Genomic DNA, 43,777 nt, shown 5'->3' with positions numbered 1-43,777 from the left:
CGCAGCGAGGACCTGACTGGTCATCGAGGACCAGGTCGTGACCGGTCGTGACCGTCTCGACGGTCTTGCGGCGCCCGGCACCAGCGACCCGGACACAGACCTTGGCGTCCTTCTTCGACACATCCAGCCCGGCACAGCGGGCATGAACCACTTCCATGAGGTTGTTCTCCTCTCCACGCGGATCCACGCGGATCCAGGCGGATCCACGCGGATCGACGAGTTGTCCGTCGCGGGAGGGCCGGGAGATTCGAAGACGTCTGACGCTCGGGCTCGAGGCACCAATCCACGGTTCCCGTGGAAGCCCTCCACCACCATGCTGACCTACAGGCTCAACGGCACCACAGAGCATTCGCGGTCGACCACGACGGACCCAACGAGCATCCGCCGTGGCACACCCCCGCAACAGCCACCCGCGACCCAATCTTTAAGAACCACGATGCGACACCGAAGGCGGCGCCGCGCTGCTGACCCGCATAAACGTTGGTCGGGGTGACAGGATTTGAACCTGCGGCCTCTTCGTCCCGAACGAAGCGCGCTACCAAGCTGCGCCACACCCCGTGGCTTACCGCCCCTGTTCCGACCTGGCGAACCGGCTTGAGGCAGCGAAGAGTGAGGATAGCCGAGCGGAGCCGACCGGCTGAAATCGGTTCGCCGCCGCGACCGGCCCGCGGCCGACCTCAGGACGCCGGAACCAACGTCAGCAGGGTCGCCTCCGGCCGGCAGGCGAACCGCACCGGCGCATACGGAGAGGTTCCGAGGCCCGCCGACACCTCGAGCCAGGCGGCCTCCGGTGGCGGTGGGGAGCCCAGCGAGCGTCCGGCACCGGGCCACCACCGGGACAGCCCCTTGGCGCGGCTGCGGTCGAGGTCGCAGTTGGTGACCAGCGCGCCATACCCGGGAAGGCACAGCTGACCGCCGTGGGTGTGGCCGGCGATGACCAGCTCGGCGCCGTCGCGGGTCATGGCGTCGAGGATGCGCTGGTAGGGCGCGTGGGTGACGCCCACGCGCAGTTCGGCCTCCGGTGAGAACGGCCCCTCGACCAGGCCGTAGCGGTCGTACTTGAGATGTGGGTCGTCGACCCCGACGAACTCGACCGGCGACCCAGCGACCGCAAGCGTCGCGCGAGTGTTGGTGAGGTCGGTCCAGCCGAGGTCGAGCATCCCCTTGACGAGGTCCTCGGTCGGCAGCCGAGGCGACCGGGACGGCCCCGGCGCTCGCGGCGGCAGCAGATAGAGGAACGGGTTCTTCGGCTGGGGGACGAAGTAGTCGTTCGACCCCATGACGAACACGCCGGGTACGCCCTCGAAGGCCGAGAACGCCTCCAGCGCGACCGGGATGGCATCCGCGTGCGAGATGTTGTCGCCGGTGTTGACGACGAGGTCGGGCCGCAGCTCGGCCAACGCGGCCACCCAGGCAGCCTTTCGGCGCTGTCCGGGCATGAGGTGCAGGTCGCTGACGTGGACCACCCTCAGCGGCCGGTGGCGGGCCGGGAGCACCGGCACCGTGACGCGGCGCAAGGCATACGCGTTGCGCTCCACGAGGGACGCATAGCCGAGTCCGAGGGCGCCTACCGCACCCACGACGGACGCAGCGCGAGCGACGGGATGCATACCTCGATCCTCGCATGAGCCCGCGGACCGCCCGTGCCCCGCGACGCCTGAGAGACTCACGGCATGAGCCGCCTCAAGGACACCCTGCGCTCCGACCTCACCGACGCGATCCGCGGCCGCGACGCGGTGCGAGCGGGCACCTTGCGGATGGTCCTGACGTCGGTGACGACCGAGGAGGTCGCGGGCACCGAGGCGCGCGAGCTCAGCGACGACGACGTCCTCACGGTGATCGCCAAGGAGGCCAAGAAACGGCGCGAGGCGTCGACCGCCTACACCGGCGCCGGGCGGCCGGAGCTGGCCGCCAAGGAGGACGCGGAGCTCGCGATCATCGAGACCTACCTGCCGGCTCAGCTGGCCGACGAGGAGATCGAGGCACTCGTCGCGGAGGCGGTCACCGAGACCGGAGCGACGGGTATGCCGCAGATGGGCATGGTCATGAAGGCCGTCCAGCCGCGCGTGGCCGGACGCGCCGACGGCGGCCGGGTGGCCGCCGTCGTCCGGAAGGTGCTGGCCGGCTGACGAGCCGCCGACCCGAGAGCTAGCCGGGTCCGCCCCCGCCGTTCCCGTTGCCATTTCCGTTCCCGTTCCCGTTGCCGTTGTTGCCGACACCGGCCGGCGGCGGAGTGGCCGGCGGTTGGGGCTGCTGGGGTTGTGGCTGTGGCTGGGGCTGGGGTTGCGGTGCTGGACCCGCCGAGATGTACAGCGTGATCTGACTACCGCGGTTGGCCGTGCCCTGTGGGTTGGTGTAGGCGACGAGGCCCGGTCGGTAGTTGGAGTTGACGCGGCGACCCACCGTGACGGTGAAGCCCTGGGCCTGCAGCGCGTTCGTCGCGTTGGCGACCGTCTGACCAGCAACCGAGCCGAAGTCGACCTTGTCGCCGTTGGAAACCGTGTCGGACGGGGCGGCAAAACCATTGGCGGGCTGCCCGGCCAGGGCCCGGTCCATGATCGCCTTCCACGTGGGTGCGGCGATGCTGGCCCCGAAGACCGTCCGGTAGGTCGTACCCGCGAGGCGGATGTTGTCGAGGACGAGTTTCTGGGTGACCGGCTGCCCCACCCAGACCGCCGTGGTCAGCTGCGGCGTGTAGCCGACGAACCAGGTCTGCTTGTTGCCGTCGGTGGTGCCCGTCTTGCCCGCTGCGGGGCGCCCGCCGTCCAGCGCGCTGGCCTTGGCGGTACCGTCACCCGTGAGCACCGACGACATGATGCTGGCCACGCCGTTCGCAACGTCAGGAACCACCACCGGCGTGCAGTTCGAGGTTCCCGGCTTGACGATCGGCAGCTCCTTGCCGTCCGGCCCGGTGATGGCCTGCAGGGGGATGGGCGTGCAGTGGACGCCGTTGTTGGCGAGCGACCCGTAGGCACTCGCGACGGTCATCGGCGAGACCTCCTGGGTCCCGAGGATGATTCCCGACGGACCGACCTTGGAGATCGGGTTGCCGTCGGCGCGGTGCAGGCCCATCCGGGTCTCCGTCTCCTGGACCTTGCAGACTCCGACTTGGCCCGCCAACGCGATGAACGCCGTGTTGATCGACCGGGCGGTAGCCTGGGTGATCGTCATCTGACCGCCGGCGGTCTCGTCGTTGCGGACGTTCCACGCGGGTGCACCCTTGGGTACGCCGCAGGCGTCGGGCAGGTCGGCGTTGGTGTAGCTCGCCGCCTGGGTGGGACCGGCCTGCTTCGCGTTGACGCTGGTGTTGATCGGCAGGCCGGCCTCCAGGGCCGTGACCAGGGTGAACGCCTTCTCGGTCGACCCGAACCCGAACCCCTTCGAGCCGCCGTACTTCTGGTCCACCGCCCAGTTGACCGCGGTCTGGTCCCAGGCGGCGTTGTTGATCGCGTACGAGGTGTTCTGGGCGAACGCCTTGACCGCGCCGGTCTTGGGGTCGATCGTCGCTGAGGCGGCACCGATCTGGTATGAGTTCCCCTGAGGAACTCGGGCCAGCAGTTGTTGCTTGCTGAACGCGGCCAGGTCGGGGTCGAACGTCGTCTGGATGGTCAGCCCACCGCCGAAGATCTTGGCCTTGCGCTCTTCGAGCGACTTGCCGAGCGCCTGGTCGAGGGAGGGGTCGAGCTCCAGCCACTTGATGACGTAGTCGCAGAAGTACCCGTTCTCCCCGGCCGCCTGGCAGGCCGTCGGCGCCTGGGTGATCTTGCTGCGGTCGAAGGTGACCGCCTTAGCGTCGGTCGACTCCTTGTCGGTGATGAGCCCGAGCTCGTGCATCCGGTCGAGCACCACGTTGCGCCGGGCGATGGCTCGCTCGGGGTTGTTCACCGGGTCCGTCGTGCCGGGGTTCTGTGCCAAGCCCGCGATGAGAGCCGCCTCCGGGAGGCTGAGATCCTTGGCGCTCTTGTTGAAGTAGTGGCGAGCCGCCGCCTCCACGCCGTAGGCCTGGTCGCCGTAGTAGACGATGTTGAGGTAGCCCTGAAGGATCTGGTCCTTCGTCTGCTCCTTCTCGAGCTGGATCGAGTACTTCAGCTCCTGGAGCTTGCGGGTGACACCGGCGAGGCCCCGCTGGGTGACCGCGGCCTGCGCGGCCTGCGTGTCGCCGGCTTTGAGGGCCGTGTCCAGCAGGGTCAGCTTGACGTACTGCTGCGTCAGGGTGGACCCACCCGAGGTGTTGACCGCCCCGGACGCGTTCGAGACCAGTGCGCGGACGACACCACGCACGTCGACGCCGCCGTGCTCGTAGAACCGGCTGTCCTCGATGGCGATCTGCGCCTTCTGCATGACCGGCGCGACCTGGTCCAGCGGGACGATGATCCGGTTCTCGTCGTGCGGGGTGGCGATGACGTTGCCCTTGGCGTCGAGGATCTTCGACTGCTGGGACAACGTGGCCGCGGAGAACTCGCTGGGCAGCGCGTCGAACATGTCGACGCCCGTCCGCGTGACCGCTCCTGCCGCCCCGACGGTCGGCATGATCAGCCCGGCACCGAGCAGGCCCATGACGACAGCGGCACCCACGAACGCTCCCAACAGGGGGATGATGCTCGCGATGTTGGTCGTCCGGCCTGCCTTCACGCGACCAAGGCTAACCCGACCAAGCACCCAGAACGGTCATCGGCGGAGTGGTGGGACAGCCTAGGCTGCGGCCTGAGCGCCTCGTGTGCGAGGTCTGTGCGTCCTCAGTGGCCCGACATAGCCGAATCGCCGCCGCCCGTTCACCCCAACGGGCCATGTCTAGCCCGACCGAACTAGTCCAATCGGCGCCGACAAACCATCCGCGTGGGCGATGGTTGCACAACGCTGCCGTTCCTAGTGTCGGTTTCGGCACTTTCGGACGTGTATCACCGGCTTCCGACTCGTGTCTTCGATCAATACACGGGTAAGCGGGAGCGGGAACACAGTGACCATCATCGACAGCAGGCCGACCGGGGACACCGGTAGTGCCAAGACGCGTACAGCCGGGGGGCTGCAGGCGGACTGGGCGGGCCAGGGACGATGCGTGAGCAACGACCCTGACGCCCTCTTCGTGCGCGGGGCGGCGCAGCAGAACGCCAAGATCGTCTGTCAGAAGTGCCCGGTCATCGCCGAGTGCCTGGCCGACGCCCTCGACAACCGGACCGAGTTCGGTGTCTGGGGAGGCATGACCGAACGCGAGCGCCGCGCCATGCTGCGCCGCCACCCCAACGTGACCTCGTGGTGGGGCCTGTTCCAGACGGCTCGCACCGACCAGGTCCAGGTCTCCACCGCGTCCTAGCGGTTCGACAGCGGCTCGGTAGCGACCCAGCGACCCAGCTATCCGGCGGCGAGCGCCTCGCCGACCCGTCGGAGACCCTCGACGTCGTGAACGTCCTCGGCGAGGGCCGGTACCTCCGCCACCGGCGTACCCGGATGCCCGACCGAGAACCGTCGGGCCAGCTTGCGTTGCCGGTCGGCCGCGCCCGCGACGTCCGCGTGCAGGGCCAACAGCGCGGCGGTGAGGTGGTCGCCCTCGTCGGCCCGGTCCTCCGCGGCCGCCCGCGCCCGCGCCGCGCTCAGCCCGGGAGCCTGCACCTGCTGTACGCGGTTGAGGACGAGGCCGGTGATCGGCATCCGCTCCGTCTCGAGCCGGGCGATGAAGTAGGAGGCCTCCCGGAGGGCGTCCCGCTCGGGCGCGGCGACGACGAGGAAGGCTGTCGAATGCTGGGCCAGCAGCGCGTACGTCTCGTCGGCCCGCTGCCGGAAGCCCCCGAACATCGTGTCGAGGGCCCCGATGAAGGTCTGGACGTCGCGAAGCATCTCGCCGCCGAGGACCCGGGACAGGGTCGAGGTGACGAGTCCGATCCCGACGTTGAAGACCCGCAGCCCGGCCCGGCCGCCCGCCTTGGCGGGCGCGGTCATGAGGCGGATGAACCGGCCGTCGAGGAACGAGCCCAGTCGTTTCGGGGCGTCGAGGAAGTCCAGCGCGGACCGTGACGGCGGCGTGTCGACCACGATGAGGTCCCACCGCGGGGCTCCCTCGTCGCCGTTCGCCCGGACCTCCTGGTGGAGCTGCCCGAGCTTCTCCATGGCCATGTACTCCTGCGTGCCCGCGAACGAGCTGGACACGGCCTGGTAGAAGGGGTTCGCGAGGATCTGCTCGGCCTTCTCAGGGGTCGAGTGCGCCACGACGACCTCGTCGAAGGTCCGCTTCATGTCGAGCATCATCGCGTCGAGCGAGCCGCCGGCCGTCGTGTCGATGTCGTGCACCGGCCGCGGGGTGTTGTCGAGCTCGGTCAGGCCCATCGACTGGGCGAGTCGCCGGGCCGGGTCGATGGTGAGGACGACGACCTTGCGCCCCTGCTCCGCCGCGCGCAGTCCGAGAGCCGCCGCCGTGGTGGTCTTGCCGACCCCGCCCGAGCCGCAGCACACGACGATGTCGGTATGCCGGTCGGCCAGCAGCCTGTCGACGTCGAGTCGCGGGGCTCGTGGGGTAGCGCGCGTGCTCATCCGGTCACCTCGCCGGTCCACCCGCGCTCGGTGAGCAGGTCGGCGAACTCACGGACGGTCGACGAGTCGACGCCGTCCGGGTTGGTCGGCAGCCGGAACAGCGGCCGCTCGAGCTGGTGCAGCAGCGCGAGCTGCTCGGTCTCCTGGGCCACTCGGAGCGCGTGGTCGTGCGCCTCGGCGAGCAACCCCTCGACGAGGGCGTCGGTCACCTGCAGCCCGGCCGCTTCCAGGCCGGCGCGGACCTTGGGCCGGCTGATCGTGCCCTTCGCCGCCGAGGCCAGCTCCCGGGGCCGCAGCAGCGGATCCCGGACCTGGTTGATGACGACGTCCCCGATCGGCAGCCGGGCGGCGCGCAGGTCGGCCACGGCGTCGACCGTCTCCTGGACCGGCATCTCCTCCAGCAGGGTGACGACGTGGACGGCGGTCTGCGGCGAGGTCAGCATCTGGGTGATCGCGTCGGCCTGCGACCGGATCGGGCCGACCTTGGCCAGGCCGGAGACCTCCTCGTTCACCGAGAGGAAGCGGACCACTCGGCCGGTCGGCGGGGCGTCGAGGACGATCGCGTCATAGGCCGGGGACGTGTCGTGGCGGGAGTGGTGGCCGGCCGCTCGGCGCCGGTTCGCCTCGTAGATCTTGCCGGTGAGGAGCACGTCGCGTACGCCGGGCGCGATCGTCGTCGCGAAGTCGACCGCGCCGAACCGCTCCAGCACCCCGCCGGCCCGGCCGAGCTTGTAGAAGATCTGGAGGTACTCGATGAGGGCGGCCTTGGCGTCGACCGACAGGCCCCAGACCTCGCCGCCACCCGAGGCCCCCGCGACGCGGATCTCCTCCGTGGCCAGGGGCGGGACATCGAAGGTCTGGCTGATGCCCTGGCGGCCCTCGACCTCGACGAGCAGGACCCGGTGGCCGCCGGACGCGAGTGCCATGGCCATCGCCGCGGCGACGGTGGTCTTTCCGGTGCCACCCTTGCCGGTCACGATGTGCAGCCGCACGCCGGACGAGGTGCGCGCGGACATGCGGGTGACCCTACGACGCGGCCAACCGGGCTACCGCATCGAGGACCACCCGGAAGGCGGGCTCGGCCGGGTCGATGACCTCCATGTGGCCGACGTCGGGCAGCCGGAGCAGCTCCGGCCGGTGGTCCGGTCCCTGCCGCTGGTAGTAGCTCACCGATACCGACGGTGGCACGGCGTCGTCGGCGTCGCCGTGGACCAGAACCACCGGAGCGAGAGGGGCGTGCGCGGCGGGATCGGCGGCGGTCCAGGCCGCCGCGTCGGCGTCGGCCATGAACCGCGCCGCCGCTCCGTCGCCCAGCCCGAGGTCCCGCGTCAACGCGAGGTCGACGCAGCCGCCCAGGGCCACGACGCCGGCCAGCGACCGCGCCTCGGGACGGGTCGCGGCGAGCGTGACGAGGTGACCTCCGGCCGAGTGGCCCACGAGGACGAGGCGGTCCGGCAGGGCTGGGTCGGCCAGGACCGCGTCGACCGCGGCCGAGACGTCGGCGAACGTGCCGGGCCAGCCGCCCCCACGCATACCGGTCCGTCGGTACTCGACCACGGCGACGTGGTGCCCCGCGTCGGCTAAGGCCTGGGCCTGCGGCGCCGCGTGGGCGCGGTCCCACTCGGGCTTCCAGAAGCCGCCGTGGACGACCACCACGGTCGTCCCGGTGGGGTCGCCGGTCGGTTCCCGCACGTCGTAGACCTGGTCGGGGTCGATCCCGTATGCGGTGGTGCGGCTCGGAGGCGCGACGTCGGGCATGAGGGGACCCTGCCATGAGTACGGTGCGTCCGTGGCGGTCGCCTGGCTCACGGCGTTCCTCGACACCGCGGCTCCGGAGGCGGCCGCGACCGAGGCGTACTGGGTCGCCGTCACGGGCTGGCCGCTGTCACCTCGGCGAGGGGAGGACGGCGAGTTCGCGAGACTGGAGCCGGCGGACCGGGACGGCCCGGTGCGGGTCCAGGTGGTCGACACGCCGCCTGCGGGCGGGATGCACCTCGACGTCCACACCGACGACATGGACGCATTGGTCGAGCAGGCGCAGGCACTCGGGGTCGAGATGGACCACACCGGGCAGGGCTACGTCGTGGGGCGGTCGCCCGGCCGTCTGGTCTTCTGCGTCGTCCCGCACCGCAGCGGGCAGCGCCCTGGACCGGTCGCCTGGCCGGGTGGCGCGAGTCTCGTGGACCAGGTCTGTCTGGACATCCCGCGGGAGTCGTTCGACGAGGAGGCACAGTTCTGGTCCCGGCTCACGTCGTGGCCTCGGGTGCGGGGTCTCACCCCGCAGTTCGACCGGATCCTGCCGCCACCGGGCCAGCCCCTGCGGGTGCTGTTGCAACGCATCGACGACGAGGACGGCCCGGTGCGGAAGAACTCGACCTCGCCAGCGACGACCGCGAGGCCGAGGTCGCGTGGCACGTCGAGCTGGGCGGACGGGTCGTTCGGAGCACCGTGAACTGGACCACCCTGCTCGACCCGAGCGGCCGCGCCTACTGCGTCACGCAGCGCAGCCCCGTGTCGGGCACGCTGCCCTGATCCGAGCCGAGCGGACTGGGGGCACCGGTCAGGCCGGTTGGGGCGATGCGGCGTCGAGCTCCTTGCCCATGCTGCGGGCCATGAACGCGGCGATGACGAGCACGATGCCCCAGAGGATCGCGAGGATGGCGATCCAGATGACGATGGACAGCACGCCGACGCCCGGACGGGCCACGAACAGGATCCCGATCAGCAAGGACAGGGCCGCAGCGACGAGCAGCATCCACCGCGGGCGGGTGCGCGTGCTCGAGAAGGCCCCGAACGCCTGGAAGATCGCTCCGATGATGAACCAGACGCCGAGGATCCAGGTGAGGACGACTGCCACGTCGAACGGGTGGACCACCGCGAGCAGGCCGGCGAGGATCGAGACGGCGCCGAAGACGATGAGCCAGCCCCTGCCGCGGGCGTCCTGGGTGAACGCCCCGGCGATGTAGACGAGTCCGGCGAGGAGCGCCCAGCATCCCCACAGCACCGTGAACGCGACGGCGGTGACATCCGGCCAGACGATCGCCATGATGCCGAAGACGATGGCGACGATCCCCAGGACGAGGAGCATCACCCAGTTGCGGTCCAGCCAGTTCTTCTCCACGGGATGATCGTGGCAGCACGAGGGCCGTAAGGGCTCGTACTCCGGGGGAAACGGCCGCGTGTCGTGGCGCCGATGCGCCCCCTACAGTGACGACATGACGAAGTGGGAGTACGCCACGGTTCCGCTGATGATCCACGCGACCAAGCAGATCCTCGACAACTGGGGCGAGGACGGGTGGGAGCTCGTGCAGGTGGTCACCGGCCCGGACGGCAACGGTCTCGTGGCCTACCTCAAGCGACCGAAGGCCTGAGGTCGCCGCGATGAGTGCTGTCGAGGACCGGCTGGCCGAGATGGGGCTCAGCGTCCCGGACGTCGCAACCCCCGCCGGGGCCTACGTCCCCGCCCTCCGCGAGGGCAACCTCGTCTTCACCTCCGGTCAGCTGCCGATGGTGTCCGGCGACCTCCCGCAGACCGGCAAGGTCGGCGACGGCCACGGACTGGTCCCCGCAGGCGACGCCAAGGCGCTCGCGCAGGTCTGCGCGCTCAACGCCATCGCCGCCGTCAAGTCGGTGATCGGCGACCTCGACCAGGTCACTCGGGTCGTCAAGGTGGTCGGCTTCGTCGCGTCGGACCCGTCGTTCACGGGTCAGCCCGGCGTCATCAACGGCGCCAGCGAGCTGCTGGGGAAGGCGTTCGGCGACGCCGGCGTCCACGCGCGGTCGGCGGTCGGCGTGGCGGCGCTGCCGCTCGACGCGCCGGTCGAGGTGGAGATCGTCGTCGCCGTCGCCGACTGACCAGGACGGGTCGGCATGGCGGTTCGCGACTTCGCACCCGGGGTCCTCGGGCCGCAGGCGGCCGAGTGGCTGGCCGGACGACGGAGCGAGCCCGTCGAGCCTCGGTATGCGGCGACGGTGATGCTCGTGCGTGACGGGTCGGGCCGTGACGGGTCGGGCCGTGACGGGTCGGGCGGTGACGGCCAGGACGACGTTGCGGGCGTCGAGGTGTTCATGCTGCGCCGGGTGGCCACCATGGCGTTCGCGCCGCGGACATGGGTGTTCCCCGGCGGCGGCGTGGACCCACGCGACGACGCGCACGACCTGCCGTGGGCCGGCCCACAGCCGCGGGAGTGGGCCGCGCTGATGGGGTGCGAGGAAGGGCTGGCCCGGGCGCTGGTCTGCGCGGCCGTGCGCGAGGTGTTCGAGGAGTGCGGGGTGCTGCTCGCCGGGCCGTCGTCGGAGACGGTGGTCGCCGACCTGCGCGACCCGGAGTGGGACGTCGAACGCGCCGCGCTGCTCTCCAAGGAGCAGTCGTTCGCCGAGCTGCTCCTGCGCCGCGGACTCGTGCTGCGCTCGGACCTGCTCTCGCCGCAGGGCCGTTGGGTGACCCCGGACTTCGAGCCGAGGCGCTACGACACGTTCTTCTTCGCCGCGCTCCTGCCCGACGGCCAGATCCCGGACGACGACACCTCCGAGGCCGACCACGCCGACTGGACCGACCCGGCCGAGCTGCTCGCCGCATACGCGATGGGCGAGGCGATCCTGCTGCCGCCCACCGTGGTGTCGGTCGAGCGCGTCCTGGAGGCGACGAGCGCGGCCGAGCTCGTCGCCACCGCGAAGCCGTCCCGGGCGGTCGTCCCCCAGATCGTCGAGGTGGCCGGCCAGCCGATGATCCGGGCCGACCTGCCGTAGACCGATCCCCTGGAGCGCATGGGGTGGCTACGGTGGCCGGATGGCTGACGGCTGGCAGTCCGGGGCGGTGAGCGAACGCGCGTACTGCGTCCTCGCCCCGAACCCCGGCCCCATGACGCTCGACGGCACGAACACGTGGGTCCTGCTCGAACCCGGCTCCACCGAGGCCGTCGTCGTCGACCCTGGTCCTCTGGACCTCGGGCACCTCGAGACGGTGCTGAGGTTCGTCGAGGAGCGGGGCGCGCGGGTGGCCCTGACCCTGCTCACCCACCACCACCAGGACCACGCGGAGGCGGCCGAGCACTTCGCGGCACAGACGGCGGCGCTGGTCCGCGCGATCGGGACCGGTCACGACGACCTGACCGACGGGGAGACGGTGCGGGTGGGCGGCCTGGAGGTCACCGTCGTCATGACCCCGGGGCATACCGGCGACTCGGTCTCGTTCCTGCTGCCGGCCGAGTCCGCACTGCTGACCGGCGACACCGTCCTCGGCCGGGGGACCACGGTGGTGGCGTGGCCGGACGGCGAGCTGGCCGCGTACCTCACGTCGTTGGAGCGGATCGAGCGGCTGGCGGCGTCCGGAGCGGCGACGCGGATCCTCCCTGGACACGGCCCGCTCGTGCCGGACGCCAAGGAAACCGTCCGGTTCTACCTCGACCACCGGGCGGAGCGGCTCGACGAGGTCCGGGCCGCCCTGGCGGCCGGGGACACCGAGCCGCGGCAGGTCGTCGAGCGGGTCTACGCGGACGTGCCGAGGGAGGTCTGGCCGTACGCCGAGCTGAGCGTCCGGGCCCAGCTGGACTACCTGCGGTACCGGTCCCCGGACGGCGGACGTAACGTGAATGAGTGACCCACCACCCTGAGCCCGCCACCATCGGGCAGCTGCGCGCCTCCGGACACGAGCCGCGCACCGTCAAGGCCGAGATCCGCGCGAACCTCGTCCGCCTCCTCCGAGCGGGGGAGAACCCCTTCCCCGGCATCGTCGGGTTCGACGACAGCGTCCTGCCCGACGTCCAGCGGGCGCTGCTGGCCGGACACGACATGGTCCTGCTCGGGGAGCGCGGCCAGGGCAAGACGCGGCTGATGCGGACCATCGGCGGGCTGCTCGACGAGTGGTCGCCGTACATCGCCGGCTGTGAGATCCACGACGAGCCGCTGGCACCGATCTGCCAGCGCTGCCGCACGCTGGTCGCCGCTTCCGAGAACGACGGTGACGACGTGCCGATCGAGTGGCGGCACCGCGACGACCGCTACACCGAGAAGCTCGCGACTCCTGACACCAGCGTCGGCGACCTTGTCGGCGACGTCGACCCGACCAAGGTCGCCGAGGGCCGCACGCTCGGCGACCCCGAGACGATCCACTACGGGCTGCTGCCCCGAGCGCACCGCGGCGTGTTCGCGATCAACGAGCTGCCCGACCTCGCCGAGCGGATCCAGGTCGCGCTGTTCAACGTGCTGGAGGAGCGCGACATCCAGGTCCGTGGGTATGCGGTGCGGCTCCCGTTGGACGTCCTGGTGGTCGCCTCCGCGAACCCCGAGGACTACACCAACCGCGGCCGCATCATCACGCCGCTGAAGGACCGGTTCGGGGCCGAGGTCCGGACCCACTACCTCGACGACGTGGACGAGGAGGTCTCGCTCATCTCGCAGGAGGCCGGCCTCGTCGCGGCCGTGCCGGCGCACCTGCTCGAGGTGATCGCCCGGCTGGTCATGGAGCTGCGGACCTCGTCCTCGGTCGACCAGCGCTCGGGCGTCTCGGCCCGGTTCGCCATCGCGGCGGCCGAGGCCACGTCGGCGTCCGCGCTGCGACGTGCGGCGCTGACCGGTGAGGACGACGCGGTCGCCCGGATCGGCGACCTCGCCGACGTGCTGCCGACGCTGCGCGGCAAGGTCGAGTTCGAGATGGGCGAGGAGGGCCGCGAGCTCGAGGTCATCGGCCACCTGCTGCGGCTGGCCACGGCGGCCACGTTCCGCGAGCGGGTGGCGGGGACGGACCTGTCCGGCGTGACGGCGCACTTCGAGGACGGGTCGGTCGTGGAGACCGGCGACCTCGTGCCGGCCACGACGCTGCTCTCGCAGCTCGGCGCCACCCCAGGTCTCGCCGCGATCCTGGCCCGGCTCGGCGTCGGCGAGGACTCGGTCTCGCCCGGTCAGGTGGCCGCCGCGGTCGAGTTCGTCCTCGAGGGCCTACACCTGACGAGACGACTCTCCAAGGTCCAGGCCGGCGGCCAGACGATCTACGGGAGCTGACGGGTATGCCTGGTGCTGGGTCGGGTTCGAGCGGTCGGCACCGCTCGGGCCGTTACCGCTACGGCTCGTGGGCCGGCGGGGCCGACCCGCTGGCTCCGCCGTTCGACGTACGCGCGGCGGTCGACGAGATCGGCCGCGACGTCATGGAGGGCTCGTCGCTGCGCGAGGCGATGGAGCGGCTGATGCGCCGCGGTGTCGGCGACCGCTCAGGCCTCGACGAGCTGCGTCGGGAGCTGGCCCGCCGGCGGCGTGAGGTCGAGCGGCGCGGCAACCTGGCCGGAACCCTCGACCAGGTCCGGGAGGAGCTCGACCAGGCACTCTCCGCGGAGCGGGAGTTCCTCGCCGGCCGCGACGGCGACGACGCCCGGCTCGCCGAGATGTCGCTCGACACGCTGCCCGACGACACCGCCGGCCAGGTCCGGGAGCTCAACGACTACCAGTGGCGCAGCGCCGAGGGCCAGCAGCACTGGCAGAACGTGCTCGACCTGCTGCGCAAGGAGGTCCTCGACGCGCAGTTCGCCGGGATGAAGGAGGCCCTCTCGGGTCAGAACCCGGCCGCCATGGAGGCGGTCCGGGAGATGATGGCCGACCTCAACGCGTTGCTAGCCAAGCACGCTCGCGGCGAGGACACGTCCGAGGACTTCAAGCAGTTCATGGAGAAGCACGGCGAGTTCTTCCCGGAGAACCCCCAGGACGTCGACGAGCTCATCGACGCGCTCGCCCGGCGTCAGGCCGCCGCTGAGCGGATGATGCGCTCGCTGTCCCGTGAGCAACGCGAGGAGCTGGCCGGCCTCATGCAGCAGGCTATGCAGGACATGGGCCTCGAGATGGAGATGAGCCAGCTGGCCGACTCGCTCCGGTCGCTGCGCCCGGGGATGTTCCGCGGCCGCCAGCCGGCCGACATCGACGGCAACGAGTCGCTCGGCATGGGCGACGCGGTCGGCGCCGTGGCCGACCTCGCCGACCTAGAGGCGCTGGAGAACCAGCTGTCCCGGGCGTCCGCGCTCGGCAGCGGGTTGGACGACGTCGACGTGGACACCCTGGAGCGGCAGCTGCCCGGGTCGTCGGTGCGCGACTTCGAGGCGCTGCGAGAGCTCGAGCGTGAGCTGGAGCGACAGGGCTACCTCCGCTCCGACAACGACGGGATGTCGTTGACCCCCAAGGCGCTTCGGCGGTTGGGGGAGACGGCGTTGCGGCGGATCTTCCAGCACCTCGACGCCGACGCGTCCGGCTCCCACGTCGACCCGCGGTCCGGCGGCGCCGACGAGCGGACCGGCTCGTTCCTGCCCTGGGAGTTCGGCGACGAGCGCCCACTGGACGCGGTCCGGACGGTCCAGAACGCGGTGCTGCGCCGGGCGGGTACGGGTATGCCTCGCAGTGCTGAGGAGCGCGGCATCCGGCTCGAGGTCGAGGACTTCGAGGTGGCCGAGACGACGCGTCGCACCGGTGCCGCGGTCGCCCTGCTCGTGGACCTCTCGTTCTCGATGATCCAGGAGGGCCGCTGGGGCCCGATGAAGCAGACGGCGCTCGCGCTGTCGCACCTCATCCAGAGCCGGTTCCGCCAGGACGCCCTCCAGATCATCGGGTTCGACCGGACCGCCCGACCGCTGACCCCGATGCAGCTGGCCGAGGTCGAGCCGGAGTGGATCCAGGGGACCAACCTCCACCACGCCCTGCTCCTGGCCGGCCGCCACGTGCGTCGGCACCCCGACGCCGAGCCGGTGGTCCTCGTCGTCACCGACGGTGAGCCGACGGCTCACTTGGAGGCGGACGGCCTGCCGGTGTTCCAGTGGCCGACGACCCCCGCCACCGTGCGGGCGACGGTCGGCGAGGTCGACGCGCTGACCCGCTACGGGGTCGCGCTGAACTTCTTCCTCCTCGGCGACGACCCGGGTCTGGCCCGGTTCGTCGACTCGGTCGCGCGGCGCAACGGCGGACGCGTCTTCACCCCCGACGTCGGCCGGCTCGGGGAGTACGTCGTCGCCGACTACCTCCGCGCCCGTGCGGGAGGGCGCCGCTCCGCCTGACGGGCGCAGGACACGGTCTCGTACGGGCGTACGAGGCCGTGACCTGAATGTGACTTTTCGGCCGCTCTGTGGTTCGGTGGTCAGCAATGTCTGCGACTCCACCTGACCGCTCGACGGGCCGCGTGGCCTCCGGACGCCACCGCGGGACGTCGTTGCCGCCCGCGCTTTCCGGGCGTTCGCTACCGTGGCGGACGGTCGGCCTCCGGTCGGTCGCCGGCCTGGCTCTCGTGGTCGGCGCCGGCGTCGTCACGCTCGGCCCGGCCCGGCTTCCGGACGGCGTGGCCACCCCGGCGGCCGCTCGGATCGGTGTCGCCGACGCTGCCGAGATGGACGCCGCCGCTCTCTCGATGCGCCTGTCCGATCGGGCCAGCCGGTCTGGCCGCGCCGAGCTGCTGCCGACCGGGGCTCTCGGACCGGAAGCGCCGGCGCACCCGCAGACCCGGATCAACCCGACAGCCGCCGTGCCCGTCCCGGCCCCGCCGCCCGCTCCGGCACCGGCTCCGGCACCGACCGCCACGGCTACCCCAAAACCGACCGCGTCGCCGTCGCCCCAGGGGGCCGCGGCCCCCGCTGGGGTCTCACAGGCGGCCTGTGCCTCCGGTTCCGCCGTCGAGGCCGGCATCACCAAGGACGCCATCCGCGTACACCGCGCCGTCTGCGCGCTGTTCGCCGGCGTGTCCGGCTGGGGCGGGCGTGCCGGCAGCGGCGGCGAGCACAGCAGCGGGCAGGCCCTCGACATCATGATCCCGAACAGCTCGGTGGGACAGGCCATCGCCAACTACGTCCGGGCCAACGCCAAGGCGCTCGGCGTCAGCGAGGTCATCTGGTCCCAGCACATCTGGACGGTCCAGCGGTCCGGTGAGGGTTGGCGGTCCATGTCCAACCGCGGCTCGGCGACCGCGAACCACTACGACCACGTCCACGTGACCGTCTACGGCAGCTCCGGCACCGCCTGAGCGGACAGCACGGGTTTCGCGAGCCGCCAGAGGCCCTAGCGAGCGCGGCGGCGCAACCGGTCGACGTCGAGCAGCAGCACCGCTCGCGCCTCGAGCTTGAGCCAGCCGCGGCCGGCGAAGTCGGCGAGCGCCTTGTTCACCGTCTCGCGGGACGCGCCGACCAGCTGCGCCAGCTCCTCCTGGGTGAGGTCGTGGCTCACCATGACGCCCTCCTCGACCGGGCGGCCGAACCGCTCGGCGAGATCGAGCAGGGCCTTGGCCACGCGGCCCGGCACGTCGGTGAAGACGAGGTCCGCGAGGTGCTCGTTGGTGCGGCGGAGCCGCTGCGCGAGGGCCGCGAGCAGCGCCTTGGCCACCTCGGGGCGCCCCGTCAGCAGACCGGTGAGGGAGTCGTTGCCGAGTCCCAGCAGCTGGGTCTCGGCGACCGCCGTGGCCGTCATGGTCCGGGGCCCCGGGTCGAACAGGCTCAGCTCGCCGAACATCTCGCCGGGCCCGAGGATCGCGACGAGGTTCTCGCGGCCGTCGGAGCTGGACCGGCCGAGCTTGATCTTGCCCTCGCCGATGACGTACAAAGAGTCGCCCACCTCGCCCTCGCGGAAGAGGATGTCGCCGCGCTCCATGCGGGCGGGGGTCATCTGGGCCAGCAGTGCCTCGGCATCCTCGCTGTCCAGGGCCGCGAAGAGCGGCGCCTGGCGCACAACCTCGTGGTCCACGGGCACAGTGTGCCAGAACGGTCGGTTTGCGCCCCGTCGTCGTCTCGCCCCGGGGACGGCCCTGACAGTCGCGGGATGTGTTCGGGGTCCCCGCGAAGAACCGGAGCGAAGCGGAGGACTTCGTGGGGTGACTTAGTCTGCTCTGGTGTCTGCCGCCCATGAGACGCTCCTCGCGTCCGTCGTCCCGGACGAGAGCCCGGTCGCACGGACCCGTCGGGCCCGGCGGATGTACCGCGCCCTTCACGAGCGGTACCCCTACGCCCACTGCGAGCTCGACTTCACGAACCCCCTCGAGCTGCTCGTCGCGACGATCCTCTCGGCCCAGACGACCGACCAGCGGGTGAACATGGTGACGCCGCACGTCTTCGCGCGGTACCCCGACGCCGCTGCCTACGCCGGGGCCGACCGGACCGAGCTGGAGACGATGATCCAGTCGACCGGCTTCTTCCGGAACAAGTCCGACGCGCTGATCAAGCTCGGCGGCGCGCTGGTGGAGCGGTTCGACGGGGAGGTGCCGGGCCGCCTGGCGGACCTCGTGACGCTGCCCGGTGTCGGCCGCAAGACCGCGAACGTCGTGCTGGGCAACGCGTTCGGCGTGCCGGGCATCACGGTCGACACGCACGTCGGGCGCCTGGTCCGCCGGTTCGGCTGGACGGACGAGACCGACCCGGTCAAGGTCGAGCACCTGGTCGGGGGGACCTTCCCGCGACGTGACTGGACGATGCTCAGCCACGTCCTCATCTTCCATGGCCGCCGTACCTGCCACGCCAAGAAGCCCGCGTGTGGCGCCTGCCCGGTCGCCGCATGGTGCCCCAGCTACGGCACCGGCCCGACCGACCGCGACCAGGCGGTGACGCTGCTGGCCTACGAGCTCAAGCCCGGGGCGCTGCTGCCCGTGCCGCCTCCCGGACCGCTCCCCGCGCCCCTCCGGAAGCCTCGCCGCCAGCCGGTGGCCGCCTCCGCCGTGAAGGACGACTGACCTGCATGTCCCGTATGCCGTCCCTCGCCGGCCCGGGGGAGACGCTTCACCCGCTCGCGTCGCCGCCCGGGAGTCCCGCGTCCGCTCCGCCGGCCTGGCTCACCCGGCTGCTGCGCAACGCGGAGACCACGGACCCGAGCTGGTTCAGCCGGTTCCTCCCACCGGACGGCGGAGGCCGGGAGTCGGCGGTGTTGTTGCTGTTCGGTCCCGATCTCGACGGCGCGGAGTCGTTACTGCTCATCGAACGTTCTCACGGCATGCGTTCCCATCCCGGCCAGGTCGCGTTGCCTGGCGGTGCCACCGAACCCGGCGACGCCGACGCTGTCCAGACCGCCCTGCGTGAGGCCTCGGAGGAGGTCAACCTCGACGCGTCCGGTGTCGAGGTGGTCGGCGTCCTGCCGCCGCTCTACCTCCCGCCGAGCGGGTTCGTGGTGACGACCGTCGTCGGCTGGTGGGGCATGCCGGGACCGGTCTCCGTTGGCGACCCCGACGAGGTCGCCCAGGTGCTCCAGGCACCGCTGGCCTTCCTCACCGACCCCGCGGTGAGGCATACCGTCACGCACCCCTCGGGGTACCGGGGACCGGCGTTCCAGCTCGGCGACGACCTGCTGCTGTGGGGGTTCACGGCCGGCGTCGTCACCAAGGCGCTCGAGCTCGCCGAGCTGGACCGGTCCTGGGACGAGGCCCGTGAGGTCCCGCTGCCCGAACGCTTCACGCGGGGGCGTTCGTGAGCGGGACCGTCCTGGACGTCCTGCTGGTCCTCATGCTCGTGCTCTACGCCGTGACGGGGTACCGGCAGGGGATCCTCGTGAGCACGCTGTCCCTCGTCGGGTTCCTCGGCGGCGGCGCGCTCGGGATGTGGCTGCTCCCGTCCCTGCTGGCCAACGTCGAGTGGGTCACCTCCAACGAGGTCGTCCGGGTGCTCGTGCTCGTGTTCCTCGTCTTCCTCTGCGCGACCGTCGGGCAGGCGATCGCGGTGCCGGTCGGGAACCGGCTGCGCGCGCAGGTTCGCGGGCGTTCCGGCCAGGCCGTGGACGCGTTCCTCGGCGGACTGGCCACGGTCCTCGCGGTCTCACTGCTGGTCTGGTTCGTGGCGGGCGCGGTGCGCGGGGCCGCGCCGACGCCGGTGGCCAAGGCGATCGGGGAGTCCCGGGTGCTCGCGACCATCGACCGCGTGATGCCCCCCGCAGCGGGGCAGCTGTTCGCCGGGTTCCGGTCGCTGTTGGACCAGAACGGGATCCCGAAGGTTTTCGGTGGCCTGACGCCGGAGCCGATCCAGCCGGTGGCACCGCCGGAGTCGGGTGTGGCGGCGACGGCCGGCGTCCAGCAGGCGTCCCAGTCGGTGGTGCGCGTGACCGGGGTCGCCGTGGCCTGCCAGCGCGGGCAGGAAGGCAGCGGGTGGGTCGTCGCGCCCGGCAAGGTCGTTACCAACGCGCACGTCGTGGCCGGCATGCGGGACGCGTCGGTCCAGGTCGGCGGGGTCGGACCGGAGTATCCCGCGCAGATCGTCCTGTTCGACCCGGAGCGCGACCTCGCGGTGCTCGAGGTCGACGGCCTGAGGGCGCCGCCGCTGCGGCTCGGTGGTCAGCTGTCGCCCAACGACGAGTCGGTGGTGGCCGGGTTCCCCCTGGACGGCCCCTACCGCCTCGACCCGGCCCGGGTCCGTCGGACCCTGACCGCGACCGGTTCGGATATCTACGGCCAGCCGGGCGTGACGCGCGAGATCTACTCCCTGTATGCCCGCGTCGAGCCCGGCAACAGCGGCGGCCCGCTGCTCGCGCCCACCGGTGAGGTGGTCGGGGTGGTCTTCGCCAAGTCGCTGGACGACCCGACGACCGGGTACGCGTTGACCCTCGACGAGGCCCGCCCCGTCCTCGACGCGGCGGCCGGGGCGAGCAAGCCGGTCTCCACGGGCGGCTGCTCGACCGGCTGACGCCAGACCTCACAGACCTCACAGACCTCACCGACAACAGCTCGGACATGTCTGCGGCGTTGCGGCCGATTCAGCGACCCGGCGACGACTACTCGGACATGTCCGGGTTGTGGGCACCGACCTCCCGTCAGTCGACGGTGTCGAGCCAGTCGACGATCGCCGAGCTGACGCGGTCGGGCGCCTCCTCGGTGAGGAAGTGACCCGCCCCGTCGACCAGCTGGAACGCATACCGGCCGCTGACGTAGTCCGCCGAACCCCCCGTGCAGTCGGCCAGGACGCACCTATCCTCGGTGCCCTGCAGCTGGAGCACCGGCTGGGCGACCGGCCCGCGGACGCGCCGGTTGAACAGGGGACCGTCCTGGCGCAGCTGGGACCGGCCGAACCAGCGGTAGTGCTCCGCGGCGGAGTGGGCCACGAAGGGCATCGCCATCGCGTTGCCGTAGCGCTCCACGTCCTCCGGGGTGGGGTAGTCGCCGAAGGGCGAGGCCCACGCCCGCAGGACCTCCTCGACGTAGGCGTGGTCCTTGGTCATCTCGCGCTCGGGGACGAACGGCCGCTGCAGCTCGACGAGGTACCGGCTGGCCTGTCGCTGCCGGCGGTCGCGCATCGACGCACGCCGCATCACCCGCGGGTGCGGCATCGAGAGCGACCCGACCGCGCGGACCACATCGGGCTGGAGGTAGGGCATGGACCACGCGATGAACCCGCCGAGACCCTGGCCGACGACGATGGCGTCGTCCTCGCCGAGCGACCGGATGAGGGACGCCGCGTCCTCGGCGCCGGTGTAGGTGCTGTAGCCGCGCGGCGGCTTGTCGCTCGCGCCGTAGCCGCGCAGGTCCATCGCGACCGCCCGCCAGCCGGCGTCGGCGATCGCCGCCATCTGGTGGCGCCACGTGTACCAGAACTGCGGGAACCCGTGCATGAGCAGGACCATCGGCCCGTCGCCGAGCTCCGCGACGTGGAACCGGGCACCGTTCGCGGAGACGAGCCGGTGGTTCCAGGGGCCCTCGAGGAGGACGGAGGCGGCGTCGAGCGTCACGCTCGTCACGCGAGCGCCGGCGGCGCGACGGTCGCGACCGTCGCGACCCGGCTCAACGCGGCGTCGGTCGCTGGTCGAGCGCGACCTGGGCGTTGGGAGCCGGGACCGCCTTGGCGTGCTCCGCGCCGGCGGACGCCGAACCCAGCACCGCGTCCATGGTCTCCTGCGCCTGAGCGATCGCTCGGTCCGGCCGCGGGTTCACCTGGTTGAGTGCGTTGCGTCCGAGCAGGCCCAGGACAGCGGTGACGATGAACAGCACCACGGCCATGATGAGGAACCCGGCCCACACCGGCAGCCAGATGGCGATGACCATCGACAGCGCGATGAACAACAGCCCGAGTCCATAGAGCGCGAGGACCCCGGCGGTCGCGAGCATCCCGGCGCCTTTTCCGGCGATCCCGAGCTGGGAGGTGATCTCGGTCTTGGCCAGCTGGATCTCGGTGCGGACGATGGCGCGCAGGTCGTCGACCACCTGGGCGACGAGCTGCCCGATCGTGCGTTCCTGCGAGTGCCGAAGGTCGTCCGGCACCGGTCGGGTCGCGTCATGGTCGGTGGTCATCGAGCCTCCGGGGGCGTGGGCAGGTCGTCCGTATGCGAGTCGTCCTGAGACCCGCTCTGGGCTGAGCGCAGGTTCTCCCTCAAGAGCCTATCGTCGGGTTGGCCCTCAGGTAGACGTCGGGAACGCCGTCGGCGTCGTCGTCGCGCGTCTCGGCGGCCTCGACCTGCCGGTAGTGCCGGTTCCGGAGCCGCAGCACGACCGCCGCGAGGACGGCTGCGAGGACCGACCCGACGAGGACGCCGAGCCGCACATGGTCGTCCCGCTCCGATCCCAGGCCGAAGGCCAGCTCGCCGATGAGCAGTGACACGGTGAAGCCCACCCCGGCCAGCAGGGACAGCCCGAAGACGTCGCTCCACGCGAGGTCCTCGTCGAGCGTCGCCTTGGTGAACCGGGCGAACAGGTAGGTGCCGCCGAACACGCCGATGCACTTCCCGACGACCAGCCCGACGACGACGCCGAGGGCAGCCGGGTCGGCGAACGTCGCGCTCAGGCCACCGGGCCCGATCGTCACGCCCGCGGCGAAGAACGCGAACACCGGCACGGCCAGGCCGGCCGACCACGGTCGCAGGCCGTGCTCGATGCGCTCGGCCAGGCTCTGCTGGTCGGCGGCGTGCTCCTGGCGCTTCGACACCGGGACCAACAGACCCAGCAGCACTCCGGCGACGGTCGCGTGGACGCCGCTCGCGTGCACCAGACCCCACGCGACCAGGGCCGGCACGGCCAGCAGGGCCGGGTTGGTCCATCCGCGGCGCAGCAACCACCACCAGAGCGCGAGCGGCAGGATCGCGAGCAGCAGGAACAGGATGTGCATGGCGCTGGTGTAGAAGATCGCGATGATGGTGATCGCAATGAGGTCGTCGACCACCGCCAGGGTCAGCAGGAACGACCGTAGCGCCGACGGCAGGTGAGTGGCGATCACCGCGAGGACGGCCAGGGCGAAGGCGATGTCGGTCGCCGTCGGAATTGCCCAGCCCCGGAACACGTCACCTTCGCCGCCGGCCAGCAACGCCGTGCCCAGGAAGAGCAGGGCGGGCACCGCGACACCGCACGCCGCGGCCGCGATCGGCAGGGCCGCCTTGCTCCGGTCGGACAGGTCTCCGGCCACGAACTCGCGTTTGAGCTCGATCCCCGCGACGAGGAAGAAGAGCGCCAGCAGGCCGTCGGCGGCCCACGTCCCGAGGCTGAGGTCGAGGTGGAGGGCCTGCGGGCCGACGACGTAGTCACGCAGGGCGACGTAGGCGTCCTGCCAGGGCGTGTTCGCCCAGATGAGAGCGACCACGGCGGCGCCGAGGAGCAGCGCGCCGCCGACAGTCTCGGCCCGGAGCGCCGACGCGACGTAGCGCGCCTCAGGCCACGTCCCGCGTTCCAGCAGGTGGTGGACCGGTCGGTCCTTCTGCCCCTCGGGTGACGTCACCTCACGAAGGCTATCGACGGGGATGCCGCCAACCCGGTCCGGGGCGGTTGAATACCTGCATGAGCAATTCCGTCGCGGACCTGTATGCCCGCTGCACGGACGACCCGGAGGGTCACGGCCGCGAGACGACGGTCTACGACGCGATCCACGCGAAGATCAGCCCCCGCAGCGAGGTGCTGCGGCTGCTCCCGCACCGCGAGCGCCGGATGGTCGGCGCATGGTGCTTCGTCGACCTCTACGGCCCGCGAGCGGTCAGGTCCGGTGACGGGGACGCGATGCACGTGGCACCGCACCCGCATACCGGCCTGCAGACCGTGTCGTGGCTCGTCGCCGGCGAGGTGACCCACCGCGACTCGCTGGGCACGACCGCTCAGGTCGTCCCCGGGCGGGCGGCGGTCATGACCGCCGGTGACGGCATCGCCCACGGCGAGGACGTCGTGCCGCCCGCGACCGGCTCGGCCGACGGTGCGCTCCACGGCGCGCAGCTGTGGGTCGCGCTGCCCGACGGCGAACGGCATCGGGCCCGGGGCTTCGTCCTGCACGAACCGGCACCGTTCCTCGAGGCCGACGGGGTGCGGGCGCGGGTCTTCCTGGGCGCCCTCGGTGGCGTGGCCGCGGGAGCGGAGGGCTTCACCCCGATGGTGGGCGCAGAGCTCACCCCGCACGGCGGCGACGGCCCGGGCCGGCTGCCGCTAGACCCCGCATACGAGCACCTCCTCGTCCCGCTGTCGGGGTCGGCGACCGTCGAGGGAACCTCGGTGGCGCACGGGCAGGCGATGTACCTCGGCGTGGACCGCTCGACGCTCGAGCTCGGGCTCACGCCCGACGCGCGGGTCCTGCTGCTCGGCGGCGAACCGTTCGCCGAGGAGATCGTCATGTGGTGGAATTTCGTGGCCCGCAGCCACGACGAGATCGACCGAGCGCGAACGCAGTGGAACGCCGGGGGGGACGACCGGTTCGGTGAGGTGGCGCACTACCCGACCGACGAACGCCTGGCCGCGCCGCCGCTGCCCAACGTCCGGCTGCAGCCCCGCGGTCGGGTCTCGGCGAGGAGCTCCCCCTGAAACGAGTCCCCGCGGCCGCCTGGCGGCGCGCGGTACGGGTCACCATCACGGCGATCCTGGCGTTCTACGGGTGCCGGTACGGCCTCGACGACCCGACCATGGCCCTGTACGCGGTGTTCGCTGTTCTGGCCTTCTCGCTCCTCTCCCAGACCTCTGGCCCGCCGCCCGTCCGGACGCGAACTCTGTTGGCCTGCTTGGCATTCGGACTCGTCGACGTGACGATCGCGACCTACGCCGCGGTCAACACGGGAGTCGCTGTCGCCGCGATGTTCGTCTTCGGGTTCCTCGTCTCGTTCGCCGGGGTCTGCGGCGTCCGCGTCAGCGAGGTCTCGACCGGGCTGCAGCTGCTGTTCATCCTGCCGTCGCTGCCGCCGTTCGACCCCGCGTCGCTCGGCTCGCGGCTGGTGGGGCTGACCCTCGGGATGGCCCTACTCATCGTCACCGACCGGTTCCTGATGCCGGACCCGGGACCGCGCGGCTTCGCCCAGCGGTTGGCCGACGCCACGGAGAAGACACGGGCCCTCGCGGCCGGCATCGTCGGCGCCTGCGAGCTCGGTGGGCGGGTGACGGGCTCCGAGCTGGACCGCCTCGTCGCGAAGGCCAAGGCGGCGTCATCCGGGTTGCGGCTGGTCGAGGTCCCCCTGGTCGAGCGGCCGTCGGCGCCGAGCCGGATGGACCGCGGCCTGACCGACGCCGCGGGGGCGCTGCGGGCGACGACCTACCGCCTGATGGTCCTGCGCTCGGAGGTCGAGGACGACCCGCAAGGCCTGCCGGTCCCGGTCGTCGCCGCGATCGCCTCGACGCTCGCCGACGTGCGTGCGGCCCTGGTGGGGCACGGGCCGGAACCGTCGACCGACGAGCTCACCGCCGCGCTGGAGACGGAACGTGACCTGTGGCGCAGGGTGCTCGCCGACGAGCCCGACTCGGCCGAGGCGCGAGAGGTGCGCTCCCTCGGCGGGGCGACCACCCTGGTGGCGGCGGTTCAGGCGGCCAACGGCGCCCGGGCGCTGGTGCTGGCCGTCCGGTCGGGGTTCGGCGCGACGGTGCCCGCCGAGGACTCCGGACCCGACGACCCGTTCTGGTACGCGCACGGGTCGGCGTGGTCCCTCGTCTGGCATCGCGCTCGGCGGAACCTCACGGTGCGCTCGGTGGAGCTCCAGAACGCGCTGCGGCTCGCCGCCGGTCTCGCGCTCGCCCGGTTCATCGCCGGCGAGTTCGCGTTGTCCCACGGCCTGTGGGTCCTGCTGGCCACCCTGACTCTCACCCGGACGTCGGTGCGCGCGACCCGAGGCGCCCTCAAGCCGGCCCTGATCGGCACGCTGGTCGGTGTGGGGCTGGCCGGGTTGCTGCTCCTCCTGGCCGGGACGAACGCCGCTCCCTACGTGGTCGTGATGCCGTTGGCTCTGTTCGCCGCCGTCCTGGCCGGGGCGACGGTAGGCCCGATCGGGACGCAGGCGGCGTTCACCCTGGTGGTGGCGTGTCTGTTCAGCCAGGTGGCCCCACCCACCCTGGAGCTGGCCAAGGACCGGCTCATCGACGTGCTCATCGGCGCCGGTGTCGGCGTGGCGGTCGGCGTTCTCGCGTGGCCCCGTGGGGGCCAGGCCGAGCTGCGCCGGGCCGGCTCGCGCTGCCTCTCGGCGGCCGCGGACTGCGTGGACACCACCGCCGACTGGATCGTTGCGACCTGCCCGCCGGATGCCCTAGGGGCCCGGCTGGACACCGTGCGGCGGGCGCTCGCCCTCTACGAGTCGACCTACGCCCAGTACCGCAGCGAGCCGGCCGACAACCGCGACACCACCGACTGGCTCGTCGTCGAGGTCGTCACCGCCCGGGCCGCCAACGGCGCGGAGGCGGCCGCCCGCTGGGCCGACCAACGTGGGGCGTTGCCGTGGGAGGACGTCCGCGCCGATCTCGAGACCGCCGCGCGCCGGATCGCCGACGAGCTCCGCTCCTGCGCCTACCGGCTCACCAACCCGACCGACGCGGTCTCCACCGGCGGCCGCGCCACCCTGCGCGAGGCGGACCGGGCGGCCGTCCGCGCCGGACTCGCCGAGACGGCGCGCGAACCAGGTCGCGACCAGCATCCCAACGCCACCCTGCGGGCCATCGAGGCCTGGGGCTGGCTCTGGTGGCTGGCCGACGACCTGTCCCGCCTCGAGGGCGACACCGCGCCGACGGTGGCCCCGGCGGCCGCAGCCTGACCGGACGTCTCGGTGCGTTCGGCTCGGCGTGAGGACGTCGCACCGTGGTCCGCTCGATCTGCTCAGCCGACGGTCGAGAGTGGCCAGGGGAACGCCCATGTTCTCGGCGATGGCTACGTACCAGGCGTCGTGAGGCGTGAGGTTGTTGCGCAGTGCCCAGACCCGGACGGCCAAGGCCTCATACGGCACCAGCTGGACGGGCAGGGCCGACAGTCGTCGATGGGCGCGGGCCGCCGTCTCCTCGGAGACGCTTCGCGAGAGGACGCTGTGGCGCAGGACGTTGGCCACCTCGGCTGGCATGAGATCCAGAGCGACGAGCGGCGTGGTTCTCATCACCAGCCGGGCCCACGTGCCGTCGTCATCCTGCTGCAGCAGCGACCCGCTCACGACGGACGCGTCGACGACCATCACCGGCGATCGGCGTCCCGCCAAGCCAGGATGTCATCGGTACTGACCCTCACCGGGTTGGCCGTCTGGTCGCCCTCGACCTGGGCGATCCAGGTGGCCAGGTCGGGTTTCGACGTGATCTCGACGAAGTACGCCTTGAGATACTCCTGCAGCGACCGACCCTCCCGAGCCGCTCGGGCAGCGAGCTCGTCGACGACCTCGTTGGGAACGTCGCGAATGGTGATGGACCGCGGCATGCATGCGTATTAGCAGCACGCAGGCATTTCAGCAGCAGGCTGCTAGTCCTCGGACTTGCCGGTGCTGAGGCCCTCCCTGATGAGGTCCATGACCGAAGAGTCGGCGAGGGTGGTCACGTCGCCCACCTCGCGGTTCTCAGCGACGTCGCGCAGCAGCCGGCGCATGATCTTGCCGGAGCGGGTCTTCGGCAGCTCCTTGACGATCATGATCTGGCGGGGCTTCGCGATCGGACCGATCTCGGACGCGACGTGGTTGCGCAGCTCTTTGACCAGCTCCTCACCCTCGCCCGGCTCGTCGGCCTCCTGCACCGCCTCACTGCGGAGGATGACGAACGCGCAGACCGCCTGTCCCGTCGTCGCGTCGTTCGCCCCGACGACCGCGGCCTCGGCCACCTTCGGGTGCGAGACCAGCGCCGACTCGATCTCCGTCGTGGACAGCCGGTGACCCGACACGTTCATGACGTCGTCGACCCGGCCGAGGAGCCAGATGTTGCCCTCGTCGTCCTTCTTCGCCCCGTCGCCGGCGAAGTAGAGCCCGTCGAACCGCGACCAGTACGTCTCCTGGTAGCGCTCCGGGTCGCCCCAGATGCCGCGCAGCATCGACGGCCACGGCTTGTCGACGACGAGGTACCCCCCGCCGCCGTCCGGCACCGACTTGGCCTCGTCGTCGACGACGTCGACCGAGATCCCGGGGATCGCCCGCTGGGCCGAACCCGGCTTGAGCGCGGTGACGCCGGGCAGCGGGCTGATCATGATCGCCCCGGTCTCGGTCTGCCACCACGTGTCGACGATCGGCGCCTGGTCGCCACCGATGACGCGCCGGTACCACATCCAGGCCTCGGGGTTGATCGGCTCGCCGACGCTGCCCAGCACCCGCAGTGACGAGAGGTCGAACTTCTGCGGGATCGCCTCGCCCCACTTCATGAATGTGCGGATCGCCGTCGGCGCGGTGTAGAGGATGGAGACCTTGTACTTTTCGACGATCTCCCACCAGCGGCCCTGATGCGGGGTGTCCGGGGTTCCCTCGTACATCACCTGCGTCGCGCCGTTGGCCATCGGTCCGTAGACGATGTACGAGTGGCCGGTCACCCAGCCGATGTCGGCGGTGCACCAGTAGACGTCGGTCTCGGGGTGGACGTCGTGCACGACCGAGTTCGTGTAGGCGACCTGCGTGAGGTATCCGCCGGTGGTGTGGAAGATGCCTTTCGGCTTCCCGGTCGTCCCCGACGTGTAGAGGATGAACAGCGGGTGCTCCGCCTCCATGCCCTGCGCCTCGTGGGTGTCGGCGGCCTGGTCGAGCGCCTCGTGCCACCAGACGTCGCGGTCGTTCCACTCGGTGTCCTGCCCCGTCCGCTTGACGACGAGCACGTGCTCGACCGTCGTCTCGCCCTTGGCCAAGGCCCCGTCGACGGCCGGCTTCAGCGCCGCCGGGGACCCGCGCCGGTAGCCCCCGTCGGAGGTGATGACGAGCTTGCACTTCGCGTCCTTGATCCGCGTGTAGAGCGCCTCGGCCGAGAACCCGCCGAAGACCACGGAGTGCGGCGCCCCGATCCGGGCGCAGGCCAGCATCGCCACCGCGGCCTCGGGGATCATCGGGAGGTAGATCGCGACGGTGTCGCCCTTGCCGACACCGAGGTCCTGCAGCGCGTTCGCCGCCTTCTGCACCTGCTGGTGGAGCTCCGCATACGTGATGTCGCGGGTGTCTCCGTCGGGCTCGCCGACGAAGTGGATCGCCACCTTGTCGCCGTTGCCGGCCTCGACGTGGCGGTCGACGCAGTTGTAGGCGACGTTGAGCTCGCCGTCGGCGAACCAGGTGGCGAACGGTGCCTTGCTCCAGTCCAGGACCTCAGTGAACTCCTTGCTCCAGCTCAGCCGGCTGCGCGCCTGGTCGGCCCAGAACGCCTCGTAGTCCTCCTCGGCCTGGGCGTAGAGGTCCTCGGTGCCGTTGGCCTGGGTGGTGAACTCCGCCTCCGGGGGGAACGAGCGGTCCTCGTGTCCGAGGTTCTCGAGGGTCTGGTGGGACGTCTCGTTCGACACTGGGCATCCTCCTGCGACGGTGCTGGGGCTGACGCTGGTATGCGCGTGGGGCTGATGGTGGCGCGCACACGCTCTCACTGCCAACCTACTCAACGGGTATGCGGTCGGCGCGGGCAAGTGAGTGGCCTCACCGACCGGGCGGGCGGCCGATCCGTGAGGCGAACGGCGTCGAACTCCAGGACATGGGTGACGTGGTCTACCGCTGCGTGATCGCGACGTCGCGCGCGGTCTTCCGCGGTCTTGGGCTGCGCATCGAGCTGCGCGGCGAGGAGCACCTGCCCACGACCGGCGGTGCGGTCCTCGCCAGCAACCACGTCAGCTTCCTGGACTTCCTCCTCGTCGGCCTGGTCGGGGTGGAGCGGGGGCGCTTGGTCCGGTTCCTGGCCAAGGAGAGCGTCTTCCGGCCGCCGCTCCTCGGCTGGGCGATGCGCCGGATGCGGCACGTCAGCGTCGACCGCGCCCACGGGACGGCGGCTCTGCGTCAGGCGGTCCGGGCCGCCGAGGCGGGTGAGGTGGTCGGGATCTTCCCCGAGGCGACGTTCTCCCGGAACGAGTCGCTGCGTCCGTTCCGACGAGGGGCAGCGGCCGTCGCCGTCTGGGACCAGGTGCCACTGGTGCCCGTCGTGGTCTGGGGCGGCCAGGACGTCCTGGCCGTGCGTGGCCGGTGGTTCCGTCTGCGCTGGGGCGTGGCCGTGACCGTCGTCGTCGGCGAGCCGCTGCGACCCGGCCCGCACGCCGACCCCGCGGTCGTTACCGACGTGCTCCGGGCCCGGATCGGTGACCTGCTGAGGGACCGGGAGGCGGCCCGCGATCGACAGCCGTTGCTGACCAGATGAACAGTGGCTGAACTCCGCCGCCCGTCCCTGTCCGTGCTCGTTCCACGGCTCCAGACTCGGCCTCATGACCACAGCAACTCTGGTGCTCGTCCTGGTGGTGGTGGTGGCCCTGGCGTTCGACTTCACGAACGGCTTCCACGACACGGGCAACGCGATGGCCACGTCCATCGCGACGGGCGCCCTTCGTCCTAAGGTCGCGGTCGGTCTCGCGGCCGTCCTCAACCTCGTGGGCGCGTTCCTGTCCGTCGAGGTCGCGCTGACGGTCACCAACGCCGTCATCAACATCCAGGACGGCAAGGGCGCCCCCCAGGCCGCCCTCCTCGCCGACGGCGGCTACGCGCTGCTCCTCATCATCCTGGCCGGCCTCGTCGGCGGGATCGTCTGGAATGTCCTGACGTGGCTGCTCGGCCTGCCGTCGTCGTCCTCGCACGCCCTGTTCGGCGGGCTCATCGGCTCGGCCATCGCGGCGCTCGGCATGAGCGGTGTGAAGTGGACCGGTGACGGCACCAAGCTGGACGGGGTCATCGGCAAGGTGATCCTCCCGGCGGTGGCCTCGCCGGTCATCGCCGGAGTCGTGGCCGCCCTGGGGACGTGGCTGATCTTCCGGGTGGTGGCGAACGTCGCCGAGCAGTTCACCAACCAGGGTTTCCGGTGGGGCCAGATCGGCAGCGCGTCGCTCGTCTCGCTGGCCCACGGCACCAACGACGCCCAGAAGACGATGGGCGTCATCACCCTCGCTCTCATCGCGGCCGGCCAGTGGACCGACACGACGGCCGTCCCGACCTGGGTGAAGTTCTCCTGCGCCATCGCCATCGCCGCCGGCACCTATGCCGGTGGCTGGCGGGTGATCCGTACGCTCGGCAAGGGCCTGGTCGAGATCTCCCCGCCGCAGGGCATGGCGGCCGAGAGCGCGTCCGCCGCCGTCATCCTCACGTCGAGCCACCTCGGCTTCGCCCTGTCGACCACCCAAGTGGCCACCGGGTCGATCCTCGGCTCCGGTGTAGGGCGGCCAGGCGCCACCGTCCGGTGGGGCATCGCCCGCCGGATGGTCGCCGCCTGGCTCCTCACCCTTCCTGCTGCCGGGCTCGTCGGCGCGGTGATGTGGTACGTCGGCAACGCGCTCGGTGGAGCGCTCGGACCGCTCGTCGTCGTCCTCATCCTTATCGCGCTGACCGGGTACATGTGGGTGCGCTCGCGGCGTCAGCCGATTACCGCCGCCAACGTCAACGACGAGTGGGAAGCGATGCCCGAGAGCAAGAAGCTGGAGCGTGTCTCATGAACAACCTCGCCCTCGCCGCGGACGGCGCCTGGAAGGTGCTCGTCGCCAGCCTCGTCCTGGGCGCCGGTCTGCCGGTGATCTTCGCCCTCGGTGTCCGAGCGCGGGCCCACGCGGCCGGCGGCGGTACCGGCGGGCAGGACACGGAACGGCACCCGATCGGCAACCTCCTGTTCGCCCTGTGCATCCTCGTGGTCCTGCTCGGCGTCGCCCTCGGGATCACCATCATCGTGGCCTCGGGCTTCGGCAAGGCCGTGTCCTTCGACCACATCTACCCGACCATCGTCGGCAAGTGAGGACGGGTTCCGTGGCTCTGAACGCGCGCCTTCGTGGCGTCATGGACTGGCTGCTCGAGGGCTATCCCGCGGGCGTCCCCCCGAAGGACTACATCCCCCTCGTGGCGCTGCTCCGTCGCCGGCTGAGTGACGACGAGATCAGGGAGATCGGCGACGAGATCGTGGCCCTGGGCTACGAACCGGGCGAGACCACCAGCGACATCGGGGTCTCCATCACCCGGCTCACCGACGCGCTGCCCAGCCCGGAGGAGATCGCCCGAGTCGAGGAGCACCTCAACCGCTACCACGACTGGCCGCTTGAAGCCTCCTGAGGCCGGACGGGACAGCGGTATGCCCGGTGCCCCTGCGTGGGCACCGGGCATACCGGTCTATCGAGGGTCTCGCAGTCAGCTCACGGCGTCGAGGGCGTCGACGAGGCCCTCACCGAAGTAGCTGTTGTTGGTTGCCGGGCCGGTGCAGACCGGGACGCCGGGCGTGGTGTTGCACGCCTTGTCGTCAGCCTGCATGCGCAGCTTCGCGACCATCTGGGCCGGCGTCCACGTCGGGTGGGCCGACTTCATCAGGGCGAGTACCCCGGCCACGTGCGGCGACGCCATCGAGGTGCCGCTGAGGAGCCCGTACCCGGAGGCGGCCGTCGTGCGCGGGAGCGTCGACAGGATCGACGACCCCGGAGCCGCAACATCGACGACTCCCAGGCCGCGGTTGGAGAAGCTCGACAGCCGGAAGTCCAGCGTGCCGGCCGGGAACCGCTGCACCGAGGACACGGTGGCCACGCCGGGAAGCTCAGCCGGGATGTCGTTGCATCCGCTGTTGAGGGTCCGGGTCACCGGAGTGCCGTCGTCGGGACTGCCGGTGTCCTGGAACGACGACTTGTCGGCCAGGTCGTGGGCCGAGTTGCCGGCCGCCGCGGCGTGCACGACGCCCTGCTCGGTCGACCACGCCACCGCGCGACGCACGGCCTCCTTGGCCGCGAGCTGGTCGGGCTGGTCCTCGCAGTAGAACTCGAACGGGTCCACGTAGTAGCTGTTGTTGGTCACGTCCATGTGCTTCATGCCGGCCCAGACGAAGCCGCAGACCGCGTACTCCGGGTAGATGAACCCGTCGTCGTTGACCACCTTGACGGACGCGAGGCGCACATTCGGAGCGACGCCGACGATGCCGACGTTGTTGCGGGCGGCGGCGATGGTGCCGGCCACGTGGGTGCCGTGGTAGCCGCCGGGCGCCTTGCTATCGGCCCAGCCCGTCGGGGAGAGGTCAGGGCGACCCGCGTCGGTGCAGTTCACCGAGTCGGCCGCGTCGATGTTGGCGGCAAGGTCGGGATGGGTTGGGTCGATGCCGCTGTCGAGCACGCCGACGAGGACGTTGCGGGAGCCGTCGGTGATCTTGTGGGCCTGGTCGGCCTTGATCATCTTCATGTCCCACTGCTCGGTCTCGCGCGGGTCGGTCGCGACGGCCGGCGCCGCCTCGCCGACGACGTCGCCGTTGACGGCCTTCTTCGCCCCCTTCTTGTAGTCGGACGCACCGGGCCCCCACGGCGCGGCGAGACCGTCAGGGGTGCCCTCTGACACGGACACGGTGCGGCTGGCGCCGACCGACTCGAGGGCGTTGCCGGCGGCCGACGCGACGTCGCGACGGAAGGCTCCGCTGTCCGAGTGGGCGACGACGACGCCGATCTCGGCCCACGACTGGACGACGGTTCCCCCGGCCTTCTGGACCGCCTTCTCCAGCAGTCGGGTCTGTCCGGGGTTCGCGTTCTTCGCGTTGAGGATGTAGCTCATGAGCATGCCGTCAGGGGTGACGATCGGCACGGGCGTAGAGACCGGCTCCGCGCTGGTCGCCGCGGTAGCGGTTCCCGAGAACAGCGCGGTGCCGAGGATGGCGGCGGTGGCGACAGCCAAGGCTGTGCGGCGCCGGGATAGGCGTGGTGACATGGGTGGATGTACTCCTTCGGGGGCCCCACCACCGTGGTGGGGCAATCGGGGTACCGCCTACCCTGTCGGCAACTTCTCAGGAAATCACCCCTTGTCTGAGTAAAACCTGAGTCAACTCACGGTTGGCACGGGCGAAACCGGCGTGTTTGCGCCCGATTGCCGACGACATGGGTGACGCCCCGGACCGGTAGGTCCGAGGCGTCATTCCTCATGCCGCGAAACAGCTAGTGGCGCAGGACCTCCTTCTCGGCGCCGGCACCGGTGAGCGCGCGGACCTCCATCTCGACGTACTTCGCCTCGTTGTGCTCCTTCGAGGTGACCGTGCCGAGCCAGCCGAGGAAGAACCCCAGCGGGATGGAGATGAGGCCCGGGTTGGCCAGCGGGAACCAGTGGAAGTCGATCGACGGGTCGGTGATCATCGACGCCGCCTTGCCGGCCGTCACCTTGCCACCCGACACCGTCGGGCTGAAGAGGATCAGCACGATGGCGCTGGTGAGACCGCCGTAGATGCTCCACAGCGCACCGCGGGTGTTGAACCGCTTCCAGAACAGCGAGTAGAGGATCGTCGGCAGGTTGGCGCTCGCGGCGATGGCGAAGGCCAGGGCCACGAGGAACGCGATGTTCTGCCCGTTGGCGAAGATCCCACCGATGATCGCGACGATGCCGATGACGACGGCCGCGATCCGGGCGACGCGGACCTCGGCGTCGGCGCCACCCTCGCCCCGCTTGATGACCTGGCCGTAGATGTCGTGCGCGTAGCTGGCGCTGGCCGTGATGGTCAGGCCCGCCACGACGGCGAGGATCGTGGCGAAGGCGACCGCGGCGATGATGCCCAGGAGCACCGTGCCGCCGAGCTCGTACGCCAGGAGTGGCGCTGCCGAGTTCGCGCCGCCAGGGGCTGCGGCGATCTTGGCCGGGCCGACGAGGGCGGCCGCGCCGTAGCCCAGCACCAGCGTGAAGAGGTAGAAGATGCCGATCAGCCAGATGGCCCACTCGACCGACTTCCGGGCCTGCTTCGACGACGGGACCGTGTAGAAGCGCATGAGGACGTGCGGAAGACCGGCGGTCCCCAGGACGAGGGCCAGGCCGAGCGAGATGAAGTCGATCTTGCTGGTCGTCGTGGCGCCGTACTGCAGGCCCGGGCCGAGGATGGCTTCGCCCTTGGGCGACGCGGCGACGGCCGACCCGAGCAGCGTCGAGAGGCTGAAGCCGTTGAGCGCGAGCACCCAGACGGTCATGACGAACGCACCGATGATGAGCAGGGTCGCTTTGACGATCTGGACCCAGGTAGTGCCCTTCATCCCGCCGATGAGGACGTAGCCGACCATGATGACGCCGACGACGGCGATGACCACGCTCTGACCGACCCGCCCATCGATCCCGAGCAGCAGAGCCACCAGGCCGCCGGCACCGGCCATCTGCGCCAGCAGGTAGAAGAAGCTCACGACGAGGGTCGAGATCGCCGCGGCCACCCGGACCGGACGCTGCCGGAGCCGGAAGGACAGGACGTCGGCCATGGTGAACCGGCCGGTGTTGCGGAGCAGCTCGGCGACGAGCAGCAGCGCCACGAGCCAGGCGACGAGGAACCCGATCGAGTAGAGGAACCCGTCGTACCCGTTGATGGCGATCGCCCCCGCGATGCCGAGGAACGAGGCGGCCGAGAGGTAGTCACCCGAGATGGCGATGCCGTTCTGGCGACCGGTGAACGCCCGGCCCCCCGCGTAGTAGTCGGCCGCTGTCCGGTTGTTGCGGGAGGCTCGGATGACGATGGCCAGGGTGATGATGACGAACAGCGCGAAAATCGCGATGTTGAGGCCAGGGCTCCCGACGTTGGTGGCCGCGGGCAGCAGGGCCGGGGTGGCGGCGCTCACGAGGCGCTCCCTTCCACGCGCTCACGTAGCGCCTCGGCGGCGGGGTCGAAATGGCGGTCCGCCCAGCGGACGTAGGCGATCGTGATGGCGAACGTCGAGACGAACTGGAGCAGGCCGAAGATCAGGCCGATGTTGATCTCGCCGAACACCTTGGTCGACATGAAGTCGACGGCGAAAGACGACATCAGGACGTAGAGGAAGTACCACGCGAGGAACAGCGCGGTCATCGGGAAGACGAACCGTCGGAACCTGCGGCGCAGGTCCTGGAACTCGGTGGACTGCTGGACCTCCGCATAGCGGAATCCGCTGTCCGATGTGTCGACCTCGCGGTCGAGAGCATCGTTGCTCACGGGGACACCTCCGGTGTGGGGCAGGCACACGGGCGCGGGGCGCCACCCGTGGCTCGGGCCAGCGTCGACCCTGCGCTGAGCAGGCGCCAGACGACGCGCGCCGGGTGGGGAGAGCGGTCGCCCAGCGGAGCCGGTCGGCGCGCCGAACGGCGGCCCGCGAGCGCCGAACGGTCGCGATGGGGTCAGTCGGTCCGCCTCGGCGGCTCCGCGGTTCGTAGGTCCTCAGGGGCGTGCAGCCGGACCATGGCCCGCGAGGTGCCGACCGGCACCGAGCCCGGCGTCGCATACGAGACGAGGACGGCGACGAGGAACGCCGTGGGGACGGTCCACGCGGCAGGCTGCGCGAGGAGCGCACCGAGCCAGCCACCGCCGACCGAGCCCGGCCCACCGAGGACGGTGATCGTCGTCGCCGTGAGGGCGAGCACGCCACCGGTCACGAGTCCCGCCGTGGCCCCGGCCACCGAGAGGTGCCGCCACCAGACGCCGAGGACCAGGAGCGGGCAGAACGTCGACGCCGCCACCGCGAAGGCCAGCCCGACCGTGTCGGCAAGGCTGGTGTTGACCGCCAGCCAGCTCGCGGCGTACGGGACGACGACCGCTACGACGGCGGCGAGGCGGAAGGTACGGATGCGGGGAACGTCGCCGCCGGCGCGGCGGCCGATGGTGCGGGCCAGGAAGTCCTGGTCGATGACGCCGGCAACCGAGATGGTGAGACCGGAGGCGGTCGAGAGGAACGCGGCGAACGCCCCGCCGGCCAGCACCGCGGACAGGACGGTGCCCAGGAGACCCGGAGCGATGACCGAGGGCAACAGCAACGTGACCGAGTCCGCCCGGGCGCCGTCGGGCAGGGTCGGGAGGTAGACGCGACCGAGCACGCCGTAGACCGGTGTGAACAGGTAGAAGAGCGCGAGCAGACCGACCACGACGAGGGTGGTGCGACGGGCCGCGCGGCCGTCGGGGTTGGTGTAGAAGCGGACCAGCACGTGTGGCAGCCCCATGGTGCCGAAGCAGAGGGCAAGGATCGTCGAGTAGGTGGCGTAGACGGGGTGCTCGCGGCCGCCGAAGCCGCTGAGCGCCTGCGCCCAGTCGGCTCCGTCCGCGGTGACGTCCGGGGTGGCCGCTCCGCTCTGCCACCACATGGCGAGCAGGACGAACGCCGGGATCGAGATCGCGGTGAGCTTCAGCCAGTACTGCATGGCCTGGACGAGGGTGATCGACCGCATCCCGCCCGCCGTCACGTTGGCCAGCACGACCACGGCCACGATGAGGCTGCCGAGTGCGGGGGGCGCGCCGGTGACGGTGCTCAGCGCGAGCCCGGCCCCCTGGAACTGCGGCAGCAGGTAGAGCCAGCCGATACCGATGACGAGCAGCGACGCCAGCGCTCGCACCCGTCGCGACTCGAGGCGGGCCTCGGCGAAGTCGGGGAGCGTGTAGGCGCCGGAGCGCCGGAGCGGGGCGGCGACGAGGACCAGGAGCACCACGTAGCCGACGGTGTAGCCGACGGGGAACCAGAGCATGTCGGCGCCGAGCGCGTAGACCAGGCCGGCGATGCCGAGGAACGACGCGGCGGAGAGGTACTCGCCCCCGATCGCCGAGGCGTTCCAGCCGGCGCTGACGCTGCGTCCGGCGACGTAGAAGTCACTCGTGGTCCGGGACAGCTTGAGCCCGAGGGCACCCGCCACGAGGGTGACGCCGCAGACGATGGCGATGGCGAGCACGCCGGCGTGGGCGATGCTCACCGCTGCCCCATGAGGTCGGAGAACTCGCGCTCGATCCGCTCCGCCTGGTAGACGTAGATCCGGGCGGCGACGAAGACGATGGGGTAGATGAGAACCCCGACGGCCAACCAGGGCAAGGGAACCGGGCCGACGTGGATGTCACGGGTGGCGGGCACGAGGACGAAGAGCGTCGGCAGCCCGAGGACGACCACGGCGATGCCGAGCAGGATCGCGAGCGACAGCCGCAGCTGGGCCTTCAGCAGCGCTGACAGGTACACCTCGCCGAGCCCGGTCTGCTCCTCGAGCTCCTGCGCCGGAGGACGGCGTACGCCCGGACGACGGGCCTCGCGCCGGGGCGACGTGATCCGCACTCGCCGTGGCGGCGGCCCGGTGGGGTGGGGGGTGCTCACCGGACCGCAGGTCGCAGGAGACGTTCGCGCAGGTCCCGGGTATGCCGGCGGCTGACCTGGAGCTCGACGTCACCGACCCGCACGACGGCCCGCCCCGAGTCGCTGGACACCTCGGTCACGTGCGCGAGCGACACCAGCGTGGAGCGGTGGATCCGGACGAATCCCCTTTCCCCCCAGCGCTCCTCGAGGGCGTTGAGCGAGACGCGGACGAGGTGTGAGCCGTTCGCGGTGTGCATCCGCGCGTAGTCCCCTTGGGCACTCGCGTACAGGATCTGGCTGCGGTGGATGAACCGCGTCACCCCACCGAGCTCGACGGGGATCGTCTCGTCCTCGGGAGGCGTCGTCGAGGGGGAGGCGTCGGAGCGTTTGGCGACCACGCGGCGGACCGCCTCGCCAAGGCGTTCGGCGCGGATCGGCTTCATCACGTAGTCGGTGGCCTGGAGCTCGAACGCGTCGACCGCGTGCTCCTCGTAGGCGGTGACGAAGACGACCTGCGGGCGGTCGGCGAACCGGGCGAGCACCTTGGCCAGGTCGAGCCCGTCGAGGCCGGGCATGGAGATGTCGCAGAAGACGACCTCGACCGGGTGTTCCTCCAGGGCGCGCAGGGCCTCGGTCCCGGAGGACGCGGTGTGCAGCTCGCCGATGCGCGGGTCCCGCTCGAGGAGGAACGTCAGCTCGGCGAGGGTCGGCGCCTCGTCGTCGACCACCAGCGCGCGTAGCGGCGCGTCGGCGGACGGCGTCGTCGCTGGCATACCGCTGAGGATAGGTCGTGACCAGCGCGGGTCAGGGTTCGGCGCGGACGCCCGGTGCGTACTTCGGCACCCGGAAGGTCACCTTGGTCCCCGCGCCCGGCGCGGTCTCGACGACGAGCCCGTGTCGGTCGCCGAACGCCTGGCGCAGCCGCGCGTCGACGTTGCCGAGGCCGAGGCTGTCCGCCTCGCTCTCACCGGCGAGGACGGCGCGGATCGTCTCGGGGTCGCCACCGACCCCGTCGTCCTCGATGGAGATCTCGGCCTCGGCCCCGTGGTCTGCGGCGGTGATGGTGACGTGCCCGACGCCGGTCTTGCGTTCCAGCCCGTGGCGAACCGCGTTCTCCACCAACGGTTGCACCGCGAGGAAGGGCACGGCGACGGGGAGCACCTCGGGCGCGATAGTCAGGGAGACGACGAGCCGGTCGCCGAACCGGGCCTTCTCGAGGACGAGGTAGCGCTCGATGTTGCGGAGCTCGTCGCGCAGGGTGGTGTACGCGCCACCTCGACGGAACGCATACCGGGTGAAGTCGGCGAACTCGAGCAGCAGCTCGCGGGCTCGGTCGGGGTCGGTGCGGGTGAACGACGCGATGGCGCCGAGGCAGTTGTAGATGAAGTGCGGGGAGATCTGCGCCCGCAGGGCCCGCAGCTCGGCCTCCATGAGCCGGGTGCGCTGGCGCTCGAGCTCGGCCAGCTCGACCTGCGTGGAGATCCAGCGGGCCAGCTCCTCGGTCGCCCGGACCAGCCCGGTCGAGACGGCCGGCCCGTATGCAGCGAGCGCGGCGACGACCTGCTCGTCCGCAACGATCGGGGCCAGGACCCCGGAGCGGATGGGGCAGTCGGGGTCGTCGCACGTGACGTTGCGCTCGTCGAGCACCACGGTGCGCCCGGACGCCAGGACCGGCTGCGCGTGTTCGTGGACCGCCGCGCGGTGGTGTGCGCCGACGCCGTCCCAGGCAAGGACGGCGTGCGGGTCGGTGAGCGCCACGGCCCGGCTGCCGAGCATCGACCGCAGCTGTCGGGTGGCCTTCTGGGCCCCCTCGGGCGTGAGGCCGTCGCGCAGGAACCGGGTGGCGAGGGCCGCGCGGTGCAGCGTCTCGTACGTCGCCCGGTCGACCTGGCTGACGAACCGGCGCCGGCGCAGGAGCCAGACCAGCCCGACGACAGCGGCGGTCAGGACCAGCCCGGCGAGGAACGCCGCGACATGGTTCCGGTCCACGTGGGCAGCGTAGGCGGGGCGGGGGCGTGCCGGCGGCCGACTGGGGGTGGACGCATACGGTGAGGCCGTGCCCGACATCGCCGCCCGGCTCCGCGCGCTGAGTGATCTGCCCGGCGTCGCGGACGGCAGCGAGGCTGCGCGGGAGGCGTGCACGCGGCTGCGGTTCGAGGAGGCGCTGCGGCGGCGGATGCCTGAGGCGGCGGCCGAGTCCCGGGTCCGCGGTGCGAGGGCGAGCTCGGCGCTGGACGGGGCGGAGGTGCCGGTCGACCGGGTCCGGGCGTTGATGGTGGGGAGCCTCGGACCGGCTGGGTCCGACGCGGTCGACCTGGTCGTGCGCGGCGCGGTGCAGGCGACGGCGGAGTCGGAGCACGTCGTGGGTCTCGTCCTCTCGGCGCCGTGGCAGGCGCTGGCCCGGCTGCACGTGGCCGCCATGGCCGGGGTCCTCCCGGCGAACCAGGTGGGCCGTCCGCGGCACGCGGGGGAGATGGCGCGGGAGCTGAGGGACGTCGGCGGCGCACCGGGGGCGGGTGAGGTGGCGGCCCGGCTGGCGGGGGTCACGCAGATGCTGCAGGTGGTCGGGTCGCCGGGGGTGTCCGGGCTGGTGGTCGCGGCGGTCGTGCACGCCGAGGTGGCGGCGGTCCGGCCGTTCGTGCAGGGCAACGGGGTCGTGGCACGCGCGGTGGAGCGGGCCCTCGTCCAGGCCACCGGGCTGGACCCGACGGGGGTGGCCGTCCCCGAGGTGGGGCACCTCCGGGGTGGTCTGGCGCCGTACGTCGGGGCGCTGGCGGCGTACGCGACGGGGACGGCGGACGGGGTGGCGCTCTGGCTGCGGCACTGCGCCGACGCGGTGGTGGCCGGCGCCGAGGAGGGTATGCGCGTCTGCGCCGCCGTGCGGGCGGGACGGCTTTCCTGAGGCCTTCGTGGCTTGCGGGGGCTTGTTGACGATCCCGTGGCCATGCGCCGAGCGGTCTGGCGGGTCGCGGTGTGGGCGAGTACAACAGAGGAACAACTACAGACCACCGTCCGGCGACCGGGCACCCACGCGAGGCAGTCCACTGATGGGCAGATCGTCATTGGGTTCACCCCTCGGCGACAAACCACTGAATGCACGCTCTGGTCACCCGCGCCGCCAGACGGTCGTGATGGCGCCTCACCTCTCAGGAGCTGAGGTGCCATCACTTTTGTGGTCGGACGTCGAGGTCGGCGCGAGCGGCGCCACGTAGGAGAGGTGACCACACCCGGGTGTGGGTCGGGGAGCGTCGACAGCCGCTGGCCGTCGCCCCGGTGTCGTTGTCCACACGGTGTGGACGTTCTGTCCCGCGGTCCACAGGCTCGAGCCGGGGCTTACCCGATGGATGGGCGTCGGCCGAGGGTGGTCCTGGGCCCGAGGGGCGGGCCGGTCGGGGGTTTCGGGTCGTGGGTTCGGTCGGGGGGTCGGTTGCGGGTTCGCTCGCGGTGGGTGGGGGGCACGCGCTCCTCGTCGTCGTCGGGGCCTCCGGCGGGGTGGGCGCCTCGTCGCTCGCGACAGCGGTCGCGGTGCGGGCTTCGCGGGCGGGCACCGAAGTCGTGCTCCTCGACGGCTGTCCGCTGGGCGGTGGGCTCGACGTGATCCTCGGCGCGGAGCAGGAGAGCGGGGTCCGATGGCCCGACCTCTACCGACTGGTCGGTTCCGCGGACGGCCGGGCCCTGCTCGTGCGGCTGCCGTCGGTGGACGGCGTGCGGGTGCTGTCGTTCGGGCGGGACGGTTCCGAACCCGCTGCGGAGGTGGCCGACGCGGTGGTGGCCGGGCTCGTCGCGGAGTGCGCCCTGGTCGTGGTGGACGCGAGTGCCGCCGGAGGCACGGTGGCCGTCGCTGCCCTGTCCGTCGCTGACCGGGTGCTCGTCGTCGCGGGGGACGGGATGAGCCAGCTCGCGGCCCTGTCGGTCGTGTCGGGCCTACTGGCGGCCGGGGGCGGTCGGGTCGGCGTCGAGATGGGCGTGTGCCTGCGCGGCCCGTCGGCGAGCGCCGGTCCGGTGGCCCGGGTGGTGGAGTCGGAGCTGCGCTGGCCGGTGCTCTGTGCGCTGGAGGACGACCGTGGCCTGGTTGCCGACCTCGTCCACGGCGTGGCTCCGGGCTCGCGGGCGAGCGGCCCGACCGTGCGAACCGCCGACGAGATCCTCGGCTGGGTGCTGCTCGACCGCCGGGGTGCGGCGTGACCGTCTCTCCCGGGCTGCCGGCTCCGGCGTGGGAGCAGATCCGCGGTGGTCGTCGGCCCGAGCCTCAGAACCTCGCCACCGTCGCCGAGAGGGACGTCGCCACCGACGGACTGGGCGGTGCGGCCGCGTTGCGGGGATCGCTGCAGGCACAGCTCCTCGGCGCCGGACCGCTGGAGCCACTGTTGGAACTACCCGAGGTCACCGACGTGGCGGTCAACGGGGACGGTTCGGTCTGGGTCGACGTGGGCGCCGGTCTGGTCCGGGTGGACGTCGACGTCGGCGGTCCCGACGCGGTCCGCCGACTGGCGGTCCGCCTGGCCGGGCTCGCGGGTCGTCGGCTGGACGAGACCTCGCCGTACGTGGACGGGGTGCTGCCCTCCGGCGTCCGACTGCACGCGATCCTGCCGCCGCTCGTGGCCGACGGTCCGCATGTGACGCTGCGGATACCGGCCAGGACCGCGATGACCCTGGCGGAGCTGGAGGCACGGTCGATGTTCCCGTCGGGCTGGGCCGGGCTGCTGCGGCAGCTCGTGCGCCGGCGGGTGGCCTTCGTCGTGTCCGGCGGCACCGGCGTGGGCAAGACCACATTGCTGGGGGCGCTCCTCGGCGAGGCGTCGGCGGCGGAACGGGTGATCGTCGTGGAGGACGTCCGCGAGCTCAGCGTCGACCAGCCGCAGGTCGTCCGCCTGGAGGCCCGACCGGCCAACGTGGAGGGAGCCGGTGAGGTGACGCTGACCACGCTGGTCCGGCAGGCGCTGCGGATGCGTCCGGACCGACTGGTCCTCGGGGAGGCGCGCGGGCCCGAGGTCCGTGAGCTGCTGGCGGCCCTCAACACCGGGCACGAGGGTGGCTGCGGCACGATGCACGCCAATAGCGCCGGCGACGTCGTGGCGCGGTTCGAGGCGCTCGGGGCACTGGCGGGCATGTCGCCCGCAGCGGTGCATGCTCAGCTCGCCAGTGCCGTGGACGTCGTGGTGCACGTCGGCCGCCGGACCGCGGAGGGGGCGGTGCGGCGTCAGGTCGAGACGGTCGGCGTGGTGGTTCGAGGTCCCGACGGGCGACCCGAGGTGTTGGCCGCCCTCTCGACCGATCGAGACGGCTCGCCCTGCGGCCCAGGGTGGCCGCGACTCTCGGCCCTTCTGGGTACGACAGGTGACGCCAGGTCGATCGAGGCCATCGGGGGGTCGTCGTGACCGCACTGGTGGTGGCGCTGCTGCTCGCGGTGGCCACCTGGTTGGTGTTGCGGGCTGACGGGAACAGACCCGACGTGCTGTCGGCAGCTCCTCGTCCGCCTGCCGCTTCCGGGCTGGTCGGGGGGACAGCAGAGGCGAGACGACCGGGACGCCCCCGTGGGTCGCCGGTGGAAGCCGAGGCGGAGGCGCTGGATCTCCTTGACGCTCTCGCACCGGCACTCCGGGCCGGACTGCCGCCGGCGACGGCGCTGCGGCTGATTGCCTCGAGTCCCTTTTCCGAGGGTGGAACGACCAGTGGACCGTCCGGGGTTTCCGGCGGATCGCTCGGTGGCCGTGGCGGATCGCTCGGTGGCCGTGGCGGGTCGAGAAGTGGCGGTGGCGGATCGATGGGTGGCCGTGGCGGGACGGCAAACGCACTGGGCCTGGCCGCGCAGCGCGGCGAGGCCATCGCTCCCGTGTGGTCCGCCTACGCGGAGGCGCTGAGGTCCGACGACCTCCGCCTGGTCGCGGCGGCCTGGTCGCTCTGCGAGACGTTGGGTTCGCCATTGGCACCCACGGTGGCGACGGTGTCCGATGTTGTCCGTCGACGCCGGTCGGTCCGACAGCGCATCGCCGCCGTGGTGGCCGGGCCTCGAGCCACGATGG

Annotated in this window: 42 protein-coding genes, 1 tRNA gene and 3 pseudogenes (1 of these 46 only partly in view); 24 read left to right on the top strand and 22 right to left on the bottom strand. The window is 71.6% G+C overall.

Going from position 1 to position 43,777, the window contains the following annotated elements; all coding sequences use genetic code 11:
- From VIG79_RS01685 to VIG79_RS01675, 3 genes and pseudogenes are all read right to left on the bottom strand, one after another.
- Window positions 1-157: pseudogene (locus tag VIG79_RS01685) on the bottom strand (IS110 family transposase); the annotation flags it as partial.
- A gap of 324 nt (window positions 158-481) precedes the next feature.
- Window positions 482-558, bottom strand: a tRNA-Pro gene (locus tag VIG79_RS01680).
- 119 nt (window positions 559-677) lie between these two features.
- Window positions 678-1,610: a metallophosphoesterase gene (locus VIG79_RS01675; RefSeq protein WP_331881283.1), complete on the bottom strand. Its 933-nt coding sequence runs from the start codon at window positions 1,608-1,610 to the stop codon at window positions 678-680.
- 63 nt (window positions 1,611-1,673) lie between these two features.
- Here VIG79_RS01675 and VIG79_RS01670 point away from each other — a divergent pair, with 63 nt between their 5' ends.
- On the top strand, window positions 1,674-2,129 hold the full coding sequence (locus VIG79_RS01670) for a GatB/YqeY domain-containing protein (RefSeq protein ID WP_331881281.1): 456 nt from the start codon (window positions 1,674-1,676) through the stop codon (window positions 2,127-2,129).
- Between the two features lie 19 nt (window positions 2,130-2,148).
- On the opposite strand, the gene VIG79_RS01665 is transcribed toward VIG79_RS01670, so the two are convergent.
- Window positions 2,149-4,632: a transglycosylase domain-containing protein gene (locus tag VIG79_RS01665; protein ID WP_331881279.1), complete on the bottom strand. Its 2,484-nt coding sequence runs from the start codon at window positions 4,630-4,632 to the stop codon at window positions 2,149-2,151.
- Window positions 4,633-5,023: 391 nt separating this feature from the next.
- On the opposite strand from VIG79_RS01665, the gene VIG79_RS01660 reads away from it, so the two are divergent.
- Window positions 5,024-5,311 (top strand): WhiB family transcriptional regulator, encoded by a 288-nt coding sequence (locus tag VIG79_RS01660; protein ID WP_331881307.1) that lies wholly within the window; start codon window positions 5,024-5,026, stop codon window positions 5,309-5,311.
- Between the two features lie 38 nt (window positions 5,312-5,349).
- On the opposite strand, the gene VIG79_RS01655 is transcribed toward VIG79_RS01660, so the two are convergent.
- The 3 genes from VIG79_RS01655 to VIG79_RS01645 are packed head-to-tail and all read right to left on the bottom strand — an operon-like array spanning window position 5,350 to window position 8,280.
- On the bottom strand, window positions 5,350-6,522 hold the full coding sequence (locus tag VIG79_RS01655) for an ArsA family ATPase (protein ID WP_331881276.1): 1,173 nt from the start codon (window positions 6,520-6,522) through the stop codon (window positions 5,350-5,352).
- The gene (locus VIG79_RS01650) at window positions 6,519-7,538 is read right to left on the bottom strand and encodes an ArsA-related P-loop ATPase (RefSeq protein WP_331881274.1); all 1,020 of its coding nucleotides are present in this window, start codon (window positions 7,536-7,538) and stop codon (window positions 6,519-6,521) included. Before VIG79_RS01650 ends, VIG79_RS01655 begins: the two co-directional genes overlap by 4 nt.
- A 10-nt stretch (window positions 7,539-7,548) precedes the next feature.
- Entirely contained in the window at window positions 7,549-8,280 is a 732-nt protein-coding gene (locus VIG79_RS01645) for an alpha/beta hydrolase (protein WP_331881272.1), read from the bottom strand.
- Between VIG79_RS01645 and VIG79_RS19695 the strand changes: the two are divergent.
- Both VIG79_RS19695 and VIG79_RS19690 read left to right on the top strand, forming a co-directional pair.
- A pseudogene (locus tag VIG79_RS19695) lies at window positions 8,279-8,632 on the top strand (VOC family protein); the annotation flags it as partial. The gene VIG79_RS01645 and the pseudogene VIG79_RS19695 sit on opposite strands and share 2 nt — an antisense overlap.
- A complete protein-coding gene (locus VIG79_RS19690; protein ID WP_414672562.1) occupies window positions 8,545-9,054 on the top strand; it encodes a VOC family protein in 510 nt (169 codons plus the stop codon). The pseudogene VIG79_RS19695 and the gene VIG79_RS19690, both read left to right, overlap by 88 nt.
- 28 nt (window positions 9,055-9,082) lie before the next feature.
- On the opposite strand, the gene VIG79_RS01635 is transcribed toward VIG79_RS19690, so the two are convergent.
- Complete coding sequence (locus VIG79_RS01635) at window positions 9,083-9,643, bottom strand: HdeD family acid-resistance protein (protein ID WP_331881267.1); 561 nt, start codon at window positions 9,641-9,643, stop codon at window positions 9,083-9,085.
- 94 nt (window positions 9,644-9,737) lie between these two features.
- Between VIG79_RS01635 and VIG79_RS01630 the strand changes: the two genes are divergently transcribed.
- The 7 genes from VIG79_RS01630 (at window position 9,738) to VIG79_RS01600 (ending at window position 16,504) form a co-directional block, all read left to right on the top strand.
- Window positions 9,738-9,893 carry a DUF4177 domain-containing protein gene (locus VIG79_RS01630; protein WP_331881265.1) on the top strand — a complete coding sequence of 52 codons (156 nt, stop codon included), beginning with the start codon at window positions 9,738-9,740 and terminating at the stop codon, window positions 9,891-9,893.
- Window positions 9,894-9,903: 10 nt separating this feature from the next.
- Window positions 9,904-10,377 carry a RidA family protein gene (locus tag VIG79_RS01625; protein WP_331881263.1) on the top strand — a complete coding sequence of 158 codons (474 nt, stop codon included), beginning with the start codon at window positions 9,904-9,906 and terminating at the stop codon, window positions 10,375-10,377.
- Between the two features lie 15 nt (window positions 10,378-10,392).
- Window positions 10,393-11,271, top strand: coding sequence for an NUDIX hydrolase (locus VIG79_RS01620; protein WP_331881261.1), 879 nt, complete (start codon window positions 10,393-10,395; stop codon window positions 11,269-11,271).
- A 40-nt stretch (window positions 11,272-11,311) separates the two neighbouring features.
- Window positions 11,312-12,121 carry an MBL fold metallo-hydrolase gene (locus VIG79_RS01615; protein WP_331881259.1) on the top strand — a complete coding sequence of 270 codons (810 nt, stop codon included), beginning with the start codon at window positions 11,312-11,314 and terminating at the stop codon, window positions 12,119-12,121.
- Window positions 12,118-13,521, top strand: coding sequence for a sigma 54-interacting transcriptional regulator (locus VIG79_RS01610; protein WP_331881257.1), 1,404 nt, complete (start codon window positions 12,118-12,120; stop codon window positions 13,519-13,521). Before VIG79_RS01615 ends, VIG79_RS01610 begins: the two co-directional genes overlap by 4 nt.
- A 5-nt stretch (window positions 13,522-13,526) precedes the next feature.
- The gene (locus VIG79_RS01605; protein ID WP_331881255.1) at window positions 13,527-15,548 is read left to right on the top strand and encodes a hypothetical protein; all 2,022 of its coding nucleotides are present in this window, start codon (window positions 13,527-13,529) and stop codon (window positions 15,546-15,548) included.
- Window positions 15,549-15,670: 122 nt separating this feature from the next.
- A complete protein-coding gene (locus VIG79_RS01600; RefSeq protein WP_331881252.1) occupies window positions 15,671-16,504 on the top strand; it encodes a hypothetical protein in 834 nt (277 codons plus the stop codon).
- Window positions 16,505-16,539: 35 nt separating this feature from the next.
- On the opposite strand, the gene VIG79_RS01595 is transcribed toward VIG79_RS01600, so the two are convergent.
- On the bottom strand, window positions 16,540-17,217 hold the full coding sequence (locus tag VIG79_RS01595; RefSeq protein WP_331881250.1) for a Crp/Fnr family transcriptional regulator: 678 nt from the start codon (window positions 17,215-17,217) through the stop codon (window positions 16,540-16,542).
- 226 nt (window positions 17,218-17,443) lie between these two features.
- On the opposite strand from VIG79_RS01595, the gene nth reads away from it, so the two are divergent.
- From nth to VIG79_RS01580, 3 genes are read left to right on the top strand one after another with little or no spacing between them, the layout of a single operon-like run.
- Window positions 17,444-18,196: an endonuclease III gene (gene nth, locus VIG79_RS01590; protein WP_331881304.1), complete on the top strand. Its 753-nt coding sequence runs from the start codon at window positions 17,444-17,446 to the stop codon at window positions 18,194-18,196.
- A gap of 5 nt (window positions 18,197-18,201) precedes the next feature.
- On the top strand, window positions 18,202-18,927 hold the full coding sequence (locus VIG79_RS01585) for a CoA pyrophosphatase (protein ID WP_331881248.1): 726 nt from the start codon (window positions 18,202-18,204) through the stop codon (window positions 18,925-18,927).
- Window positions 18,924-20,129, top strand: a complete 1,206-nt coding sequence (locus VIG79_RS01580) for a MarP family serine protease (protein WP_331881246.1) — start codon at window positions 18,924-18,926, stop codon at window positions 20,127-20,129. Before VIG79_RS01585 ends, VIG79_RS01580 begins: the two co-directional genes overlap by 4 nt.
- Before the next feature lie 127 nt (window positions 20,130-20,256).
- Here VIG79_RS01580 and VIG79_RS01575 read toward each other — a convergent pair whose 3' ends face one another.
- The 3 genes from VIG79_RS01575 to nhaA form a co-directional block, all read right to left on the bottom strand.
- Complete coding sequence (locus tag VIG79_RS01575) at window positions 20,257-21,168, bottom strand: alpha/beta hydrolase (RefSeq protein WP_331881243.1); 912 nt, start codon at window positions 21,166-21,168, stop codon at window positions 20,257-20,259.
- Between the two features lie 52 nt (window positions 21,169-21,220).
- The gene (locus tag VIG79_RS01570; protein ID WP_331881241.1) at window positions 21,221-21,727 is read right to left on the bottom strand and encodes a phage holin family protein; all 507 of its coding nucleotides are present in this window, start codon (window positions 21,725-21,727) and stop codon (window positions 21,221-21,223) included.
- A gap of 79 nt (window positions 21,728-21,806) precedes the next feature.
- The gene (nhaA, locus tag VIG79_RS01565; protein WP_331881239.1) at window positions 21,807-23,141 is read right to left on the bottom strand and encodes a Na+/H+ antiporter NhaA; all 1,335 of its coding nucleotides are present in this window, start codon (window positions 23,139-23,141) and stop codon (window positions 21,807-21,809) included.
- Between the two features lie 59 nt (window positions 23,142-23,200).
- Between nhaA and VIG79_RS01560 the strand changes: the two genes are divergently transcribed.
- Window positions 23,201-24,205, top strand: coding sequence for a pirin family protein (locus VIG79_RS01560; protein WP_331881236.1), 1,005 nt, complete (start codon window positions 23,201-23,203; stop codon window positions 24,203-24,205).
- Between the two features lie 215 nt (window positions 24,206-24,420).
- Window positions 24,421-26,406: an FUSC family protein gene (locus tag VIG79_RS01555; protein WP_331881233.1), complete on the top strand. Its 1,986-nt coding sequence runs from the start codon at window positions 24,421-24,423 to the stop codon at window positions 26,404-26,406.
- 69 nt (window positions 26,407-26,475) lie between these two features.
- On the opposite strand, the pseudogene VIG79_RS01550 reads toward VIG79_RS01555, so the two are convergent.
- The 3 genes and pseudogenes from VIG79_RS01550 to acs form a co-directional block, all read right to left on the bottom strand.
- A pseudogene (locus VIG79_RS01550) lies at window positions 26,476-26,814 on the bottom strand (type II toxin-antitoxin system VapC family toxin); the annotation flags it as partial.
- The gene (locus tag VIG79_RS01545) at window positions 26,814-27,050 is read right to left on the bottom strand and encodes a FitA-like ribbon-helix-helix domain-containing protein (RefSeq protein WP_331881230.1); all 237 of its coding nucleotides are present in this window, start codon (window positions 27,048-27,050) and stop codon (window positions 26,814-26,816) included. The pseudogene VIG79_RS01550 and the gene VIG79_RS01545, both read right to left, overlap by 1 nt.
- 42 nt (window positions 27,051-27,092) lie before the next feature.
- Entirely contained in the window at window positions 27,093-29,087 is a 1,995-nt protein-coding gene (gene acs / locus VIG79_RS01540) for an acetate--CoA ligase (protein WP_331881227.1), read from the bottom strand.
- 182 nt (window positions 29,088-29,269) lie between these two features.
- Here acs and VIG79_RS01535 point away from each other — a divergent pair, with 182 nt between their 5' ends.
- The 4 genes from VIG79_RS01535 to VIG79_RS01520 all read left to right on the top strand — a co-directional run bounded on the left by VIG79_RS01535 (window position 29,270) and on the right by VIG79_RS01520 (window position 31,806).
- Window positions 29,270-29,923 carry a lysophospholipid acyltransferase family protein gene (locus VIG79_RS01535; RefSeq protein WP_331881224.1) on the top strand — a complete coding sequence of 218 codons (654 nt, stop codon included), beginning with the start codon at window positions 29,270-29,272 and terminating at the stop codon, window positions 29,921-29,923.
- Window positions 29,924-29,987: 64 nt separating this feature from the next.
- Complete coding sequence (locus VIG79_RS01530; protein WP_331881222.1) at window positions 29,988-31,202, top strand: inorganic phosphate transporter; 1,215 nt, start codon at window positions 29,988-29,990, stop codon at window positions 31,200-31,202.
- On the top strand, window positions 31,199-31,495 hold the full coding sequence (locus VIG79_RS01525) for a hypothetical protein (RefSeq protein ID WP_331881219.1): 297 nt from the start codon (window positions 31,199-31,201) through the stop codon (window positions 31,493-31,495). The genes VIG79_RS01530 and VIG79_RS01525 overlap by 4 nt, the downstream gene beginning before the upstream one ends.
- Before the next feature lie 11 nt (window positions 31,496-31,506).
- Window positions 31,507-31,806 (top strand): DUF3349 domain-containing protein, encoded by a 300-nt coding sequence (locus VIG79_RS01520; protein WP_331881216.1) that lies wholly within the window; start codon window positions 31,507-31,509, stop codon window positions 31,804-31,806.
- Window positions 31,807-31,881: 75 nt separating this feature from the next.
- Here the strand turns inward: VIG79_RS01520 and VIG79_RS01515 are convergent, their stop codons facing one another.
- From VIG79_RS01515 to VIG79_RS01485, 7 genes are all read right to left on the bottom strand, one after another.
- Window positions 31,882-33,393, bottom strand: a complete 1,512-nt coding sequence (locus tag VIG79_RS01515; RefSeq protein ID WP_331881213.1) for a S8 family peptidase — start codon at window positions 33,391-33,393, stop codon at window positions 31,882-31,884.
- A gap of 257 nt (window positions 33,394-33,650) precedes the next feature.
- Window positions 33,651-35,297, bottom strand: coding sequence for a cation acetate symporter (locus VIG79_RS01510; protein WP_331881211.1), 1,647 nt, complete (start codon window positions 35,295-35,297; stop codon window positions 33,651-33,653).
- The gene (locus VIG79_RS01505) at window positions 35,294-35,647 is read right to left on the bottom strand and encodes a DUF485 domain-containing protein (protein ID WP_331881208.1); all 354 of its coding nucleotides are present in this window, start codon (window positions 35,645-35,647) and stop codon (window positions 35,294-35,296) included. The genes VIG79_RS01510 and VIG79_RS01505 overlap by 4 nt, the downstream gene beginning before the upstream one ends.
- A 182-nt stretch (window positions 35,648-35,829) precedes the next feature.
- A complete protein-coding gene (locus tag VIG79_RS01500; protein WP_331881206.1) occupies window positions 35,830-37,386 on the bottom strand; it encodes a cation acetate symporter in 1,557 nt (518 codons plus the stop codon).
- Window positions 37,383-37,775 (bottom strand): hypothetical protein, encoded by a 393-nt coding sequence (locus VIG79_RS01495; RefSeq protein WP_331881203.1) that lies wholly within the window; start codon window positions 37,773-37,775, stop codon window positions 37,383-37,385. Before VIG79_RS01495 ends, VIG79_RS01500 begins: the two co-directional genes overlap by 4 nt.
- Window positions 37,772-38,527, bottom strand: a complete 756-nt coding sequence (locus VIG79_RS01490; protein WP_331881200.1) for a LytTR family DNA-binding domain-containing protein — start codon at window positions 38,525-38,527, stop codon at window positions 37,772-37,774. The genes VIG79_RS01495 and VIG79_RS01490 overlap by 4 nt, the downstream gene beginning before the upstream one ends.
- Before the next feature lie 31 nt (window positions 38,528-38,558).
- On the bottom strand, window positions 38,559-39,743 hold the full coding sequence (locus VIG79_RS01485; RefSeq protein WP_331881197.1) for a sensor histidine kinase: 1,185 nt from the start codon (window positions 39,741-39,743) through the stop codon (window positions 38,559-38,561).
- A gap of 67 nt (window positions 39,744-39,810) precedes the next feature.
- Here VIG79_RS01485 and VIG79_RS01480 point away from each other — a divergent pair, with 67 nt between their 5' ends.
- From VIG79_RS01480 to VIG79_RS01465, 4 genes are all read left to right on the top strand, one after another.
- On the top strand, window positions 39,811-40,656 hold the full coding sequence (locus tag VIG79_RS01480) for a hypothetical protein (RefSeq protein ID WP_331881194.1): 846 nt from the start codon (window positions 39,811-39,813) through the stop codon (window positions 40,654-40,656).
- A 503-nt stretch (window positions 40,657-41,159) separates the two neighbouring features.
- A complete protein-coding gene (locus VIG79_RS01475) occupies window positions 41,160-41,939 on the top strand; it encodes a hypothetical protein (protein ID WP_331881192.1) in 780 nt (259 codons plus the stop codon).
- Window positions 41,936-43,132, top strand: coding sequence for a TadA family conjugal transfer-associated ATPase (locus VIG79_RS01470; protein WP_331881189.1), 1,197 nt, complete (start codon window positions 41,936-41,938; stop codon window positions 43,130-43,132). Before VIG79_RS01475 ends, VIG79_RS01470 begins: the two co-directional genes overlap by 4 nt.
- A gap of 386 nt (window positions 43,133-43,518) precedes the next feature.
- On the top strand, window positions 43,519-43,777 hold the 5' portion of the coding sequence (locus VIG79_RS01465; RefSeq protein ID WP_331881186.1) for a hypothetical protein. 248 nt of this gene lie beyond the right edge of the window; 259 of the gene's 507 nt are visible here — the first part of the coding sequence; the start codon lies at window positions 43,519-43,521; its stop codon lies off the right edge, out of view.

Source organism: Lapillicoccus sp. (assembly GCF_036559105.1).
GTDB lineage: Bacteria > Actinomycetota > Actinomycetes > Actinomycetales > Dermatophilaceae > Lapillicoccus.
This window is presented reverse-complemented; position numbering and strand designations above follow the sequence as displayed.

Coding starts and splice junctions, on each gene's coding strand:
- VIG79_RS01570 (WP_331881241.1), bottom strand. CDS start 21,727: ATGACCACCGACCATGACGCGACCCGACCGGTGCCGGACGACCTTCGG.
- VIG79_RS01530 (WP_331881222.1), top strand. CDS start 29,988: ATGACCACAGCAACTCTGGTGCTCGTCCTGGTGGTGGTGGTGGCCCTG.
- VIG79_RS01545 (WP_331881230.1), bottom strand. CDS start 27,050: ATGCCGCGGTCCATCACCATTCGCGACGTTCCCAACGAGGTCGTCGAC.
- VIG79_RS01620 (WP_331881261.1), top strand. CDS start 10,393: ATGGCGGTTCGCGACTTCGCACCCGGGGTCCTCGGGCCGCAGGCGGCC.
- VIG79_RS01675 (WP_331881283.1), bottom strand. CDS start 1,610: ATGCATCCCGTCGCTCGCGCTGCGTCCGTCGTGGGTGCGGTAGGCGCC.
- VIG79_RS01525 (WP_331881219.1), top strand. CDS start 31,199: ATGAACAACCTCGCCCTCGCCGCGGACGGCGCCTGGAAGGTGCTCGTC.
- VIG79_RS01605 (WP_331881255.1), top strand. CDS start 13,527: ATGCCTGGTGCTGGGTCGGGTTCGAGCGGTCGGCACCGCTCGGGCCGT.
- VIG79_RS01490 (WP_331881200.1), bottom strand. CDS start 38,527: ATGCCAGCGACGACGCCGTCCGCCGACGCGCCGCTACGCGCGCTGGTG.
- nth (WP_331881304.1), top strand. CDS start 17,444: ATGTACCGCGCCCTTCACGAGCGGTACCCCTACGCCCACTGCGAGCTC.
- VIG79_RS01560 (WP_331881236.1), top strand. CDS start 23,201: ATGAGCAATTCCGTCGCGGACCTGTATGCCCGCTGCACGGACGACCCG.
- VIG79_RS01670 (WP_331881281.1), top strand. CDS start 1,674: ATGAGCCGCCTCAAGGACACCCTGCGCTCCGACCTCACCGACGCGATC.
- VIG79_RS01655 (WP_331881276.1), bottom strand. CDS start 6,522: ATGAGCACGCGCGCTACCCCACGAGCCCCGCGACTCGACGTCGACAGG.
- VIG79_RS01650 (WP_331881274.1), bottom strand. CDS start 7,538: ATGTCCGCGCGCACCTCGTCCGGCGTGCGGCTGCACATCGTGACCGGC.
- VIG79_RS01615 (WP_331881259.1), top strand. CDS start 11,312: ATGGCTGACGGCTGGCAGTCCGGGGCGGTGAGCGAACGCGCGTACTGC.
- VIG79_RS01535 (WP_331881224.1), top strand. CDS start 29,270: ATGGGTGACGTGGTCTACCGCTGCGTGATCGCGACGTCGCGCGCGGTC.
- VIG79_RS01645 (WP_331881272.1), bottom strand. CDS start 8,280: ATGCCCGACGTCGCGCCTCCGAGCCGCACCACCGCATACGGGATCGAC.
- VIG79_RS01585 (WP_331881248.1), top strand. CDS start 18,202: ATGTCCCGTATGCCGTCCCTCGCCGGCCCGGGGGAGACGCTTCACCCG.
- VIG79_RS01630 (WP_331881265.1), top strand. CDS start 9,738: ATGACGAAGTGGGAGTACGCCACGGTTCCGCTGATGATCCACGCGACC.
- VIG79_RS01625 (WP_331881263.1), top strand. CDS start 9,904: ATGAGTGCTGTCGAGGACCGGCTGGCCGAGATGGGGCTCAGCGTCCCG.